Source organism: Butyrivibrio sp. WCD2001, from assembly GCF_000424485.1.
Taxonomy (GTDB): domain Bacteria; phylum Bacillota; class Clostridia; order Lachnospirales; family Lachnospiraceae; genus Butyrivibrio.
Genome location: NZ_AUJZ01000004.1, coordinates 115,343 through 173,013, shown reverse-complemented (window position 1 = coordinate 173,013; position 57,671 = coordinate 115,343). Strand labels below are relative to the sequence as shown.

Here is a 57,671-nt window from a genome sequence, read left to right as displayed (position 1 = left end):
GACAGCCATGGGTGGCCCTCATGCTCCCGGCTCTGTTGGACATCCCCTTCCGAAGGACTGGAATAAAATCCACAAATTCCTTTCAGGCGGCCCCAGACCAAGCTATGCGGAATCCCAGAGAATTATGGATGAGTTTATTGAGCTTACAAAGCTTGAGCACTGCGAGATAAATTATGAAAACGCACGCATTAGTGCAAAGCATCCTGACATAGACATCCCCGGCTCCGGCTACGATATGTTCCTTGAGGACGGAAGCCGCTACTATGGAACCTGGGAGCTTAGTAACTACCTTGATTTCAGACTTGAGGATCACACCAAGCTCGTGTGGGCTACCAGTAAAAACAAGCCTTACCCTGCATTCAATTGGTACGAGGATCCTAATGTAGAGCGCTATGATCCAATGGAGGATCTCGCTCTCGAGCTTCACTGCGGTGAGTTTGCAAACTACACAGTTCGAGAGGTTACAAAGGATTGCCACGTAACCATAGAAGGAATTGGCGAGGGCAGCGCTGATGTATTCTGCAATGGAGAAAAAGTCGGTGCCATCACCCTTGCTGCAGGTGACATTTTAAAACCTGCCTTAGCAGACACACTTACCATCCCCGCCGCTGAGGAAGCTGTAGTAAAGATAGTCGTAACTTCAGGCACCCTCACAATCAAGAAGCTGCACTTCGCATATTGATAAAGTTTAATAAAACAAAGCAGTTTAATAAATCCAAGCGAAAAAACGGAGGTAAACCATGTATCCTCGAAAACTAACAAGATCTATAATCTCCAATCCGGATTACCCGGTAGTAGATACCCCAAAAGGAAAAATACGAGGACTGTGGGAAGAGGATGTTTTCATATTCAGGGGAATTCAATATGCAAGGGCAGAGCGTTTTCATCTGCCCCAGGAAATCCCTGCCTGGGAAGGCACTAAAGAGGCTATTATCTACGGCCCTGTATGCCCTGAAATGCACACCCCTATAGCCCACGATCAGTACAATGTTCCTCATTATCATTATGTTCAGGATGAGGAATGTCATTATTTAAATATCTGGACCAGGCACATAGAAAAAGGTGCAAATAAACCTGTTATGGTCTGGATCCACGGAGGCGGCTTCGCAACAGGCTCATCAATTGAACTTTACGCCTATGATGGTCACGAACTCTGTGATTTCGGCGATGTGGTGGTTGTATCGATAAATCATCGTCTTAACTGCATAGGATATCTTGATCTGTCAGGCTATGGTGATGAATATCGCTATACCGGCAACCTGGGACAGGCGGACCTGGTGGCTGCTCTGAAATGGATCAATGAAAATATAGAAGCCTTTGGTGGAGATCCCGGTAATGTAACAATTATGGGACAGTCAGGTGGAGGCTGCAAGGTAAGTGCGCTTTTACAGACTCCAAGTGCTGTAGGTCTTTTTCACAAGGCAGTAATCCAAAGCGGACTTTTTGAAGGCTTTAAAGATGCAACTAAAGAGCAGGCAGCAGAGCTTTCAAAGATGGTTGTTGATGAGCTGGGGCTTACGGACATCCATGAAATAGAAACAATTCCTTATTATAAGCTCGCAAGAGCTGCTAAGAAGGCAGAGCAGGCACTTCAGGAAAAGTATGGCTTTGGCATGTATCTGTGTCCTGTGGCTGACAATGATTTTTATCTTGGAACAGGCATGAACAATCCCTTTATGGAAGAAGCTAAGAATATTCCTGTACTTGTGGGCTCTGTTCTCGGTGAGTTCGATCAGAATTATAATCAGGTCTATGCTGAGGGCAGCAAGAATTTCTGGGATGATGAAAAGGTATGGGAGCTTTTGAATAAGGCCTTTGGCAATAAGGCAAAGGAAATTGTGGCAGCACAGCAGAAGGCTTATCCCGGCTTTTTACCTGTGGACAGTCTTTATATAAATCGTGGTTGCCGTGTGGCTTCAAGAGATTTCTGTAAAAAGAGATTCACGGAAGGCTGTGCACCTGCATATAACTGGCTCTTTACATTGGAATCACCCTTCAACAACGGAACAGTTGCCTGGCATAACGTTGAAGAAGCATATATGTTCCATAACGCTAACTACCTTGAGGCATCCTATATCCCGGGAGTTTCCGAGGAACTGCAGGATATAATGACCGGAGCCTGGGTCAGCTTTGCCTATAATGGTGACCCAAATCATGTGGGAATGCCCTTATGGCATCCGGTAGATGCTTCAAACGGATCCTGTATGCTTTTTGACAGAAAAGTGCAAGAAGGCTTACACCATGATGATGAGCTTATGGAGATACTTCCGGCTAAAGCAATTGTAGGGAACAATGACCGTGAGCCGCTTTCAACCTTTGGCGGTGGACCGAGACAGAGTTTGTAATGTTAAGCAGATAATGATAATTGTAGAGGGGCCTAAGGAGTCTGCCGTAAGCGGTACGCCTTAGGCCGAAAGGAAAATACTATGTACATGAAAAAGCTAACTGAGCAGGTTATCTGCAATTACGATGATCCGGTGGCTCAGACTAAATATGGTAAGCTTCGGGGATTAAAGTCAGGCGATACCTATATTTTCAGGGGAATTAAATATGCTAATGCAAGACGTTTTCATTTTCCGACAGAGCCTGATTCATGGAATGGAATAAAAGAGGCATTCCAATATGGTCATGTATGCTGCGAGCTAAATACGCCGGTGCCTCATGACCAGTTTACGGTTCCGCATTTTTTCTATCCGCAGAATGAAAATTGCCAGTATCTGAATATCTGGACAAAGCATCTTGATTCAAAGGCAAAAAGATCTGTAATGGTATGGATTCACGGGGGCGGATGGTTTTCCGGGTCCTCGGTTGAGCTTCTTGCCTATGACGGCGAAAACCTGGCAAAGGCCGATGATGTGGTGGTTGTATCCTTGAACCACAGATTAAATGTGCTTGGATACCTTGATCTGTCAGAGTATGGCGAAGAGTATAAGGATTCCCAAAATGCAGGCCTTGCAGATCTGGTTATGGCCCTTAAGTGGGTTAATGAAAATATTGCCGAATTTGGCGGGGACCCTGAGAATGTAACAATTTTCGGACAGTCCGGTGGCGGTGAGAAGGTGGTGTATCTGATGCAGACACCTGCCGCGGATAACTATTATCAGAGAGCTATAATCCAGTCCGGCGGCCCAAATGGTATAGGAAAGGATAATGTCATAGAGCACAGGAAAACTTCAAAACGCTGTGCAGAACTGATTCTCCATTATCTTGGAATAGCGCCTGAAAATGTTAAGGAGCTTGAAAGTGTGGACTGGTACGACCTTGCTCAGGCCACAATGAATGCAATATGGACCATTCAAAATAAGGAAGGCGGAATGGTTAACTGGAGACCTCATCCGGATGGTGAGTATTTTATGGGACATCCCCTGGACTTTGGATGGAGGAAAGAATCACTTAAAAAGCCTATGCTTGTGGGTTCTGTTCTCGGAGAATTTTCCGGTAATTTCGGAACCTCAATAGGAGACGGAATAAAAAATAAATGGAGCAGTGAGACCATCTGTCAATATAAAAAAGAAATGTTCGGAGATAAAACATCGGAAATATCAGAGTATTTTCAAAAGGCTTACCCTGACAGAAATCCCGCAGATGTTCTTTTCCTTGATACAAGATTAAGGCGAGGCTGTCTTTCATTTTGTAAAAGCAGAGCGGCAGCAGGAGGAAAGACCTGGAACTGGATGTTTAACCTGGAATCTCCATTCAACTATGGTACGGTTGCATGGCATAACGCAGAGGAGCCTTATGTTTTCAGAAATTCTGCATATATAGAGGCTGAATATATCCCCGGAGTATCTGAGCAGCTTGAGAATCAGATGGCAGGAGCCTGGGTTTCATTTGCGAAAACCGGAGATCCAAATTGTGATATAATATCTAATTGGCCCGCTGTCGAAGGAGACTCAGTTCCGACAATGTGCTTTGACAGGGTGACTGATCTTAGGATAGATCATGATAAAGAACTTATGAATATATATCCTGATCCTGTGTTTAAGGGCTTTCCGGGAAGCAAAAAGATGTACGCTATGTTCGGCGTGGAGCCATAAATTTGAAAAGAGGAAAAATAGGTGAAACTATTTGTACGTGATAAACTATTCTATAGAATGCTGGTGTCCTTTGCACTTCCGATTGCGCTTCAGCAGCTGATCACAGTCGGTGTAAACATGGCCGACAACATGATGCTGGGGCAACTGGGAGAAGCGCCTATGAGTGGTGCGACGCTTGCGAATAATTTTATAACCATTTTCCAGATAATGTGTATGGGACTTGGAATGGGAGCAAGCGTTCTTGTCAGCAGATTCTTTGGAATGAATGACCGGCTCAGCATGAAAAAATCGGTCAATATCATGTTCAGAATGCTTTTTATAACCGCAACCTTTTTCTCGATAATCACTTTTCTTATGCCGGCGGGCATTATGGGACTCTTTACCTCTGAGGAGGAGGTCATCCGTCAGGGAACCGGCTATCTTTTGATATCAATACCCTGCTATTACTTAAACGGCTATGCGGTTACATCAAGTCTTATGCTAAGAAGCGTGGGAAAAGCTCATGTTCCGCTTGTTGCAAGCTGTTGCTCGTTTTTCTTAAATATTTTTTGTAACTGGGTATTCATCTTCGGAAAACTGGGTGCGCCTGCAATGGGGGTAAACGGTGCTGCCCTGGGAACACTTATAGCAAGAGTTGTGGAGTTCACCATAATCTTCGGTTTCCTTCTTTTCCGAGATACAAATATCGGACTTCGTGTTTCTGATTTGACCCTGCCGGTATCAGACCTGCTTCCGGAATACATCCGTATTTCAATACCCGTGCTCGTTTCGGACACGCTTCTTGGTCTTGGAAACAGCGCAGTAGCAGTAGTTATGGGACATATAGGAGCCAGCTTTGTGGCAGCCAATTCCATAACCACAGTTGTAATGTCGCTTGCTACCGTGGTAATTCAGGGAATCAGCCAGGCAAGCTGCACCATCACAGGTATAACCCTTGGAAAGGGAGAGGTTCAAAAAGCACAGCAGCAGGGCATAACCTTTGCAGCACTGGGCTTTATCATAGGTGGTTTTGGATGTCTTCTGATCCTTGTTATTTCAGATTTGGTTGTGGGAGCCTATAAGATAGAACCTGAAACAGCAGCCCTTGCAAAAGACCTTATGACTGCAGTTGCACTTGTTATCTGGTTCCAGGCAGCTAACAGTATCCTTACAAAGGGAACCTTAAGAGGTGGCGGTGATACAAAATTCCTCATGGTAGCGGACATCATCTTTTTATGGATCTGCAGCATTCCTCTCGGAGCACTGACTGGACTTGTTCTTAAATGGCCGGGCTTTTGGGTTTACATAATGCTCAGAATTGACCAGTTTATAAAATGCATCGTTTGCATTGTTCGACTAAGAAGCGGTAAGTGGATAAAGAAAATCGATAATAAAATCGATAATAAAGCTAAGCTTAAGGAAGCATAAAATTGAAATAGTTTAAAAAATATTTTTCGATGCAGAGCACAAAGGATTAAAGAATGAAGCGGAGAAGGAAATTGGACATAAAGGCAGTATTATTCGACCTTGACGGAACACTCATCGATACGGAAAAGTACTATCAGATAGTGTGGCCTAAAACAATAGAGCATTTCGGATTTCACATGACAAGAGAACAGGCACTGCAGCTTAGAAGTCTCGGAAGACCCTTTGCTCCCGAGCAGTTCAAAAAGTGGTACGGCGATGATTTTGACTATCATGAAGCGCGCGCTTACAGGAAAATTCTCTTTGAGGAGCTGGCTGCGAAGGAAGGGATAAATCTTAAGCCCGGAGCCAGGGAAATTCTTCAGTTTCTTAAGGAGAGAAATATCCTTATCGCTACAGCAACCGCGACGGATGAGGAGAGAACCACCAGATATTTGAGCGAAGTCGGGCTTCTTTCTTATTTTGATAAGATATGCTGTGCCACCATGGTTAAAGAGGGAAAACCTAAGCCCGACATTTACTTGTATGCCTGTGAACAGGTTGGAGTACCCAAGGAAAACTGTATCGCCGTGGAGGATGCTCCAAACGGAGTAAGGTCAGCAGCTGCGGCAGGTATTAAAACCGTATACATTCCCGATCAGAATGATGACGAGGAAGAGGTAAAGGGACTTTATTATAAGAAAATGGAGTCACTTTATGAACTAAAAGACCTTATAAGTAAATAAAAAGGTTATAGAAAATTAAGAAATCACAGCCCCTTTCTTCCTTTACACAAAAACTATGATGGCATAAAATAGTAGTATATCCGTGATATCTAGCGAAATAAAAAACTGATTATACAGAAGCGAGGGGTTCTTATGGATCAGGTACTTACAAACGAACAGATGGATACTTTAGGAGAAATTGCCAACATCAGTATGGGTAATTCCGCGACCACACTCAGCATGATGGTCAATAAAAAGGTGGATATAACCACACCGAATGTTTCCGTGATCAAGCGCAGCGAGACTCTCGATGATTATGAGAATACCTGCATTTTTGTTCAGATTCACTACGTTAAGGGACTGACCGGCAATAACGTTCTCATTCTCAAGGAGAATGATGTTAAGGTTATGACGGATCTTATGATGGGTGGAGACGGTACCAACACTAACTGTGAGATATCGGATCTTCATCTTTCCGCAGCTTCGGAGGCCATGAACCAGATGATGGGTGCTGCGGCTACGTCTCTTTCTATGATGCTCAGTGTTCCTACTGATATCAGTACTCCTGTTGTCAACAGAATAGATGTCGACAGTGTCAAGATTTTTGAAAAGAGTTTTGAAATCGAGTACGATAATTTCGTCAAGGTAGCTTTCAAGATGACTATCGAAAATCTTATTGATTCAGTTATGGTTCAGTTATATCCTGTTCAGTTTGCCCGCGAGATGTGCGATAAATTTATAGCAAAGGAATAGTGTACTTGAAATAAGCACACCGGTAAAACAGCTCACATGAATAAAGCAGAAGTATTAGAAATAAGGAAACAATTTACACCCGACAGATGTACTATCGATCACATCTGCGGGTGTTATGTTGATGGCGAAAAATCAAAGCGCCTTGTGTTTAAAAAAGCATTCGGAAGCATCCCCGATGAGGAGATGTTCAAGTATCTCGATATTTTCAAACACACACTTACAGGAGTATTCGGAAAAAGTCTTATAAATCTCGAATTCCCGCTTGACCAGGAAGAGCAGGGAGGAACTCAGGAGTTTTTACTGCGTCTTCGTGATTCCCATCTTGAGGATGACAGTCTTATTGATGAATTCTATGACAAGATTATTGCCAATCTTTTTATGGAAGAGAATTATTATATAATCCTCGTTCATGCTGTCTATGATATCCCCGGAATGACCAGAGACGGAATAGAGATGGAGGATGCATCGGAGAATATCTATGATTACATTCTCTGCAGCATCTGTCCGGTTAAGCTTTCCAAGGCAGGACTTGGCTATAATGAAAAGACCAACGAGATAGAGGACAGATACCGCGACTGGGTTGTGGATGCACCTTCCAAGGGCTTCCTTTTTCCTGCGTTTATTGAGAGAAATGCGGACATCCACAACATGCTCTATTTTTCAAAAAAGCCCGAGGACCTTCAGCCCGAGTTTATTCAGGCACTTTTCGGAGGAAGGGCACCTATGTCTGCACCGGAGCAGAAGAACCTTTTCCAGGCGCTGGTTGAGGAGACAATCGGTGAAGAGGCTGACTATGATGTGATGAGAAACATCCATGAAAATTTGAACACGATGCTCGAGGATCACGAGGAGGATGAGGTTCATTTCGAACTTTCAAAGGAAGATGTAAAGCACCTTCTCTCAGATAGCGGTGTTCCCGAGGAGCGAATGGACTACTTTGATCACAACTATAAAGAAATAGTCGGAGAGCAGGAACAGCCGCTTCTTGTTACGAATATTGCCAACACCAGAAAGTTCGATATAGAAGCTCCCAATGTTGTTATCAAGGTTAAACCCGACAGAGCGGACCTTGTGGAATCCAGAATTATCGACGGCAGGCAGTGCCTTGTAATCGAGGTGGACGACCACATCGAAGTAAACGGGGTTAATGTACGCACCTTTATTAAGGAGTAAAGCCTTTCCCTTGGGGGAGAATAAAACAAAAGCCTTCCCCTTGGGGGCGCTCGACGTCCGGGGGACGTCGGCTCAGCGCGGACCGAAGCGGAGCGAAGACAAGTGGCACGAAGTGCCGGATGAGGGGAAAATAAAAAACTTACAAATTGTATACAATTTATGTTAAGAATGTCATATAATATATAGAACGCTTCGGCGTTCTAATTTTTTCAGAGGATGGTGAATAAATGGTAAAGAAAATTCTTGGGGAATTACATGAATTCAAACTGCCAAGTATACTTACACCCCTGTGTATGATAGGAGAGGTTATCTGCGAGATGATCATCCCCGTCCTCATGGGTAGGATAGTAGACCTTGGAATTAACGGCGCTGATATGAACTACATTATCAGAGTAGGTTTGATGATGATAGTTGTGGCAATTTTAGGATTGCTCGCAGGTATCGGCGGCGCCTTCTATGGATCAAGGGCATCCACGGGACTTGCAAGGAATTTGAGAAAGAGAATGTTTGATAACATCCAGACCTTCTCCTTTGCAAATATAGACAAGTTCTCATCATCAGGTCTGGTAACAAGACTTACCACTGATGTTACGAATATTCAGAATGCTTATATGATGATACTTAGAATGGCGATGAGAGCACCGGCATCGATGATAATTGCTCTTGTTATGTCATTTATTATCTGCCCCAGGCTTGCAACGATATATCTTATCGCAGTACTCCTCCTTGGAGCTTTCATTATTTTCATCATGAGCAAAGCAACAAAGTATTTCAGAGAAGTATTTGAAAAATATGACAGACTCAATGAGAGCGTACAGGAGAATGTATCCGCAATCCGCGTAGTCAAGGCTTATGTTCGTGAGGAGTATGAAAACAGCAAGTTTAAGACAGCTGCTCTTAATATCTATGAAATGTTTGTAAGAGCAGAGAAAGTTGTTACATTAAACGGCCCTGTTATGACTGCAACGGTTTATGCATGCATCCTTCTTATAAGCTGGATGGGTGCTCATATGATCGTTTCAAATGAGCTCACTACCGGCGCGATGATGAGTCTTCTTACCTACTGCATGAATATACTGATGAGTCTCATGATGCTCTCTATGATATTTGTTATGGTGACCATGTCATCTGCCAGCGCAAAGCGTATTGCAGAAGTTATCGATGAGGAGACAAGTATCTCCAATCCCGATCAGCCTGTTATGGAGGTAAAGGACGGAAGCATCAGATTTGATCATGTTGATTTCGCATATAACGCGGATTCCGAGGAGCCTGTACTTAAGGATATAAACATTGATATCAAGTCAGGAGAAACTATCGGAATAATCGGTGGAACCGGTTCTGCGAAGTCTTCACTTGTTAATCTTATAAGCCGTCTCTACGATGTTGAAAAAGGAAGCGTAAGTGTAGGCGGAATCGATGTAAGAAAATACGATATGGAAGTTCTTAGAAATCAGGTTTCTGTTGTTTTACAGAAAAACGTGTTATTCAGCGGAACCATTTATGAGAACCTCCGCTGGGGAGACAAGGAAGCAACTGATGAAGAAGTAAGGAGAGCCTGCGCATTGGCCTGTGCCGATGAGTTTATAGAAAAAATGCCCGAGGGTTATGATACCTTTATCGAGCAGGGCGGAACCAATGTTTCAGGTGGACAGAGACAGCGACTTTGTATTGCAAGAGCGCTTCTTAAAAAGCCCAAGATACTTATTCTGGATGACTCCACCAGTGCTGTTGATACCGCAACAGATGCGAAGATAAGAAAGGCCTTTGCCGAGGAAATCCCGAATACCACAAAGCTTATTATTGCTCAGAGAATATCCAGTGTTCAGGACTGTGACCGCATTATAGTTATGGATGATGGTAAGGTTGACGGCTTCGGAACACACGAAGAACTCCTTGCAAATAACACGATTTACCGCGAGGTTTATGAATCTCAGGTTGGTTCCAGCGGCGACGCTGATTTCGATGAAGGAGGGGATAACTGATGGCAGAAGAAAAAGTTAAAGAGGTACGAGGCCCCGGAAATCGTCATATGAGAGGCGGCCCGAAACCAAAGATAAAAAATCCCGGCAAGCTTTTTATGAGGCTTATGTCGTATGTATTTAAAGACTATGGAATTCACATGGTACTTGTTGTTATCTGTATCATTCTTTCCGTTATAGCGAGCGTTCAGGGAACGATGTTTACCAAGACTCTGATCGATACATATATCACACCGCTTATCGGTCAGGCGAACCCGGATTACGGTCCCCTTGCAAAGGCAATCGGAAATGTGATCATTTTCTATGCAATTGGTGTTGTTGCAGCTTTTGTTCAGGCGAGACTGATGATTTATGTGGGACAGGGAACCCTTCGAAATCTTCGAATCGAACTGTTTAACCACATGGAATCTCTTCCGATAAAGTATTTTGATACTCATGCTCACGGTGACATCATGTCGATATACACCAATGACATTGACACACTCAGACAGATGATCTCCATGAGTATTCCGCAGCTTTTAAACAGTGCGATCACTATTGTCAGCGTGTTTATTTCAATGATTGTATTAAGTGTTCCGCTTACAATTGTGACACTTATAATGGTTGCACTTATGATTTTTCTGTCTGCAATAGCAACCGGAGCATCAGGTAAGAATTTCGTTGCACAGCAGCAAAATCTTGGCGCGCTAAACGGCTACATCGAGGAGATGATGACAGGACAGAAGGTTATCAAGGTGTTCTGTCATGAAGAGGATACTATAAAGAGATTTGATGAGCTCAATGAGGAGCTTTACCAGAGTGCCTACAAGGCAAATGCTTACTCAGGTATCCTTGGACCGATAAATGCACAGCTCGGAAACTTAAGCTACGTTGTATGCGCGATCGTAGGTGGTGCAATAGCTCTTAATCAGTATCTTGGCTTTACAGTAGGAGGACTTGCAAGCTTCCTTACATTTAACAAGAGCTTTTCAATGCCCATTAACCAGGTGTCCATGCAGTTTAACAGTATTATCATGGCACTTGCAGGAGCTGAGCGTATTTTCAATCTTCTTGATGAACAGTCAGAGACAGATGATGGCTATGTAATGCTTGTTAATGCCAAGGAAGAAAACGGACAGATTGTTGAATCTAAGGAATTTACAGGACGCTGGGCATGGAAGCACTATCACAAGGCTGAGGGTACAACAACCTTCCAGCCCATGGAAGGCGATGTTACCTTCAATGATGTTGACTTCGGCTACACTGATGATAAGATGGTTCTTCACAACATCCTTCTTCATGCAAAACCGGGACAGAAGGTTGCACTCGTTGGTTCTACCGGTGCAGGAAAGACCACAATTACAAATCTGATAAACCGTTTCTATGACATCCAGGACGGTAAGATCAGATATGATAACATCAATATAAACAAGATTAAGAAGCCGGATCTTAGAAAGTCACTTGGAATGGTTCTCCAGGATACTCACCTGTTTACGGGAACTGTTGCAGAGAACATCCGCTACGGTAAGCTCGATGCGACTGATGAAGAGGTTAAGGCAGCAGCCAAGCTTGCTAATGCGCACAGCTTCATCAAGAGACTTCCAGAGGGTTACAACACAATGCTTACAGGTGACGGAGCAAATCTTTCACAAGGTCAGCGTCAGCTCCTTGCAATTGCAAGAGCAGCCATTGCCAATCCGCCTGTACTTATCCTTGACGAGGCTACAAGCTCCATCGATACCCGTACAGAGAAAATTGTTCAGGATGGTATGGACAAGCTGATGCATGGTCGCACAACCTTCGTAATCGCCCACAGACTGTCCACTGTTAAGAACTCAGACTGTATCGTAGTTCTTGAGCAGGGTCGCATCGTGGAGATGGGTACTCACGACGAACTGCTTGAACTTAAGCAGAGATACTACCAGCTGTATACAGGTAATAAACCTGAAATGGTTACCGCATAATATAATTTAGATATGAAGATGGCCGAGCAGTTTTTGCTCGGCCGTTTTTTATATGCTAGCAATTATTAGCAATAAAATAAGGATAAAGGTAAAGTTTTGTTGTATGCCAGAAGGGAGAAAGAAGGCCAATGAGGGTCAAACGAAGGCCAATGAGGGTCAAACGAAGGCCAATGAGGGTCAAACGAAGGCCAATGAAAAGGGAAACAACAAAAAGAGAAGAGATATATTAATTTGTTGCATGAGAGAGGAAGAATTTACAACAAAACAAGACGTGATATAAAGATTTGTTGTATGCAAAGAAAGGATAGACAACAAAAGAAGATGTAACGCAATGATTTATTGTTTGCTAAAGAGTAGGCATACAATAAAGTGAGAAGGAAAGTAGAGATTTGTTGCATAGAGAAAAATGAGGAACAATAAAATGAGAAGAAATACAGAGATTTGTTGCATATAAAGAAATTGCTAACAACAAATCAAAAAGCAAAAATGATATTTGTTGCATGGCATAAGATTATCTATCAATAGCATAATTATTTATGATATGAAAAAGGCTACATATGAAAAAGGGCTACCAAAGTGGCTAAAAAGCTGATATATTGAAGAACAGTATGAAAAAAATATAAGGGCTTATGGCTTGGAAATAATAGATTGGGAGGATGAGAAAATTGAGAAGATTTACAAAACTATTTGTTATCTTGGGGATAAGTACTCTTATTGCAGGTTGCACTCCTACAGCACAGGATGGAAGTGTGACAATTTCTGAGAGTGGTGAGACAGCAAGCACTGCGGATGATCAAAATGATAGTGCAAATAATGAGCAGGATGGAGATAGCGATAGCGTAGCCAATACTGATAATGCAGACATATCTGAAAATACTGAAAGCAGCGACGATTCGATAAATGATGGAGCTGAAGAAAACAATAATTCTGACAATAGCTCAGATGATAAAAATAGCGAGAACTCACAGAATAATGATGGAGCCGAAGAAAAGGACAATACTGACAATACCGCAGATGAGAAAAATGCTGAATCCGATCTCTACGACGCTTTTCTTGTAGGCGACAGCACTCTTAGTTTCGATTACTACATGAATAATGTATTCCAGGATTCCGAGTATCGTTCTTATGTTGACGACATTATTTCCTATGTTCCCACAGACAGGGAATACACGCTGAGTGAACTTAGAAATACACTCCAGGGTATTCTCAATAATGATGCGTATTACTTTGCTGGCGGCGACATTGAAACAATGGAGTATGCCTTCATCGATTGCGGAGCAGATGATGTAAGAGAGATGGCCCTGAAAATGGTAGGACCCTTTGTGGAACCCGGAAGCGAACTGACTTTGGTAATAAAAGAGCTTGAAGGAAAACTTCAGGTTATCTATGCATTTGCATCCTGGTCCAGAAGTCAGACAGATATCTATGAATACGGCATTATATCCGGAGGAGGAAGTAACGGAGCATCCAACCATGGATGGGATGAAGCTTATATTAATGCTGACGGAAAATATCAGTTTGGCTACTACGAAGAGCAGGAAATGGACTTCGAGATGTTTGCAAACTACAAAGACCATGCCAATTTTGACTTATCAGATATTGAGGGAAGCATGACTATCTATAATCTTCAGCTTGAGGAATGGAGCAAAGACAAAAAGATAGAACAGTATTATTCCTTCGAGGTCTATGATAATGAGACCTATGAAACCATGAACATTCCGAATCTCTATACCGACAGCAAATACAAAGATGTTGTGGATTCCTTTAAGGATTGTAAGTTTGTATCAATGGATGAACTCTATAAAATTGAGGCGGATAAAATGGAATCCATCGGTGTTACAGATAAAATCAAGAACGGAAAAATGCCGACCTATAGCAACATAAATCTTTATATGCTTGATAGTAATACTTCAGGGGAGACTGATAATAAGAAAGCGGAAACAGATAACAAGTCTTCAGAGACTATTGTAGATGATGGCACTCTTCAGTCAGAGCTTGCAAAGGTTGAAGCAAAGTATCAGGAATACGAAAACCTCGATTGGGCAGCGATGCCTCAGCAGCCGGCGAATGTGACTACATATGAGATGTATACCCTTTGGGATGAAGAGCTTAACTCTCTTTGGAGCAGACTCATCGAAAAGGTAACTCCCGAGGAAAAAGAAGAACTTCTTAATGATCAGCGCGCATGGATTAAGCGTAAGGAAGCAGCTGTGAAGGAAGCCGGAAACGAAGCACTCGGTGGAACCCTCCAGCCCCAGCTTGAAAACGGCACAGCCTGCGTCTATACAAGAAAGAGAACCTACTATCTTGCAACTGTTCTTGCAAAGGCACTCGGCGAGGACTTTGAGATTCCGAGTGAAGTTGAAAAGAGCTATTCAGACGTAGATACGGAACAATAAAATGAAGAAACGAATAATTATACTTTTTAGTGTTGTTATAATCATCTTTATTGGCGTGTTTGCTAAATGGAGTATCGAAGAAAAAAATAAAGCCACATACAAGTCCCGCCATGAAACATTTGCATCACAGTATTTTTATGAAATTGACAGAGACACAGGTGAACTGGTTATTTCTAAGCCTGCTGTTATCGAAGTGATAAAGAACTGGGATAAATATGGATGCAGATATATCTACTCATTTGCTGATCCGGAAGTCGGATCTAATGAAGAAATGATGAGATGCTTACATTCGGAAGATAATCCTGATGAATGGGGATTATCTGTTGTTGATGCTTTTTACATAATGCTTGCTGAAGATGAATTTAAACGGTCAGCTGAACTTATAGAGTTAGACTATGATTCCAAAATCAGCATGATAGAGCTAAAGAGATCCTACACGATAAAAGATATTAACGATGCGATGGAAGTGTTTGTGCTCGGAGCGGAAAACGCTAGTGTGAACAACCAATATAAAAGTATTATGGATGTACCATACGATTTACAAAATGCGTGTATTTTTGCGATGGACAAATCGACATTTACGGCAAAGGAAATGATAATCTGCTGGAGCATGGCTATTACAGCTAATTCATAATAAAATTATATCATTTATCATTTGGGGAGCATGTTGTATAATCGTTATTCGAGGGGAACAAAAAGTTGTTTTATTTGGGAAATGTTTCAGGTTCACATGTAGAGCGTCTTCCATCAGGAAGACTGACAGCAAAGAAGAATAGCGTTACACTTACATGGAAGAAACAGACCAAGAGCGGAATAAAGGGCTACGAAATCCAGTACTCTACAGATAAACAGTTTAAGAAGGATGTGAAATCTGTAACTGTAAGTAAAGCAAAGACTACTTCCAAAACAATTAAAAAGCTGAAAACTGGAAAGAAGTATTATTTCAGAATCAGAACATACATCTGTCAGTCATTATATTCTACTTCAAAATCTTTAAAGAAAGCCTCTGTTCCGATTTCAGAAAAGAATCCTATAGATCCGTGTGCATCTTTACCGTGTTTCATAAAATGAACCACAAGTACAGGATCTTTTTCTTCATTCAAATAAAACTGAGCTTTTTCATCATGAATAATGGCTGTCAGCTGTACCCACTCATTTAATCCATTATGAATCGGCGCTTCATAATTAGTGATTCCAAATTCTCTAAAATAAGCAAAAGTATATCCCGGATAAGAAAAGTACTGACATCCATGTGCCTTACGTACAGGATCATTTGTTGTCCCATTAGTTGGCCTTATATAAAAAGATTCGAACTCGCTATTATCCTGATTTACCCTAAAAACGATTCCTATGAATCCTCTGGCGAAATCCGGAGCGTCGGGAAGAAGCCTGCTCAACATTTTTACCCTGATGATACCATTATGGAAATCTATATTTCTCAGTTTGACAAAGGTATTCTCATCGAACTGCATGATTTTTTCCTTTTTTATGACCCTGAAAACCTTCTCTCCATCTAGCTTTTCCTGAGTAACTGTTGTGTGTACCGGAATAAATTCTTCCAAATCTTCATATCTTGTCATCATTGATGTGTTGTCCTTTCATCTATTTCGAGTAAATGTCTATAATCCATCAAATCACGATTAACTAATACTAAAATTTTAACCATTTCAACAATAAAAATAAAGCCCACTAATGTGAGCTTTATTCAGTATACAAATTTAATCTGTGAATAGTAACGATGGATTTTTTACTGTCTCATATATCGTACACAAAAAATGTTACAAATAATGGTGTAGAAGAAAAGGTTGTTGCTTACAGGCGGTAAATAAACTGCCTATATACCAAGGGAGGGCATAAAATGAGCATATATCCTAATGAGCAGACATATCCATCAATCACTTACGGACTTTTTTCTTTAAACATCCTTGTTAACAGGAAAAAGATAAAGGAATTGGATAACCATACAGTTATCATCGTTACGGATGAGATTATCGATGATTCCCTCATCAGAAAGTTTGCGGAGATTCTCCTCTTAAAAGGCTGTAAGAACATAGCATTTTGCGGAACAGATGCAGAAGAGTGGCATCAGATATTTGAAAAGGTCGACATTGATGTAAACGGATTTAATGGCGCAGACGGATACGAGGATTTCGCTGTCATGTGGTGCTTTAACGATATTGAGAATCTTCCTGATGAACTGTATTCCTGCTGGAACGAAGTCCTTATCCTCTGCAGCAGCATGTCTGTTTTAAAAGAATGCCGTGCGATTATTGCTGAGAGCATAGACTCTGTATTCTGACGAAACTCCCCGGCGCCCATTAATACCCTTCGGCAGATTATACAGTCGCTCCGGCGCGTTATTCTTCCTTTGTTAGTTCGTCGATAGCAGTCTTGAATGAGGCTGCCTTATCTGTTGTGAAGAAGACCTTGTCGGCACCGGCTTCTCGGGCCTCCATGAAGGAATCCTCGTCGGTGGCAACCGCAATGACGGGGATGTGCTTGAAACCGGCGCGATCCTTGATGTAATGGATGACCTGATCGCCGGAGATTTTTTCAATATCAAGATCCACGATGACAAGACGGATGTTATCGTGGTACTGGCTTAGGTAAGTGAGAGCTGTGTCGCCGCTGTGAGTCTCGATGATCGAAAACTTTTCGGAAGCTGCATTCAGGAATTTCTCCGACCTCATGCTTTCTGCGGAGCTAGCAAGCAAAATAAGAGGTTTTCCGTAGGCTTCGCTCTTCGGAATAACCCAGGTACTAACACAGTTTTTGCCCATGAGCTTGGACTGGTAGAGGGCGTCGTCAGCCATGCGGAATACTTCACCAATGGAATGATCTCCGGTGTCGATGATCGCGCCTATACTTAAGGTAAAAGGACTACCGGTACCGAGATCCAAGTCAGTCAGCATCATTTGCATAGTTCTGCAGCGCATCTCAACAATATCAAGCCTTGCCAGACCCGGCATGAATACCATGAATTCATCTCCTCCGAATCTTCCGATATAATCCGTAGATCTGAAGTTCTTTCTTAGAAGCTCGCCAATATTTGCCAAAAGCCTATCACCGGTATCGTGGCCGAAATTATCATTGACCTGTTTGAAATTATCCACGTCGATAATACACATACCGCACGGATCGCCGGGCTTTCTTCGCTCAAAATAATTGTTGATTGCAGTTAATAGAGCACCTTTATTCAGAAGATAAGTAAGCTTATCGATTGTACTGATTTTGGTCAGCTCGTCAAAGGCAAGACCCTCCTGGGATCTTACCTCCAGAATGATGTGCGCACTTAGCATAGATAACACATAAGATGCCAGAGCAAGATATACATCATGGTGGAAGATATCTGTGGTTTTGGTGAAAAATGAAGCAATGCAGAAGATGATAACAAGCGTCAACTCAAAAAGGCCATATTTATACATCCTTGTAATATACACCGTAGGGAATACCACAAGGTATAATGGAAACCACATGGCCTGATGATCAGCGGAAGATGTCATATCCCTCAATATAAACAGAATAAATAAAACAAAGTAGAAGGTTATGCAAAGAACTTCTGTTGTGACGGCAGACAATTTTTCCACTTTTCTCGTATAAAGATTGATCAGGAAATAAATGGTAAGCAGCGGAACCAGCAGTACATGAGCAATGCTCAGTCTGAAGTCGGCAACGATGATCTTACCAAGGAAAATCATTGCAATATAACACATAGCAATATACATGCAAGACTTTCTAAGCATGTAACGATTGCTATTTTCTATGGTCTCAGTACATTTGCCAAAGTATTCGAGAATCTTTCTGTTCTCTCTTTTTGCACTGAATTCAATTTTGCTAGAGCCATAATTTTTATCCATGTAAATGCCCCTGAAAAATATCACTTCATTACAGGAAGAGTCTCATCATAAACAACTTCATCATTATGTGTAACAACACGCCACTCAAGAATCTCATAGGTGGGAGTATCCGGACTTTCCGAATACATCGGTTTTATGTTTACATCAAGAGTCTGGAATTCACTAAGAGTAATACTTTTATTAAGTGAATTCACGTTGATATTCGGATCACTCCAGTCGATTTTTCTAAAGGAAGGTTCATTCTCGGCAATAAATCCGCTGGCTTCGTGGCAGGCCTGATAGTAGGAAAGAGATCTGTCCAGCATTTTTTTGCTCAGAATATAATCTGCCCTTGAATTGACAAGAGTCAGCGATGCAAAGGATATGAGGCTCAGCACAAGGAAAATCAGCAAAATAGATGCTGCGCCTATATGGGTGCTGTAGATCGGCTTACGCTTCACTATTGTCTACCTCCGTGTTTCCAATGTAAAAATCGGTGTATCTGTCGGAAATGATATCAGGATCATCATCATCCGGAATCTGGTCGATTGTGGTCTGCTCATCCATCCTGAGGATGGTTATCTCGCCTTGGAGTGCATCGCCGTCCATTAGTGAGGTGTCGGCCTGCGTGTCTGCGTAAACTTCCTTTGCGGGAAGTTTTTTTATGGACAGAAGGAGCTCATATCCTGCGAAATTCAGAGCACCGTTTTCAGAAGGAAAATCTATAAGATTCCAGTTTTCATCAAAAAACATAATAAGCGCCCCGATCTCAGGGGTGTCATCGTAGGATTCAAGGACAACGCAGCAGCCAGCAAAATAGTCGGCGATGGTGTGCAGATTCCCGCGGCTTCCGTAAAAAACCTCAGAGATATTCTGCGTCCATAAAACTGAATTGTTCATCTCCACAGATTGCTCAGACAAAGTGTGAGCCTTGGCAAAGAGCTGGATGCAGATTGCCCCGGATATAGAGAAAAACAAAATTGATATGATGAGCTCCATCAGAAAGAGACTCGTTTTGCTGTGTTGTGTATGATTCATCCGTTAGCCCCTGTGCCGGATCTTTTCGATGTTATAAAAGTAAGATCCTTTCCGTCAGTCAAAGTGATGGTTATCTGCAGAAGACCTTCTCCTTTACTTGTTATTTCAAGGTTATTAATATCCATTATCCGCTGCCCCGATTCAGGTAGAAGTGTCCCTGCGTCTGCTCTTGAAAACAGCTCCATAAGACTGCCTTCGTACTCATAGAGGTAGGTCACATAATCCACTGTACCTATTGTTGTATCTATTCTGAGAGCACCGGATTTATTGAAAATATCTGTGCTTATATTTCCTTCGGCATCATATTGCCTGAGCTTTTCAGTGATATATGCATAAGCCGTTCGCCTGTCGTAGTTTTCCGCAAGAGTGGTGACACTTCTCTTATAAATACTTGAGCCAAGCGCAATAAGCATCAGCGCTCCCATTGCAAATAAAAACAGAAGAGCGATGACGAAGAGCATATCCACGGTATGTCTGCTTTCAAACTGTTTTTTCATGAACGAAGGCCTGCTCCTTTAACGCGCAAAATTGTGACATCCGGATAGATATTGGATGCGACGGGTCTGTAATCTATAAAAAATATGCTCTTGTCATAGACAAGGCCGTAATGTTCCTCAAGATATTCCAAACTCGGAGGATAGATTCCCTCGATGGAATAGCACTGAACGATGTCTCTTTCCACTGCTGTATAAAGGCTTTCTTCCTGTTTCTTTTCTGTGCTCCTGCTTATCTGTGAAACTCCGATGTAAAAAATCACGATGATGAAAATGATGACAAGCGAAGGAACGATAAAGCCCATGATACTAAGTATGAAGTTTTGCCTTTTTTTGAGAGTGAGTTCTTCCATACATAATTACCCGATCGATGACATGATTCCCATCAGTGGCAGTATTACTGACAGAAGGATAAGTCCTACTATCAGTGAAAGGATGATTACGAGTGTGGGCTCCAGGATAGAAATGAAATTGTACATTTTTCTCTGGGTCTCATCCGTATACTTTCTGGCTATTTGCTGCATTACGGTATCCATTGAACCGGACTGGAAGCCGATGGCAACCATCCTTGAGTAAAACTTGTTGAAGATACCGGCTTCCTTAACAGCCTCCGGGAAGCTGTCACCCGCTGCGATAAGTGAGCGGCATGTCTCGATTTTTACAACCATGTCCTTGTATTCAACCAGCTTACTTACAAGGCGGAGTCCTTCATAGGTGTCCATTCCGCTTGACAGAGTAAGTACCATTCCATTTGCAAATCTGGCGGTTGCAATCTCTCCGTAAATCTTTCTTATCGGAGGAATGTGCATGCCGATAGTTCTGAAAATATCATGCCCCTTTTTAGTTTTAACGAAGAAGATACAGCCGGCCGCAAAAATAACCATGATAGCTATAAACACGATGGAGTAGCGGTTTAGCGCGCTTCCTACAGCCAAGAGCGACCTCGAAAAGCTGTTCATGCTGGTTCCGAGCTGAGCGAATACCTGACCGAAAATGGGAAGCACCTGTGTGATCAGAACAATGATTACAACGATCATCATTCCTATCATTATGAGAGGGTAGGAGATGGCGCTGCTTATATTTGTGCGTATGGTATCTTCCTGCTCGTAGTAATCGGCAAGGGAATCCATTACCAGATCCAGATTACCGGACTCCTCACCTATTGTTACCATGTGTATCACATAGCTTGGAAAAGCTCCGGTCATCTGCAGGGCAACGTGAAATCTTTCGCCGGAACTCAGAATTTGTGAGATGGTCTTAAGTGTGGAATCATCCCCTTCAAATTTGAAATCCTGCAGCATGATTTCTATTCCTTCAAGCGGGGCAATACCTGCTTTTATCAGCATTGCCATCTGCCTGCAGAAAACGGATATCTCATAGTCCGATAGTTTTTTTTCAGCCTTTGAATTCATAGTGTTTTCCTCAGTTAATAAATATATTTAGTCTGGTAGTTTTCACCATCACCGATAAAGGATGCCAGCTTTGTGGTTTCTGTCGTGGAAGCAAAAGTCGGATCCATAAGCGACCATTTTTTGCCGTCGAATTGAATCATTCCGTTTACCCAGCCCACATCTTTTATATAAGTACTTATCCATGCATGGTATGCGGTTCCCGCGTAGCCGACCTCCATTCTGGTGGGTATCCTCTGGGACCTAAGCATTGATGTCATCAGCACGGCATAGTCAAGACAGATGCCTTTTCCGGTGGTCAGAACTTCATCTATGTCCGGAAGGTAACCGCTCTGTACGGTTTCAGCCTCCTCGTAGTCATAGGACATGCTGCTGATCAGGGCGTTATATATTGCGGAAACTACATCCAGGTCATCGTTTGCCGTGTAGGATAAATACTCGCTGTAGGCTATCGCCTGATTGCCCTCATTAAAGTTCACATATTGATTCGGATACAAAAACGGCAGGAATTCGTCATTAAGGGTGACCTCTATGTTTTGAGTAAATGCCGTTACATACTGTGTTCCGACCAGGTTTTCATAAACTGCGATGAGATATTTTCCATCCCCTGCCTGAAGAGGAAAAACCTCATCCTTTCCGCCGTCTGTTGTGAGGTTATAGGTGTATACAACTTCATCGGGACCGGTTATTCTGAGCTTTACCTTTGGCGATTCGCCGGTATAGCGTATTATCACATAGCCCTCAGATGCGTTTGTTGCATCAACCTTTGCGACATCGTTTTTGTATACGACTTTGCCGTCTGCCTTGGGTTTTAGACACACAGGGGTATTGTCCCTTGTTCCCTTAACAAGTGTCGAGACATCATAGGTCTCACGGTTAGCCATGGCTTTTGCGGCAAGCAGTCTGTCCGCGTCAATGACAATGCCGTGCGGCAGAACAAGCAGCAAAATCGGAGACAGGGTGATAATGACAAGCATAGCGAGGCTCACATAAATATTCACGGAAAGAAAATCCGGAGCGCTTTTTATAAAGCCTCTTGATGCTTTGCTCTTTTCCTGATTTTCTCCCGCAAAAGCACCGGCCTTCCCGGATAACTCCAATACCTCAAGGAGAGTGGAAGAAATCTCGTTATCGCTCATATGAAATTTATTCTTCCTGTCTTTTACATATTCCATAGTCATCACGCGCGTCTTAGTTTTCTTAGCTCTAAAATGTGTTCTCTTGAGTTTGTGAGGCTTTTTTCCACATGGCGCTTTGTTATATGAAGAGCGTTTGCAATATCCTTATCTGATAGTCCTACAAAATCATGCAGGAAGAAAATCTCTCTCTCAAAAAATGACAAAGATTCGATCTCTTCCGGATGGAGCAGTGAGTACAGATCGGTGCGGCCTTCTGCCATGACCCGGTCATAACATACGTCGAAAGCGATGCGGCGAAGCCACGCATCAAAAAGGGAAGGATCCTTAAGCTTAAGTATGTTCTTTACAACAATGGAGTATATTTCGCGCACAGCCTCAAGACTCCTGTCGTCTTCACCAAGGATGTGCCGGCAATAGTTGTAGGTATCATCCACGGTGAGACAGTAGATCTCTGTGAAAGCCTCTGTGTCGTCGTTCCACATATCAAGAACGAGCTGTTGTATTCTTGAAGAACGCTTCCCTAACATCATCTGTTGTACCTTAAGTAAGAACATTCGGGTTTTCGGTAAAATTCCTGTAAGCACAGGTTATTAAAGTATAAAAATGGTCTGCATTTACACTGTCCCCAAGGACGCTTGAATATGAAAGCGTTATGGGATTCTCCGGAGAAAGAGCATTCCTGTTGTGAATTCTTCTTCCGAGATCACCCAGGAAAAGATCGACGGCGGTTCTGTCACAGTTTTCGATTACGACCAAAAATTCATTACCGCTGTTTCTTCCAATAAGACCATACTGAGTTCCAACCGATTCAAGAATTGAACAAAAATCGGAAATGATTTTGTCACCGCTTCCACGTCCGCTTTTTTCATTTATCTCTTTTAAGTTATCCAGCACCATAAGGACACACCCTAGGTGCAGGAGCTTTTCGGGAGAGTCGTATTTCTGAGATATGCGGTCAATGCTGTATCTGTTGGGGAGACCCGTGAGTTTATCGAGAAAAGACAGATCACGCAGATCCCGAAGCATATTCCGGTTTTTCTTCATAAGAATAAAATCCAGGAAAACGCAAAGAAATCCTGTCAGAAGACAGAGCCATATAACTATAAAAGATACGAGATAAGCCTTGTCCTCAAAGATGGAACTGCGAAGATTCTGATTAGTTATAAGGATGAAAAAGTATATTGCTGCAAGCAAAATGAAAACTGCCATAAATACAGCTTTGGTGATGCATATTTTCTTTACAAGGTCAGGTTTTTTGGACATCCCCAATCTCCCTCCGTGGGCATAAAATGGCATATTTTCTTACTTAAATATTATAAGGTATAGGTTATTCAAAAAAAATGTTCTAACCATAAACTAAGGATAAAGTTAACCTAAAATATTCGGAAAATCACACATTAGCAAAATGGAATTTAGTATAATGAACGCGAGGTGGGATTATGATTATTTTGTTTGTCTTTATTTTGATGTTTATCATTATTTTGACTCTGGCAATTTATCTTTACATTGATGAGTGCATGCAGCTGCGAAAGCGGCTTTTGCGTCTCGGAGTAAAGAAGGATGAGATCATGTCATTTCCAAAAGGTCTTTGGATTTTCAGACTTAAAGAGCTTTTATATGAAAAGGAAACCGAGCTGGCAGAAGAGTGTTTTCTGACAGTTGATAAGGATATTTAAAACGGAGGTAATTAAGATGGCACAGGAAAAAAAGGAACAAGGCGCACAAAAGAAAGGCTTTTCATTAAAAAGCGTAAAGCCGAAGCTTATCAGTGTTATGCTGCTTATCTGCATAATTCCGATACTGGTATCGGTTGTTGTAAGCTATCGCAGTTCAATGACTAACTCTTTAGAGGATGCTGAGTCAATTAATGTAAAGAAGGCTCAGGTAATAGAGAATGCTTACATGGAACACATTGAGCAGATGGTCAGTGCTCTTCAGACAGCAGCTTCGAGCCCTTATATGGTCAGCTATATGCAAAGCTCTGAAGATCAGCGCGATAACGAGGCTATGCAGGCCTGGCTCCAGGATATGGAGAGTAAGCTTGATGGAGACAACTCTATTGTAGTTACAGCTCCAGACGGAAATCAGGTGGTAAGGTCATCGGGAGAATTAACGAATATCGCTGACAGAGATTACTTTCAGAATGCGCTTAAGGGCAATACCTTTGTTTCTGGAGTATATGCCTCCAAGACTACAGGAAAGGCTACAATTTTCATTATTACCCCTATTTTTGATCAGGGGCAGCAGGTTATTGGAACCATAATGAGAAGTTATAGCCTTGATAATATGAATTCTTTTCTTGCGGAAAATGTTGATTCATCAAAGGGGGAAGAGGCTTTCATACTATCTTCGGCGGGCGAGCTTATCGGACATTGCGCGATGGAGATTGATGCAAATAATCTTATTGATTTTAGTGAATTTGGTCTTTATAAGCAATCTCAGTCTGCTGATAACGGAAGTACCATTGGAACGAATAATGGAATAAAGTATGTTATGTCCTTCCAAAAGGAACCCAAGACCGGTTGGCTTATTGTAACTGCAGCACAATATAATGTGATAATGGCACCCACATATAAATCCTGCAATATTATCATCGGACTTGGATTAGCCATGATAATCATTGCGATATTTGTATCCCTTAAGATGGCCAATTCCTTTACGCTTCCGCTAAAAGAGGTTAATGATTCCGTTAGTAAGCTTGCAGAAGGCGAGTTTCATAGGATTACTAAGTTCACAAAAAGAGAGGATGAATTTGGTGAGATCATCAATAACACCAATGCGGTTATTGATAAACTGAATTCAATTGTTACAAGCATTAAGGATTCGACGATATCCGTGAACAGTTCGTCTGAGGAACTGGCGGATACTGCTAATCAGATTTCGCAGACAGCAGACGATGTATCCAATGCGGTTCAGGAAATTGCATCAGGTGCAACGCAGCAGGCTGACGAGATTCAGAGCGTAACAGAGAATGTCGGCAGTATCGGCGAAGCAACCGGCAATGTTCAGACCAGCACGGATGATCTTGCAAATCTTGCAGGCAGAATGCAGGAAGTCAGCACAGAATCTGCGCAGAGTCTTGCAGACCTGCAGCATAGTTCCGAGAGCATGAGCGAGAGTATCGTACAGATCACGGAGAAGATTGGTGCAACCAGTAAGGCAGTTGAGAATATCAACGAGAAGGTTATGGGAATTGCATCCATTGCATCCCAGACAAACCTATTGTCACTTAATGCTTCCATCGAGGCAGCAAGAGCAGGCGAAGCAGGAAAGGGCTTTGCGGTTGTTGCTGAGGAAATCGGAAAGCTTGCCGACGATTCCAGAACTATGGCAGATGATATCAGAAGAGAGATGGATGTTCTTCTGTCAGAGTCTCAGTCAGCGGTTGCTATGGCATCAGAGGTTCAGAGACAAAACGACGAGCAGCAGGCAGTACTCGGAAGTACAGTTCAGAGCGTAAATGCTATGATAGAAGACATTTCATCAACGGTTGTAAGTGTTAAGAGTATTGAAACTGACGCAGGAACCTGCGTAGATGCAAAGAATGTGGTTGCCGATGCTATGGCATCGCTGTCCGCTATTTCGCAGGAGAACGCCGCATCCTCCGAGGAGACCGGTGCTTCCATGCAGGAGCTTTCAGCAACCGTTACAACGCTGGCATCCTCAGCAGACTCCCTCAAGGAAGTTGCCGAGAAGCTCAACGCCGAGATGGCTTTCTTTAAGTAAGCACCCAGCGAGGTTATTTCGAGCTGCTGGTGCGCACTTAGTTCTGGCGAGCAAAGCGAGAGCAGAACTTCCTTATGATCAAAGCTTAATAAACGTGCCCTTACGTTTGGCGAACAGTGTGTAATACCTGAAGCCGCAGGCTTTGGCGATTTCTACAGCGGTTTCGAAGCCAAGACCGACATTCTCGGGCTTGTGCGCATCGGAACCAAAGGTTATGATCTCGCCGCCCAGCTCTTTGTAGCGGGCGAGCACTTCGCGTGAGGGATTGGGATCTCCCAAAGTGGGCTCTGTATAAAGGGACTTGGTGTTTACATCAAGTCCTTTTCCTTTTGCAATAAGAGTCTTCAGGATCTCATCGATGACATCTGAATAATCCTTGTAGGTGTAGTTCTTATTCAGATTAGGAGCGTAGCGCACAAGGTAGTCCAGATGGCCGAGGACATCAAAATCGTCGAATAAGTTTATGTTCTCGAGAGTTGATTCGAAAAACTCGGTAAAGGCTTCCTTTTCAGTGCGTCCCTCATAGAAAGAAGCAAAGTAGGGATCTTTTCCGTGGCATACGTGATTGGAACCTATGATAAAGTCGAAGGGATATTTCTTTGCATACTCGAGATTTGCGTCCACAACCTGCGGCTGCATTCCAAGCTCGATTCCAAAATAAATATCAATGGTATCGGCATAATTATCTTTAATAGAAGAGTACTCTTTATAATAGGCATCCGTATCGACTACGAACTGATCCGTTATTCCGTCCGGAACATCGGGATAGTCCATGTCCATGTGCTCTGTGATACAAATTGCGGGTAGCTGCTTTTTGATAGCCTGCTCTATGACAGCTTCCATGGGAGAGTCGCAATCTCCCGAGTGGTGTGTGTGCATATGAAAATCTGCCGGTAATTGTTTTGACATGTTTTTTCTCCGTTATGAATTCATTATTTTTCTTCTTCTTTTACCACGCAAATGGTCCAGTCCGAAGCTTCGTTTCTTAAATGATAGAGATTATACCAGGTGCCCTGTCCATTATTGGCTCTGTAAAGACCTTCCCCTGTTTCCTGAGTCATGAAGAGCTCGTGGCTCAAATCTTCGACTGAGTCACCGTTTGCTGCAAATTGGGAATGAGCTGCAAGCATTCCCGAGCTGTCCACAAGAAATGCGTGATCATTCTGGTCTGCCAGGATTTTATGAAAATTGAAAAGATCATAGTTTCTCTGAACGATACCCAGGATATTACCGCTTTCGGATTTGACCGGAACGGCAAAGGTTACTAATAGAGCACCTGTTGATTTTGAAACAATGACATCAGATATGGCATTTTCTCCGCTTATGGCTTTTGCGAAATAATCTCTTTCAGAGACATCCTTAAGGTCGCCTTCTGTACTAAGGAGCTGCATGCCGTCAGTGCCGGTAAGAATGATTTTTGAATCCTCGGAAAGAGAAGATTCAACACTCTGCAGATAAGATAATTCACTGTCTGCAAGTTCTGCATTGGCAGTATCTTCCATATAAGAAATTGTGGAAGGCGATAATGCAACAGCCTCAAGGGATCCCAGATTCTCGTCTATAACCCTTTGCCACTCGCCTTCAATATTATGTGCTTCCCATTTCATGGAATCGTGAGTACTGCTGAGTACCTTGTCCGAGGTTTTCATGTGATTAACCGAAAGAAATGCGATAAGCGGAATCAGGAATGCCAGAAGTAAACCAACTATTATTACTACAATAATAATTGTTTTCATACTAATTCCTGAAAAATTGTTGTTTTCTGTGTCTCCCATAATGATCTCCTTGTAAATCATAAATCTTTTTGTTCAAAAACATCCTATATTCTAGAGTATAGAAAGAATTTTATCAATTAAGAGTTCAGATAAAACGATTATGCGTACATTTTTGATTCTATATAAGGAAATTTTTGATAATTCTGTGTTTTTGCCCAAAGATTACTTGAAAAATTGAGAGAAGTTAGATAAAATAAATTTGCTGTCAAATTTTTGACAATCACGTTGTAAAGAATTAGTAGCAGCAAATAAATTTTAATATCATTTTAGGAGGACTTAAAATGGCAGTAAAGGTAGCAATCAATGGTTTTGGCCGTATCGGTCGTCTTGCATTCAGACAGATGTTTGAGCACGAGGGAACAGAGATCGTAGCAATCAACGATCTTACAGCACCCAAGATGCTTGCACACCTTCTTAAGTATGACTCTTCACAGGGTAAGTACAAGTATGCTGATAAGGTATCTTTCGATGACGATTCCATCACAGTAAACGGAAAGAAGATCACAATTTACAAGGAAGCTGACGCTAATAACCTTCCTTGGGGTAAGATCGGTGTAGACGTTGTTCTTGAGTGTACAGGTTTCTACACATCTAAGGACAAGGCTCAGGCACACATCAACGCTGGTGCAAAGAAGGTTGTTATTTCTGCTCCTGCAGGAAATGATCTTCCTACAATCGTATATAACGTTAACCACGAGACACTTACAGCAGATGACAACATCATCTCTGCAGCTTCTTGTACAACAAACTGCCTTGCACCTATGGCTAAGGCTCTTAACGACTATGCACCTATCCAGTCCGGTATCATGGCAACAATCCATGCTTACACAGGTGATCAGATGATCCTTGACGGACCTCAGAGAAAGGGTGACCTTAGAAGAGCTCGTGCAGGCGCTGTTAACATCGTTCCTAACAGCACAGGTGCTGCAAAGGCTATCGGCCTTGTTATTCCTGAACTCAACGGCAAGCTCATCGGCGCTGCTCAGAGAGTACCGGTTCCGACAGGTTCCACAACACTTCTTTTCGCTGTAGTTAAGAGCAGCACAGAAGTTACTAAGGAGAGCATCAACGAGGCTATGAAGAAGGCTTCTGATCCTGAGACATTCGGTTACAACGAGGATGAGATCGTATCTTCTGATATCGTTGGAATGACATATGGTTCACTCTTCGATGCAACTCAGACAATGGTTACAAAGATTGGTGACGACCTCTATGAAGTTCAGGTTGTTTCATGGTATGACAACGAGAACTCTTACACATCTCAGATGGTTCGTACAATCAAGTACTTTGAAAAATTTGTTAAGTAATCACTGATTAAGAAAAGGTCCGGTCCGTAAGGACCGGGCCTTAAATTTTATAACAAGGAGGCTATTATAATGGCACTTAATAAGAAATCTGTTGATGATTTCAGCGCAAAGGGCAGAAGAGTACTTGTTCGTTGTGACTTCAACGTACCGCTCAAGAATGGTGAAATCACAGACGAGACACGTATCAATGCTGCACTTCCTACAATCAAGAAGCTTATCGCAGATGGCGGCAAGGTAATCCTTTGCTCACATCTTGGTAAGGTTAAGAATGGCCCCAACGAGGGTGAGTCTCTTGCTCCTGTAGCTAAGAGCCTTTCTGCTAAGCTTGGCAAGGACGTTAAGTTCATCGCTGACTACAACGTAACAGGTGCGGATGCAACTGCTGCTGTTGAGGCTATGGGTGAGGGTGATGTAGTTCTTCTTCAGAATACACGTTTCCGTGGCAAGGAAGAGACAAAGCCTTCAGATGCAGGCGAAGCTTTCGCAAAAGAGCTTGCAGATCTTTGTGATGATTATGTATGTGACGCTTTCGGTTCTGCTCACAGAGCACACGCTTCCGTAGCTGTTGTTACAAAGTATGTTCGTGAGAAGGGTGGCAACTGCGCAGTTGGTTACCTTATGCAGAAAGAGATCGATTTCCTCGGCAACGCCGTTGAGAATCCGGTTCGTCCTTTCGTAGCAATCCTTGGCGGCGCTAAGGTTGCTGATAAGCTTAACGTTATAAATAACCTCCTTGAGAAGTGCGATACACTTATCATCGGTGGTGGTATGGCTTACACATTCCTTAAGGCTAAGGGCTATGAAGTAGGTCTTTCACTCGTAGATAACGAGAAGATTGATTATTGTAAGGAAATGATGGAGAAGGCTGAGAAGAACGGCAAGAAGCTTCTTCTTCCTGTTGATACAGTTGTATCAGGCGGATTCCCGGATCCTATCGACAATCCTAATATCGAGACAGCAATCGTTGAGTCCAACGCAATTCCTTCTGACAAGGAAGGTCTTGATATCGGTGTGAAGACAAGAGATCTTTTCGCAGATGCTGTAAAGAGTGCAAAGACTGTTGTTTGGAACGGACCTATGGGTGTATTCGAGAACCCTGTACTTGCTGAAGGTACAAAGGCTGTTGCTAAGGCTCTTGCAGAGACAGATGCTACAACAATCATCGGTGGTGGTGATAGTGCAGCAGCTGTTAACCAGCTTGGTTTTGCTGACAAGATGAGCCACATCTCAACAGGTGGCGGTGCTTCACTTGAGTTCCTTGAGGGTAAGGAGCTTCCCGGTGTTGTTGCTGCAGATAACAAGTAATACTTATCGAGGTATTTCTCGAGCTTAGTATTACTGTTAGTTCGATCGAGCACGAAGTGCGAGAGTCGAACTTCCTTATGAAAAACAATAAAGGAGACTTATTAAAATGGCACGTAGAAGAATCATTGCTGGCAACTGGAAGATGAACATGACACCTTCTGAAGCTGTAAAGCTTGTTGCTGAGCTTAAAGATTTAGTTAAAAATGATGATGTAGACGTAGTTTACTGCGTTCCTGCAATTGATATCGTTCCTGTCGTAGAGGCTGTAAAGGGCACAAACGTTAATGTTGGTGCTGAGAACTTCTACATCGAGGATAAGGGTGCTTTCACAGGTGAGATTTCCGCACCCATGCTCGTAGATGCAGGCGTTAAGTATGTTATCATGGGACATTCCGAGAGAAGAGACATCTTCGGCGAGAATGATATTCTTATCAATGCTAAGGTAAAGAAGGCATTTGCTGCAGGTCTTACACCTATCCTTTGCTGCGGTGAGTCACTTGCACTTCGTAAGGCCGGTACTTACAAGGAGTGGATCGAGAGACAGATCACATGGGATCTTAGCGGTGTAACAGCTGATCAGGTTAAGAAGCTTGTTATCGCTTACGAGCCTATCTGGGCTATCGGAACTGGCGAGACAGCAACTGCTGACCAGGCTGAAGAAGTTTGTGCATTTATCCGTGAGCTTGTTGCTAAGCTTTACGATCAGGCTACAGCTGATGAAGTTCGTATCCAGTACGGCGGATCAATGAATGCAGGCAACGCTGCTGAGCTTCTTTCAAAGCCCAACATCGATGGCGGTCTTATCGGTGGTGCTTCACTTAAGCCCGACTTTGGTAAGATTGTTAACGCATAATATATATAAAAATAAGAGATGAGTTCAGTTGGCTTCATCAACTGAACTCATTTTTATATGGAGTATTTGTAATGTCTAGAAAAAGAATAGTAGCCGGAAATTGGAAGATGAATATGACACCGGCAGAGACGACTGCTTTTATTGCAAAGCTTCGTCCGCTGGTTGACAATACAGAGGTTGACGTCGTTTTATGTGTGCCTGCTATTGATATTATCCCTGCAATGACAGCCACAAGGGGAACAAATATAGAAATAGGTGCACAGAATATGCACTTTGAGGAGAATGGCGCTTATACAGGCGAAATAGCACCGGGAATGCTTACGGATGCAGGCGTTAAATACGTTATTCTCGGTCACTCGGAGAGGCGTGAATATAACCACGAGACAGATGAAGAACTTAATAAAAAGGTGAAGAAGGCCTTTGAACACGGCCTTACACCTATCCTGTGCTGCGGAGAAACACTGGAGCAGAGGAATAAAGGCATCACACTCGATTTCATCAGAATGCAGATAAAGTCTGATCTTGCAGGAGTTCCTGCTTCGGATGTGGAAGAGATGGTAATTGCATACGAACCTATCTGGGCTATCGGAACAGGTGAAACTGCCACATTGGCACAGGCAGAGGAGGTATGCAAGGCTATACGCGAGTGCATTGCTGAAATCTATAGTGAAGGCACAGCGGAGAGAGTTCGCATCCAGTACGGCGGCTCTGTAAATGCGGCTAATGCCAAAGAGCTGTTTTCGCAGCCTGACATTGACGGAGGTCTTGTGGGAGGTGCATCTCTTAAACCTGATTTTGGTAAAATCGTTAATTGTTAAGACAAACCTGGCACTATGAAAAAATATTCATGGTGGCAGGTTTTTATATATAAACTTGGTATAAAAAAACGATTAAATGTTCACAAATTCACTTTTTAAGGCATGCTTAGGTTATATAATTTTTGATGAGAAACTATTTCTTTTCAAATGATATATTTCATCATGGAGGCGTGTTATGGCAAAGAATGAAAATGCTCACGGAAGTACTGAAAGAGTTAGCTTTAAGGACAGTATCAAGACCAAACTGATTTGTATAATGATACTGGCTGCTGCGATACCTCTTTTGATAGCTGTAATTGTAAGCTATAAGACATCTACGGATAAAGCTCTTGCTGATGCTCAGGATTCCCTGGAATGGGAGGCATGGTATCTGGAGCAGTCGTTTGTTACTGTGCTTGATACGAATATGAAAATGATAAGGAGTATAGCCGGAAGTCCTACCGTGGTCAATTTTGTTGCCAAGGAGGGAGATATTCCGCTGGATGCAATTATAAATACTCTTTCGGAGTGTGACACTATCCTGAATGATGGAGATACTACTGCAATTACAGATGCGACAGGAATGCAGATTGCTCGAACATCCGGAGATTGTATCGATGTTTCTGACAGAGAGTACTTCCAGAAGGCGATGGAAGGAACCGTATATGTTTCCAACGTTCAGATCAGTAAGAAGAACGGAAGACGTATGCTGACTTTTGCTGCGCCTATTATGTATGATGGTAAGGCTATAGGTATTGTTCACAGGAACTATGACCTTAATAATTTCCATGAACTTCTGGCAAATGAAGCAGAGGATGCCTTCCTTGTAGATAGAGAAGGCCTTGTAGCGGCACATTCACAGTATAAAATCGGTGAAGGCGAGCATGAAGAGGAGAGCAGAGCTCAATCAGAGTTTATGGTTTCGGGCAAGGACGAAGGCTTCTACTTTGTGGATACAGGCAAGGGCTATGATGCTTATGTCGCATATGTAAAAGAACCCCAATCACAGTTTAGAGTCTGTGCAGCAAGCAATGAGAAGAAGGTGCTTGCATCTGCAAGAAAATCAGCTACTATTACTATAATTGTAGGCCTGGTGCTGCTGGTAATCGTGATTATTGTATCTTTCGTAATGGCTAATAGCTTTACAAAACCGATTTTAGCAGTCGGGAAATCTCTTTCCGCGCTTGCTGACGGACGTTTTGAAAAGGTTGGAAAAGAAGCTAACAGAAAAGATGAGTTTGGACAGATATCCAGAAATACTAATTCTGTTATACATACCCTTGATGAAATAGTTTCACATATTAAGGCATCCGCTGCAAATGTCGGATCCTCTTCGGAAGAACTTTCCGACATGGCTAACCAGATTTCGCAGACGGCAGAGGATGTATCAAATGCGGTGCAGGAGATTGCATCCGGTGCTACGCAGCAGGCTGATGAGATTCAGAGTGCTTCAGAAAATGTAGGTCTTATCGGTGATGCTGTCGGAGATGTGCAGACATCAACAGGAAACCTCTCCGGACTTGCCGGAAAGATGAAGGAAGCATCCGAGGTTTCAAGCAGATCACTTACATCCCTTCAGGATTCTTCTGCTGAGATGACAGCCAAGATTGATGACATTGCAAGAACGATTCAGGCTACGCAGGAAGCTGTTGACAATATCAGTGAAAAGGTTGAAGGTATTACTTCCATCGCTACCCAGACAAACCTTCTTTCACTCAATGCTTCAATTGAGGCAGCAAGAGCTGGTGAAGCAGGAAAAGGCTTTGCGGTTGTTGCTGAAGAAATCGGTAAGCTTGCAGATGATTCCAAGCAGATGGCTGATGACATCATGAAGGAGATGGGTACACTTCTTGAACAGAGTAAAGCAGCTGTTGCCGCTGCAGAGGATGTTAAGCAGGGTAACAATGAACAGCAGATTGCCATCGGAGAAACCCTTGATGCTGTTAACGGAATGCTTGAGGATATCGGAAGCACTGTTGGAGGGGTACAGCTTATTTCTCAAGGCGCGGATACCTGCGAATCCTCCAAGAATGCTGTGGTTGACACCATGAGTGCACTTTCCGCAATTTCAGAAGAAAATGCTGCATCTTCGGAGGAGACCGGAGCTTCCATGCAGGAGCTTTCAGCTACGGTAACAACACTTGCAGGTTCAGCCGACAGCCTGAAGGCTATTGCGGAACAGCTCAATGAAGAGATGAAATTCTTCAAGTCTTAATTGATAAATTTTTATGGAATAGGGAAATCCCGCCATCAATCACAGACATTTGATGGCGGGACTTTTTTGTGCAAAAAGGATGTAAAATTCAATTAATTCCGTGGTTATTTATATTGTTGATGCTACTGAATTATGATATATTTTAAAAGGTTTTTTTATCTTATGTGTTCATGCACAGCGGTCTACCCGCAAAAGGAGGAGAGTAACATGTTGGAGAAAGTTTTTCATCTCAAGGAACACAATACTACGGTGAAAACCGAGATTATTGCCGGTTTAACCACGTTCCTTTCAATGGCGTACATTCTCGCCGTTAACCCCAGTATTCTTGGAACTGTAATGAATCCAAGTGGTGTATTTGTAGCTACAGCTATTGCATCAGCGATTGCTACATTCTGTATGGCATTCATGGCCAATTATCCTATAGCTCTTTCAGCAGGACTTGGACTTAATGCTTACTTTGCTTACACTGTTTGCCTTGGTGAGCTTGCAGCAGAGGGTGAGAATGCATTCAAGATCTGCTTAACAGCTGTATTTGTAGAAGGTATCATTTTCCTTCTTATGTCACTTGTTAAGATTCGTGAGCAGATCATCAACAGTATACCGCAGAACCTTAAGTTCGGTATTTCTGCAGGTATCGGTCTTTTCATCGCATTTATCGGTCTTAGAGGAGCAAACGTTATCGTTCCCAGTGAATCTACTACAGTAGCACTCGGTAGCTTTGCTGATGCAGACGTTGTTCTCTGCCTGATTGGTATTATCATAATTATCGTACTCGAGCACTTCCATGTTACAGGTTCTGTTCTTATCGGAATCATTGCTACATGGGTTCTCGGAATGGTTGCACAGGCTACAGGCTGGTATACAGCAACTAATGTATTCCCTGATTTTTCAGCAGGACTTCAGCTCGGCGGAATTGCAGATACAGCATTCAAGTTTAACTTCGGATGGGCTGCAGCTCATTTTGTTGAGTTTATTGCTATAGTATTCAGTTTCCTTTATGTTGATATCTTTGACACAGTAGGAACAGTAGTAGGTGTTGCAGATAAGGCTAACCTCCTTGATGAGGACGGAAACCTTCCCAAGGTTGGAAGCGTATTCATGTCAGATGCTATCGGTACAACAGTTGGTGCATGCCTTGGTACTTCAACAGTAACAAGCTTTGTTGAGTCAGGTGCCGGTGTTGCTGCAGGCGGACGTACAGGTCTTACAGCTCTTACAACAGGTATCATGTTTGTTGTATCACTTGTACTTAGCCCTATTTTCCTTGCTATCCCTTCATTTGCAACTGCTCCCGCACTTGTATATGTTGGAATGCTTATGGTTTCCAGTGCTAAGAATATTACCTTTGACGGTGATATCGCAGATACTCTTGGTGCTTACCTTGCACTTGTTATGATGCCGCTTTCATATTCAATAGCAACCGGTATCATGTTCGCAGTTCTTGCATGGGTTATCGTTAAGCTTCTCATTGGCAAGGCTAAGGACGTATCACCTGTTATGTGGATTGTATTTGTAATGTTTGCAGTTAGAATAGTTGCACTTATTACCAACTTCCAGTAATAGTTTATAAAACAGATAATAAAGAGAGCGCGCACATCCAGTGTCAGTCGATGTACGCGCTCTCTTTCTATGAAAAAGTTCGTGTTATTTAATTCTTATCTGCCGGCTTAGCCTGTCAGCTCAGCTGCATCAACCATAGCCATTCGCTGTTCGGCTTTCATATTATCATTGGCTTCCTCATCAAAAGCCCTTTCGATATTAGCTCCGCTTCGCTCGGCCTTTTCCTCGTTATCTATGGCTCTTACGATGCCCTCTTGAAATACCTTTTCCTCCCGTATTTCAGCATTTTTGTTATTGCCGGATTCCTCACGGGTTGTAATCTCGTGGTCATAATCATAACGCGAGATATCGCCCTTAATATACATCTGGCGAAGCTGTGCGTCAGTGTAGGAATCAAAGGAACGGACATTGGGATTCTTGGTATTGGCAGTAGGCTGGTTTGCGTGAACCTTGCTTAACTCAGGAGCCTTATTCTGCTCGTTAAAAGGATTTTCCTTCTTTTCTGCATTAAAGGGATTCTCTTTCTTTATTTCGTTGAAAGGATTCTCTTTCTTTTCTGCAGCTTCAGCTTTTTTGTGTGCCTCTTCAATTTGGGCTTTTGCCTTCTCGGCATCTTCAATAGCGCGCTCAGCAGGAGAAGGGCCTGCGTCCTGTTTGGTTTTGAGCTCCTTGACATCGCCAATCTCTTCGGTCTCTTTCAGTTTATCCTGGGAGATTTTACTTGCTTGTGCTGTATCACCATCCTTGGATACAGCTATAACATCCTTAAGAACCTCTTGGATCCGTTCTTTTCTCGAACTGTCATCTTTATTTTGCTCTTTCAGGGTTTCCGCAGCTTTGCTCGTGGTATCCGCGGTCTGAGTGGGGCGGATAGCTTCTGTGCCGGTTCTGACCATTGAAATACTTAAATCTTCCATAGTAACCCTCCAGTCTCCCCAAGCGTGCAGATAACTGCACATAAATACCTATATTGATTATACCACTTTTGCAATATTCTGACAACTTATATTATTGTCTGAAAATAACTTTCTTTTTATCTGAGAAAAAATGATAGTTTCTTTCAATTTGTTCTAAGACTTTACAGAGTTCCCGATTGACATGAGAATTTCAAAACACTAAAATAATAACACATGATACGATTAACAATATGCTTAAACGGAGGGGAATCCTATGCCAAGAAAAGCCACGATTACGCAGGAAGAAATAGTAAATGCTGCATTTAAAATCACTAAGAAAGAGGGCTTTGATCAGATCACGTCAAGACGTCTTGCCGCAGCTGCAGGATGTTCAACACAGCCTATTTTCAGAATATATGAGAATATGGATGAACTTAAAAAGGATGTCATCGCCAAGGCGGTAGATACCTTCGAGAAGCATTGCAGGGAAACCGGTAATAACCATGATACGCCCTTCATTGATCTTGGACTTAGCTATATCACCTTTGCGCAGAAGTACCCGAATCTTTTTAAGCTTCTGTTTATTACTGCGAATGCGCTTGAGGGACGTAGCATGTATGATATTGTCAACGGTTCTGATGACAATGTTGTAAGAGAGGTTTCAAAGGCTAAGGATCAGGGTGTTCCGGATGCGGAGCAGCTTTTCATGAAGATGTGGGTGTTTATCCACGGCGCAGGCTGCATGGCTGTAACCGGTGATTTTGACCTTGAAGAGGCTGAGTCTGTTTCTATGCTCGAGTCCGCATATGAGGCATTCAGACTTTCCTGATTTTGGAGTAATTGGAGTTTTATGAAGCAGGTTGCTGTAATTGGCTGCGGTGCAGCCGGAATGATGGCGGCTATTTCCGCGGCGAATAGCGGAGCAGCCGTCACTATTTTTGAAAAAAATGAAAAGCCGGGAAAGAAGATTTACATAACCGGTAAGGGCAGGTGTAATGTAACAAATGCCTGCGATATATCTGAATATTTTGATAAAATACCACACGGTTCCAAATTTCTGTACAGCGCACTATACGGTTTTGACAATGAAGCGGTAATGCGCCTTTTTCAGGATAACGGCTGTAAGCTTAAGACGGAGCGCGGCGACAGGGTATTTCCTGTGTCGGATCATTCCTCAGACATAATAAGCACACTCGTTAGAATCCTTAAGAAAAACAAAGTGGATATCAGATATCAGGACGAGGTCAGGTGGATTCAGGTCGGAGAAGATGGCCATGTAAAGAGCGTAGTTTCCGAGGATTCCGGTATAAGTGAATTTGATGCTGTAATAGTGTGTACCGGTGGCTTGTCCTATCCGTCTACCGGATCTACCGGAGATGGTCTTAAATTTGCTAAAGAGTTGGGATTAAAGGTAACGAAGACCACACCGTCACTTGTTCCTTATAACATCAAGGAAGAGTGGTGCGCTGAGCTTCAGGGACTTTCTCTTAAAAATGTTGCAATAAAACTGGAGCAGATTCCTGCGTCCGGTCCCGGAAAGAAAAAGAAGTATGTTTATGACGGATTCGGAGAGATGCTGTTTACGCACTTTGGCGTAAGCGGACCGCTGATCCTTACATCCAGCTGTTATTACGAGGAGGCTGACAAAAAGGGAGAGAAGTATTCTTATGTGATTCATCTCGATCTTAAGCCGGCACTTACTGAAGAACAACTGGATAAAAGAATACAAAGAGAGTTTGAAAATGGTAAGAACAGACAATTTAAAAACTGCCTGAATTCACTTTTTCCTTCAAAGATGATACCTGTTATGATAAGATTGTCGGGCATAGATCCCGAGAAACAGGTCAACTCGATAACAAGAGGAGAGAGACTTTCTTTTGTGTCACTGATCAAAAATCTCAGGATGGAGGTTGAGGGACTTCGCGGTTTCCCCGAAGCTATAATCACGCGTGGCGGCGTTGCCGTGAATGAGATAAATCCCTCGACGATGGAGTCCAAAAAGATAAAGGGGCTCTATTTTGCCGGCGAAGTTATAGACGTAGATGCTCAGACCGGCGGCTTTAATTTGCAGATAGCCTGGTCAACGGGACACCTGGCGGGCGAATCCGCAGCAATAAATTAAAGCCTTCCCCTTGGGGGAAGGTGCCCGAAGGGCGGATGAGGGGAATAGAAAGGAGAACAAATATGGGAAGCAGTATTGCCATAGACGGACCTGCAGGAGCAGGCAAAAGTACAATTGCAAAGATCGTATCCAAGAAGCTTGGATTCATATACATTGACACGGGTGCTATGTACCGTGCAATGGCTGTTCACATGATAAGAAACGGCGTATCCGGAGATGATAGCGCAGAGATTGAAAAGAACATCGACAGCGCAGATATTTCCATAGGACATGAGAACGGAGAGCAGGTAGTTTATCTTAACGGAGAAAACGTTAACTCGCTCCTCAGGACAGAAGAGGTAAGCGCTATGGCCTCAAAGACCAGCGCTAATGCGAAGGTTAGGGAAAAGCTTGTGGAGCTTCAGAGAAAGCAGGCTAAGACCACAGATGTTGTCATGGACGGAAGAGATATCGGAACTGTTGTCCTTCCCGATTCAGAGCTTAAGATTTATCTTACCGCGGGAACCAGAGTACGCGCCGAGAGACGATACAAGGAGCTTATCGAAAAGGGCGAAAACTGCAACATCGATGAGATCGAGGTAGATATCAAGGAAAGAGACCACAGAGATATGACAAGAGAAAATTCACCGCTTAAAAAGGCAGATGATGCGGTGGAGGTCGACTCTTCCAATATGACAATCGAGGAAGTGGCAGACAGGATTATATCTCTGTATAAGGAACAGTAAAGGACGAAGCACTATGGAAGTTATTCTTGCCGAACATGCCGGCTTCTGCTTTGGTGTAACCAGAGCCGTTGACGTGGTATATGACCAGATAGAAAAGAATAAGGGTAAAAAAATCTACACTTACGGCCCTATCATTCATAATGAAACTGTGGTTTCGGATCTTGAAAAACAGGGCGTTCAGGTAATTGAAGGTGCAGAGGATTTAAAGAAGCTTACGGAGGGAATCGTAATCATCAGATCCCACGGTATCCGCAAGGAAATCTATGAACTTATTGAAAAGCAGGGCCTTGACTATGTCGATGCGACCTGTCCTTTTGTAAAAAGAATTCACAACATAGTCGAGAAAGAGAGCGCAGAGGGCAAAACAATAGTGGTTGTAGGCAGCGCAAAACATCCTGAAGTTGACGGTATTGTGAGTTATGCTACGGGACCTGTTTTCGTGGTGGAATCCCCTGAAGAGGCGGAGGCTTTAAACCTGAAAGAGGGAACGGAAATCTGTATAGTATCACAAACAACATTTAATATAAATAAATTTCAAGAAACCGTTGATAAATTTTCAGATACGCGCTACAATGTTAATGTTGTGAACACTATTTGTAGTGCGACTGAAGAAAGACAGACAGAAGCGGAAGCTATTGCTGCTAAAGTCGATGCTATGATAGTGATAGGCGGAGCGCACAGTTCTAATTCAAGGAAACTGTATGAGATATGCAGTAAGAAGTGTGCCAATACATATTTTATTCAGACACTGGATGACTTGCATTTAGAACTTCCTAAAGCGGTTAAACTAGTGGGTATTACCGCCGGGGCGTCCACCCCAAAGAACATTATCGAGGAGGTTCAGAATCATGTCAGAACAATCTTTTGAACAAATGCTCAATGAGTCGTTCAAAACAATTCATACGGGGGAGGTCGTTGAAGGCACTGTTATATCTGTGAAGCCTGATGAGATTATTCTTAACATTGGCTATAAATCAGATGGTGTACTTACCAAGAGCGAGTATAGTAACGATAACAGTATCGATCTTACTCAGGTTGTTAAGGAAGGTGACACAATGGATGTCAAAGTCCTTAAGACCAATGATGCAGACGGTCAGGTTATCCTTTCATACAAGAGACTTGCCCTCGACAGAGGAAACAAGCGTATCGAAGAGGCTTATAACAACCAGGAGGTACTTACAGCTAAGGTTGTTCAGGTTCTCGATGGCGGTCTTACAGTAGTAGTTGATGAAGTTCGTATCTTCATCCCTGCAAGTCTTGTATCAGATACATACGAGAAGGATCTTTCCAAGTACGAAGGACAGGAGATCCAGTTCGTAGTTACAGAGTACAATCCTAAGCGTAGAAGATATATCGGTAACCGCAAGATGCTCATCACAGCTGAGAAGGCTGAGCAGGCTAAGAAGCTGTTTGAGACAATCGGTGTTGGCGATATCGTTGAAGGTGTTGTTAAGAACGTTACAGATTTCGGCGCATTCATCGATCTCGGCGGCGCAGACGGACTTCTTCATATCTCTGAGATGTCTTGGGGACGTGTTGAGAATCCTAAGAAGACCTTCAAGGTTGGCGATACAGTTAAGGTTCAGATCAAGGGTATCGACGGCAGCAAGATCGCTCTTTCCAGAAAGTTTGATGATGAGAATCCCTGGAAGGATGCTGATTCCAAGTATGCAGTTGGTAACGAGGTAACCGGTAAGGTTGCAAGAATGACTGACTTTGGTGCATTCATCGAGCTTGAGCCCGGCATCGACGCACTTCTTCATGTATCTCAGATCGCAAGAGAGCACATTGAGAAGCCTTCAGATGTACTTAGCATCGGTCAGGAAGTTACAGCTAGAATAGTTGATTTCAACGAAGCAGATCGCAAGATCAGCCTTAGCATCAAGGCTCTTACAGCTCCTGAGAAGGATGAAGCTGAGGAGAGCGGTGATGTTGTATCAGTAGATATTGAGAAGGCTATCGCTGAGCAGGATGCTGAATAATCAGAATTGATTTTGAGGCATTATAGAAGTCCTATATGAAATTGAGCAAAATGGTGTATGTCTATGACACACACCATTTTTTGTGTTCATAGTAGATAATTGATTTGCTATTCCTTGAACGTAAATATTAACTAGTAATAAACCAGCCGGAAAATTTACATAAACCAATGACCGTTTAGACACGGGAAACGACCGCTTAGACAAAACCTATTGAACATATATAACCCTAAGATATCATTTAGTTATTCTGATACTACTTGTAAATCGATTATGAGGAAAGACAGGAAAGGAAGCGGCCTATGAAAAGAAGATTTTTTAGAATGATATCGACGGTCATGACAATTGCAATGACCGTGTCTATGGCTTTTGTAACTATGGATGGTATATATGTGCATGCGGCTGCAACAGTATGCGGTTATGCTCATTCATATAAGGATCATGTTATATCCCAGACTGGGACTACTCATACCGTCTGTACAGAGTGTACTGAGTGCGGAAAAATTTTCGATGGAACAGCTGTAAATGCATATGGAGAACAACCGGATACGACACGGACAGAACACCATTCTGATTATCCTAATGCAACCATCACCATAACAAACAGTTCTTACCATACCTACAGTGGTACATGTGATGTATGTGGGGCATACAGCATTGGTGAGGATCATAAATTTGATGACAAGGGCATATGTACGGTTTGTAAATATGACAAGAATAATCCGAACGGTAATGAGTCATCTTCAGGATCAGGTGGAGCAGAAGGTGCCGGGGGTAATTCCGGAGCTGGCGGCGGTAATTCCGGAGCTGCCGGCGGTAATTCAGGTTCAGGAGGACAAAATGATGATGGAGGAGCCGGTGGCGGCGATGGCGCTACATCACAGAATGGGCGCAAGATTGCAAGTATACCGCAGGTGAATAATCCTGTATATAATGGCAAAACACAGACAGGTGTTGCTTCCGGAACCGGATATACAATTACCGGTAATAAAGGAACAAATGCCGGTAGTTATAAAGCTACAGCGAAACTTAAGAATGGTTATACATGGCCGGATGGAAGCAAAAAGAATAAATCCTTTAAATGGAAGATTAAAAAGGCTCCGAATCCGATTGCTATAAAGACCCACAAGAATTATAAAGTTAAATATTCAAAGATTAAAAAATCAAGTCTCGTAGTTCCGTATGGCAAGTTGTTCAGGGCATCCAAGGCTATAGGTAAAAAGAGATATTTCATAGTAAAGGGAAGTAATGTAGCAAGTGTAGATAAGAGCACGGGAAAAGTTACTATCAAGAAGGGTGTAAAGAAAGGAACTTATGATATCACGGTTAAGGTTACCGCGCAGGGAGATAAGAACAATGAAAAGGGAGTTGTCACAGGGACTTTTAGAATAACAGTGAAATAAGGGGGCTCTTTAATGTACGTATTTTAGTTTTGAACCATAGTGAAATATAGTATAATTGTGAGAGAAATACATGTTTTTCCTGGCAATATGTTTTCATTATGAAGACTAAAATATAACGTATAAATCGGAAAGTGTTTACTCCCATATGGATGATAGAATAAACATTCGCTTCGAATATGCCCCTGAGCATGATAAGCCGCAGGTGATAATCAGAGCCAGTGAAAAGAATGAACTGGTAGAAAACATTATAAAGAGTATCGAGCAGTATGCACTCGGGAATATCATGTCCAAAATAGTAGTTCAGGACAGGGATAAGGAGATACTAATTGAGATTAACGATATTATTCGTATATATACCGAGAGCAGAAAGCTGAAGGTGCGTACCATGGCGGGTGTTTATGAAGTAAGGGGAGCACTGCGCGACTTGGAAGACAGGCTTGATAAAAGATTTTTTGCACGAATAAGCCGCGCAGAAATAGTTAATATTAAAAGGATTTCAGGGTTTGATCTGAGTATTACAGGTACTATTCATGTATCCTTTGAAGATGGAAGCGAAACCTGGGTCGCGAGACGCTTTGTCAAGGACTTGCAGAAGAGGCTTAGCTTTATGCGAAGAGGTGGTGAGTATCATGAATAGATTGATAAAAAAAGGAATTGTTTTAGCAACAATAGGATTTTGGATAGGACTGGCTATTGGTGTTTCCATAAGCTTTTTGGCTAATGGTAATGCGGATGGCCCTATGGTGTTTACCGGCGAAATCTTTTTGAAACTTTTGGCAGGAGGAATATACGGCGCTATACCCATGGGGGGAAGCGTTATATATGAAATAGAGGAGTGGAGCATTTTTAGAGCAACTGCGACCCATTTTGTTATAACTTTTTCGGGATTCATTATACTTGCTGCTGTGCAGGGGTGGCTAAGACTTGATAATCCTGTATTTTGGATAATTTCAGTGGCTTTTCAGGTATGTTATTTTCTCATATGGCTGTTTAATTATCTGGCATATAGGAAGTATATCAGAGAGATGAATGATGATATTAGGGCGATACGCTCAAATAAGCAGATAAACTGAATTAGTTATATTTACATAATTATGTTTATATATATTTAATTTTACATTCATCTATGATGTGGGCTACAATGAAAATAGTGATAATCGCTTAATTTTCTTACGTATCAACTTATAAGGGGGTTATAAGATATGGCAGTTGATTATGAGTGGTTTAAAGGCGAAGTTTATAAGCTCACAAAGATTGATCTTAATGCATACAAAGAAAAGCAGATGAAGCGCAGAATTGATACGCTCATCGGTAAGACAGAATGTAAGGGTTATGATCAGTATATGGATCTTATCAAAAAGGACCAGACTGCAAGAGAAACCTTTATTACTTATCTTACAATCAATGTTTCCGAGTTTTTCAGAAACATCGATCAATGGAATTTGATGGATAAGCAGATGGTGCCGGAGCTGATGAACAGGTTTGGTAAGAACCTGAAGATTTGGAGCGCTGCCTGCTCTACAGGTGATGAGCCATATACGATTGTCATGCTCATGTCCAATCATGTGCCGCTCAATCAGATCAATGTCATGGCGTGGGATATTGACACTGTAGCGCTTGCGAAGGCAAGAGCAGGCGTCTATGATGCCAAGGAAGTATCGGGCGTTCCGGCTGACCTTAAGAAGAAATATCTTACCCAGGAAGGTGATAAGTGGCGCGTTTGCGATGATGTCAAAAAGCGTGTAAACTTTAAGCAGGCAGATCTTTTGAGAGAGCCTTATCCGAAGGATTATCATCTTATTGTATGTCGAAATGTGCTTATCTATTTCACAGAGGAAGCTAAGGATGAAATTTTCAGAAAGTACTATGCTTCTCTCGCTCCCGGCGGAGTGCTGTTCATAGGTAGTACAGAGCAGATTATAAATTATAAGGAGATTGGCTTTATCAGAAAGAGCTCATTCTATTACGAAAAGCCGATGTAAAAAGAGGAAACATATATGAAAAAAGTTTGGGGAAAAATAATACTGGGGACAATATGTATATTAGGATGCAGTCTGTTTGCGCCGAGTATTGGCGCAAAGGCTGCATCTTTGCATGGAAGTAGCAATGAGGAAAAGATTTTCTTTTTCCTAAGAGAAGAAATGAATTTCAACAATGCTGCCGGTGCCGGTGTTCTTGCAAATATTGAGAAGGAATCCTCGTTTAGGACAAATGCATTATCTGATGGTGGTACAAGCTATGGTATTTGCCAATGGCACGCAGAGAGAATGTCAAGACTTAGAGCCTGGTGTGATGACCACGGGTATGATTGGGAGGATCTGGAAGGGCAGCTCTATTACCTTGAATATGAGCTGGACACGTATTATCCATACACATGCTCGGTTCTTCGTGGGGTGAAAAATTCAAAATCAGGGGCTTATAGAGCGGGACATGATTGGTGCTACTATTTTGAAGTACCTGCGGACAAGGAGGAACGGGCCAGGGAAAGAGGCGAGCTTGCGCGTGATTATTACTGGCCAAAGTATAAAAATGTAAAGACCAAGCTTCAGAAGGGTAAAACCTATGAAACTGATATAGGCATTTTTAAGGCAACGGGAGATTTTGAGGTCACATTCTTAGAGATGACTGATGAAGAAGTGACTTCTCTTGAAATACCGGGAAAAGTTAAGATAGGTAATATTACCGCCAAAATAACGGCGATCTCTCCAAGGGCTTTTGAGGATAATGAAAACCTTGAAAGCGTAACAATAGGAGGGAATGTAACCAAAATAGGAAAGTGTGCCTTTGCAGGCTGCTCGCATCTTAATGAAATTACAATCAAGTCAAAGAAAATAAAAACCTTCGGAAAGGCCTGCTTTAGAGACATAAGTGAAACTGCTGTATTTTATGTCAAGAAGGCTGTTAAAAAGAAATATGCCAAAAAGCTGAAAAAAGTGGCACCTGAAGGCATTGAGATTCAAAAATATTAAGTATACTTTTCTTGTGAGGTAGGACTTATATGGAGCATAACAAGATATATCTGGTCTATTCACTTTTCATATTCCTTGTAGGCATGGGATTTTTTACCGCAGGAGAGTTTAACAGACCGCCTAAGCCGGAACTCAAGGATCCCAATTTGCTGGGGCATGAGGATGAAGAAAATGCAGAACAGGAAGGTCCCGGGACTGCTGAAATATCCGGAGAAGATATTCAGATGCCTGTTCCTGAGCCTGAAGAACCAACCATAGAAGATATCGCGCTTGAGACGGACGAGGAGGACGCAGCTGAGGAAGAGGCTGAATCCGAAGAACAATCAGAGGGTGAAGAGGAAGAAGCCGGACCTCCGCTTTATGACGGTCACGAGGAGGAACGAATAGAACTAATAAAGGAAAACTACATCGCACAGGAAAAATATGACAGTTCCAGATGGACAACCTACGTAGGGTTCATGTTCTGGGCATTATCAATTGTTTGTGCAATCCTATATTTCAGAAGCTAAAAACAAAAGAAAAAGGCTATATCCGTAAGTTGCGGATATAGCCTTTTATTATGCTCTGGTTGGTTTCCAGGTTATCTCGTAAAAACTTTCCATTATTTTTCTGAGCTCATTCATCATGGAAAGACATGCACTATTCTCATCGGTATATCTCATAAGACCGATCTTTTTCTTATGATCCAGAAAATACACTTCCCAAAATTCTTTATTCTTGGTCAGACACACTCTGCCGTCACGCTCTTTACCAATCTTGTACAGTTTGGATGGAACGAGGTGTTCTTTGAAAAAACTCTTTAACTCTTTTGCTGTCATACCTTCCTCCAATATGCAATCCACAATGAGATAATAAAAATAACTATCTCATGTAGTATTTAAAACTACATATACATTACCACAAAGGAAGCAGACTATCAAGTATTATTAAAATCAAGTGAAATTTTTTCTAAAAATTGTCAATTATCCGACTATTTATTGTATATAATCATGAAAATGATATAATTCGGCAAAAATTTACAGGAATTTTATAATTTTTTTGAAATTTTTGTACGATAATATATTTATAAAAATATGGTCGCCTACATGGAGATTATTATTTTGTTGAGGGGGAAATTGAATATGAGTATAACAAGGATCAGGCTACTTAAGCTTCATTTTATTTTGTGTATCACAGTTATGATTTTTGTATCGGGCGGTATCACCGCGAGGGCAAAGACGGTAAATACCGGTGAGGTGGTTGCCTACATGAATGCGCTCAGAGGTGAATTAGGGCTTCCTGCTTTTGCTGTATCGGATTCGCTTAACCAGTCCGCAGCTATCAGAGCAAGCGAACTGCCGGCGAGATTCGATCACACGAGACCTGACGGAAGCGCATGGTATACAGTTGGTTCCGGCATCTATGGCGAAAATCTTGCACGCGCGGACAATGATGAGAAAAAAGGAACGCTGAATATAATGGCGGCCTGGTATCGCAGCCCGTCTCACAGGGCAAATCTTTTGAGCAAGTCCACGCAGATAGGAATTGCCTGCTACGAGGATGCAAACGGAGTGGCCTATATCGCCTGCGAATTTAATTGAATACTATGGGAAACAGCTATTCTTCCTTTACGAAAGGATGGCTGTTTTTTATATAAATATAATAATTCCCATCGCTGTTTTATGTCATAATTAAATTGTATATGTAGTTTACGTAACCAGGGGTGTTTTTATGAGTAGACGGGCACTTTCCGCAATTATCAGCTTAATACTTGTGCTCGGTACGGCAGGGTGTAATGAAGCGGTTCCTCCGAATGAGCCTGCCGAGCCTACTGCTTCAGAGCAGGAGGGAGGTTTTGTTGTGTCCGAAGAAATGCAGAACGGGACTGCCGGCATTTCACTTACAGAGAGTGAAGAAGAGGGCGGTTTTGATACTTCAGGTATTGATACCTCGGAGCATGTTGTCATAACTTATCTTACGACAGGAGATAAGCCGGTTGGAGAAGCGGCTGAAAGACTCAGGGAGACCATAGCTGAGCTTAATGAGACACTTAATGAAAAGGTCAATGCAGAGCTTAATATTGATTTTGTGGAATGGGATAACTACCTCGAAAACTATAATGAGAAGCTGGCATTGCTTGATGGAAGCGTAGATCTGGTGGGAGCCTCGACAGACTGGCTTGACGGATGGATCAATGTTAAAAAAGGTGTCTTTTTACCTCTGTCGGAAAATATGCTGAAAAAATATGCGCCCCTTACCTATGAGTCAGTTACACCTGAACATTGGGATATGTGCAAGTACAATGACGACATTTACTTTATGCCCGAGGATAATTATACCCAGTGGACAAACCATGGATTTATCTATCGCATGGATTTTGCCAAGGAACTGGGGCTGGAAGATGGCATTACAAACTGGGAAGAGTTAACCAGGTATCTGGAGAATGTCAGGAGTATTCATCCTGAACTTAAGGAAGTATGGGATGCTGATGGTACCCAGTATCTTAATATGGCAGAGGGATGGATAGTTTCTCATAGCGATTATGTACCTATTCAGGGGCTGTGCTCATCCAATCTGTGGGGCGGGACATTGGAAGATCCTTATACATTATATGTTCCTGCAATGCAGGATACGGATATGCTTATTGAATATGCAAGGCTCATGAAAGAGTGGGATGCCAGGGGAGTGTGGCCTTCGGATGTTATGACGAACAGCAGCGCTGATAATCGCGAGGAATACAGAAAAGGACAGGTTGCACTGGAACAGCATCACACACAGACCTATGTAAATCTTTGCTCAAAGACGGGTGAAAATATTCTATATCAGGACAATCCGGATGCAAGCTCAGGATTCTTTTACTTTGGGCAGGAAAACGGGAACCTTGTTGCACAGATTATCACTCACGGTGCCATGGCGGTTTCGGCGGCATCTGAAAATCCCGAGCGAGCACTTATGGTATATGATCTTTTGCGAAACGATCCTGTCTGCTATAGACTGATATGCTATGGAATAGAGGGAGTTTCTTATTCGATAAACGAGCAGGGGCTTCGCGATCAGCCTGAAGGCTATAATCCGGAAGCTGACAATATATATGACATAACCAACTTCTGGTGGGGCAGAAACGACAATAATGAGATTCGCGACGCAAAGACCAACTGGGATACGGTAGATGAGCTTTACACAGCCTATGAGAAAAAGAAGATTGACTATCCCTATGGGCAGTTTGTTCCGGATGAAACCGAGATAGAAGGCAAGATAGAAAAGTGTAATGAAATTTACAATAGTTATATGAAACAGATTTCTTACGGAAAGTATGATGGTACAGCTGAAGATATCGTGACAAAAATGCAGGATGAGCTTGCACTTGAGGGGATTGATGATGTTACGGCTGTTTTACAGGAACAGATAGACGCATTATATAAGTGATCATTTTATGCAAACATGATTGATATGAAAACCGGAGTGTAAATTCTCCGGTTTTTTTGTCAAAAATGGCCGAAAAGCACGATTTTTCATTGAAAACATTGTGCAAAACACTTAGAATATAAGTTATAAAGTTTTTATAAATATAGAGAGGGGAATATACAATATGGCTCAGACTAATATGCTGGCTATGATCCTTGCAGGTGGCAGGGGAAGCCGACTCCACGAGCTCACAAACAAGGTTGCAAAACCTGCTGTAGCATACGGAGGAAAATACCGCATTATTGATTTTCCGCTTAGTAACTGTGCGAACAGTGGAATTGATATTGTCGGAGTCCTTACTCAGTACGAATCGGTACTTCTCAACAGTTATGTTGCAGCCGGCGGACGTTGGGGACTGGATACAAAGGACAGCGGAGTATTCGTTCTGACTCCGAGAGAAAAGGCAGATTCCGGACTCGATGTTTATCGCGGAACCGCTGATGCAATTTCACAGAATATTGATTTCATCGATGCATACGATCCGGAGTACCTTCTTGTTCTTTCCGGAGATCACATCTACAAAATGAATTATGATAAGATGCTCAGATTCCACAAAGAGCATAAGGCAGATGCGACCATCGCTGTTCGCGGCGTTCCGAAGAAGGAAGCAAGCCGTTTTGGTATCATGAACACTGATGGCAACGGACGCATTATAGAGTTCGAGGAAAAGCCCGCTAAGCCTAAGAGCAATCTGGCTTCCATGGGTATCTATATCTTCAACTGGAAGACCATGCGCAAGATGCTTATCGAGGATATGAAGAATCCTGATTCCAGCCATGACTTTGGTAAGGACTTTATCCCTGTAATGCTCAATGAAGGCAAGGGACTTTATGCTTATGAGTTCTCCGGTTACTGGAAGGATGTCGGAACAATCGATTCTCTTTGGGAAGCTAATATGGATCTTCTTGACAGTGAGAACGAGCTTAATCTTGATGATACATCCTGGAAGATTTATTCAGAGGATGTCGGAATGACACCTGCATATATCGCAGAAACGGCCAAGATTGACAGAGCTTATATCAATCAGGGTTCTGCTATCGGAGGAGAGGTTAAGAACTCAGTTATTTTTGCCGGAGCAAAGATCGGACCCGGAGCAAAGGTTATAGACTCTGTTCTTATGCCTAATGCTTCAGTCCTGGAAGGTGCTACGGTTACCAGATGCCTTGTGGCAGAGGGGGTACGCATTGGCAAGAATGCTGTTGTCGGAAGCAAAAAGAGCGAGGAAATCCTCCTTGTTGCAAAAAGTGTAAAGGGGGATGATAAATAATGGAAAATAAGGCATTTGGCGTGATCAATTCCGCCGCTAATTATATTCGCGTTGAGGGACTTCATGATTACAGACCTATAGGAGCTTTTTCATTCCTTGGAAGATTTCGTGTAATCGATTTTCCTATTTCCAACATGAGTAACAGTGGATTCGACAGAATTCAGGTATGCCTCAACAGCAGACCCAGATCAATAGTTGAGCACATCGGCTCCGGACGTCACTACAACATCAACTCCAAACGTGGTGCAATCCAGATGTTCTTTACGCAGAACAATGGCGCAAGCTCAATTTACAACACTGATATCAATGCCTATATTGAGAATATGGAGCAGATCGAGCGTATGCCTCAGGACTACGTTGTTGTTGCTCCAAGCTATATGATCTACAAGCAGGATTATCAGGCACTCCTTGATGAGCACGTAGCATCAGGGACAGATATTACACTTCTCTATCACAAAGTAGATCAGGCTAAGGAATATTACAGAGCTTGCAATACAGTGACTCTTAATAAGCAGAAGGGTATCGAGTCAATCGAGCGCAACATGGGTACGGCTAAGGAAAGAAATATCAGCATGGATACCTATGTTATGAAGAAGGGGATTTTCATTGATCTCATTAAGAAGTCAAGAAAAGAATCCTCTGCATATTCTCTGGCTGATATGATCGCCCTTTCATGCAAGGATCTCGATATAAGAGGATTCCAGCACAGAGGTTTCTTCGCAGCGATAACTAGTCTCGATGATTATTACAGAGCTAACATGGAGCTTCTTGATTATGGTACTGCAATGGAATTCTTCAGACCTGAGTGGCCTATTTATACAAGAACTACAGATGCATGTCCTACTCAGTATTTCCACGGCGCGAAGGTTACAAATTCTATGATATGTAATGCATCGCTCATCGAAGGAACTGTTGAGAACTCCATAATCGGACGTAATGTTCACATCGGTAAGAATGCGGTAGTAAGAAATTCAATTGTTCTTGCTTACAATAACATCGCTGATGGCGTGCATATCGAGAATGCTGTAATAGATAAGTGGGCTGATATAAGAAACGTGAAGAGAGTAGTTTCTGATTCGGTTACACCTGCCTATGTAAAGAGAAACGATATACTGTAACGTTTAAAAAATAAAACTAAATTTTAGCCACACATGGAACTTCCTTTATGATATTATTGAACACGTAGTGTTTAAATAATCATTATCGGGAGGTTTCCATGGGTGGTTTTTTTGGCGTAGCATCGCGTGAAAGCGCAGTTTTTGATCTGTTCTACGGAACTGATTATCATTCTCACCTCGGCACTCGCCGGGCAGGTCTCGCTGTATATGACAGGAAGAAGGGCTTCGATCGTTCCATACATAATATCGAGAGATCGTATTTCAGACCTAAATTTGAAGAGGATATGTTAAAAATGGAGGGACATCTCGGAATCGGCTGTATTTCCGATTTTGAGCCGCAGCCTCTCATTGTTCGTTCTCACCATGGCACTTATGCCATAACTACGGTCGGTAAGATCAACAACATTGAAGAGATTACCAATAAGCTATTTGCGGACAACAGATCGCATTTCCTTGAGATGAGCGGTGGCGATATAAACCCCACAGAGCTTGTTGCTTCCATCATTAATCAGAAGGTTACGATTGTTGAGGGCATTAGATATGCGCAGGAGATAATTAAGGGATCGCTCACAATGCTCCTTATGACTCCGGAGGGCATTTATGCAGCCAGAGATAGATTCGGTAGAACACCGGTTGAAATCGGCCATAAGGATGAGGGATATTGTGTATGCTTTGAGAGCTTTTCATATCTGAATCTGGGTTATGATCCCTACAGGGAACTCGGCCCCGGAGAGATTGCTTTCATCACACCCGAAAGTGTAGAGATAGTAGCTCCGGCCTTTGATGAAATGCGTATCTGTACCTTTCTGTGGATCTATTACGGATTTCCTGCTTCGACCTATGAGGGACTAAGTGTTGAGAATATCAGATACGGCTGCGGAAAAAAGCTTGCTCAGCGTGATATGCAAAGGGGACTGCATCCCGACCTTGTTGCAGGGGTACCTGACTCCGGAGTTGCTCATGCCATCGGATATTCGAATGCTTCTGGAATCCCGTATTCAAGACCGTTTGTAAAATACACACCCACCTGGCCGAGATCATTTATGCCCACAATTCAGTCAAGACGTGACCTCATCGCCAAGATGAAACTAATTCCCGTTAATCAGTTGATAAATAATAAGAGTCTTCTTCTTATAGATGACTCGATAGTAAGGGGTACTCAGCTTCGTGAGACAACTGAGTTCCTTTACAAGAGCGGTGCAAAAGAAGTTCATATAAGACCTGCATGTCCTCCGCTTATTTACGGCTGCAAGTACCTGAATTTCTCCCGTTCGAATTCGGAGATGGAGCTTATCACAAGACGCGTCATTGAGAAGCTTGAAGGATATCCGAAGCCGGGTGAAGAGACTGTACGTAAGTATACCGATCCCGATTCTCCCCAGTACGAGGCTATGCTTGAGGAGATAAGGAAAGAGCTTAATTTCACATCCCTTCATTACCACAGACTGGATGACATGGTGGAGGCTATACCGATCGAACCCTGCAAGCTGTGTACCTATTGTTGGAGCGGTAAAGAGTAATCCCACCTTCTGAAAACCCTTGAATCACCTTATTTTGCAAGTTTCAATATCTGTTTTTCACAAGAATAATCAGACTTTTTTGACAGATATCACTAAAAACGGCTTAAATACGGAAAAATCCGACTTTTTTTGTCAAAAAAGGCTTGTTTTTAGGCTTTTTGGGTGCTAGTATAGTCAATGTAGTTAAATTTTCTTATATTTGGAGGAAAACAATTATGAACAAGACAGAATTAGTAGAAGCAATTGCAAAGGAGACAGGTCTTTCTAAGAAGGATTCTGAGAAGGCTGTAAAGGCTTTCGTTGACGTTGTTTCAAAGCAGCTTAAGAAGAAGGATAAGGTTCAGCTTGTTGGCTTTGGTACTTTCGAGACCACAAAGAGAGCAGCTAGAACAGGTAAGAACCCTCAGACTGGCGAGAGCATCAAGATTCCCGCTTCTGTAGCTCCTAAGTTCAAGGCTGGTAAGGCTCTTAAGGATCTTGTTAATAAGAAATAATTTAAACTTCAGAAACAGCCGGTAGTCGTAAGACTACCGGTTTTTTCAATTAATCAAAAATTGTTTATGTTTGTTGTTTTGCTGAAGATTTGTAGTTAAAATAGTAAGTAGATTGAATTTAAGCATAACGTTGGAGGGTATGGAAATGTTTAAAGACAGTAAGGTGTGGGTAGCAAAAGCAGACAATGGGGATGATTTATGCCTTTTGCCGAAGATGGCAAACAGACACGGACTGATTGCAGGCGCAACCGGTTCAGGTAAAACGGTTACACTTAAGGTTCTTGCGGAATCCTTCTCCGATATGGGTGTTCCGGTATTTCTGGCCGATGTTAAGGGCGATCTTGCAGGAATGATCCGCGAAGGCTCAGGAATGGAAGAGAGAATAGAGAGATTTTCTCTTGCAGGAACAGGCTACGAATACAAAAAGTATCCTGTTACTTTCTGGGATCTTTTCGGAGAGAAGGGAATTCAGCTTCGCACCACTGTTTCTGAGATGGGACCTATTCTTTTGTCCAGAATTCTTGGACTTAACGATCTTCAGAGCGATATCCTCACAATTGCATTCAAAATAGCGGATGATAACGGGTGGTTTCTGTTTGATACCAAAGACCTGAAGGCTCTTTTAAATGAACTCTCAGAGAACAATAAGGAATATGCCGCCAAGTACGGTAAGATGAGTCCCGTATCCATAAGCGCGATCTTAAGAAGCGTTGTTGCATTGGAGACACAGGGAGCCGAGACTTTCTTCGGAGAGCCTGCGCTTAATCTCACAGACTGGTTTACAACAGATACAAACGGAAAGGGAATGATCAATATTCTTGATTCCGAGAGCCTTATAAATAATGGCGTTTTATATTCAACCTTCCTTCTCTGGATGCTCTCAGAGCTTTTTGAGACGCTTCCCGAGGTGGGAGATATGGAGAAGCCCAAGATGGTATTCTTCTTTGATGAAGCGCACCTTCTTTTCAAGGACACCTCCAAGGCCCTTCTTGATAAGATAGAGCAGGTCGTAAAACTTATTCGCTCCAAGGGAGTCGGTGTTTATTTCATCACTCAGAATCCGAGAGATATTCCGGACGGAGTTCTTGCACAGCTTGGAAATAAAATACAGCATGCGCTTCATGCTTATACTCCCGCAGATCAGAAGGCTGTTAAGGCCGCTGCGGATTCCTTCAGGGAGAATCCCGAGTTTAAGACTTATGATGCTATCATGGAACTTGGAACGGGAGAGGCTGTTGTGTCCTTCCTTGATGAGAACGGTACGCCGGGAGTTGTCAGACGTGCATTTATTCTTCCTCCTATGAGTAAAATCGGAGGAATTGACGACTCTGAGAGAGACAGCGCAATAAAGGGAAGCCTTCTCTACAGTAAATATGCAAATGCAGTAGATTCCGATTCTGCGTATGAAATGCTTCAGAGAAAGGGAGTAATGCTCGCAGAGGAAGCTGCTAAGGCTAAAGCCGAGGCAGAGGCTGCTAAAGCAAAGGAGAAAGAAGAGGCAGCCAAGGCAAAAGAAGAGGAGCGTGAAAAGCAGAAGGCAGAAGCTGCAAAGAAGCGCGCTGCAAAATCCGTTGCTTCAACCGTGAGCGGCACAGTGGGACGTGAAGTAGGTAAAGCTGCCGGCAAGGGCTTCGGAAAGTTCGGAAAGACACTTGGAGGCAACATCGGAGCAAGCCTCGGCCGAGGAATTATCGGTACTTTGTTTAAACTATAATCTGGAGACATACACATGTGGCTGCTAATTCCAACAGCATTTTTTCTGACGGCATCTGTTCTTGCCGTTAAATTCAAAGAGAGCATATGCGATACCATAGCCATGACAGGTGCAATGCAGATACTTGCATTGTACCTTCTGGCTGTAATTGGGGAAATGAGGGCTATTTATGTAATAGCTCTTTTGATAATAGCCTTTTTTGTGCTGATTATTTATGCAGAGCACTGTATAAAGGAGGCATCGCTTGCATCCAAGGTTGTGAACATTAACAGCAAGAAAAGGGTATTTCGAAGATGTTTAAAGGTATTCTTTAAACCCTCTGTAATTACCTTTATCCTTGTTTTGACAGCTGTTACCTATCTTACAAAGGACCAGATTTTCACCTGGTGGGATGATATCAATTTCTGGTCATCTGATGCTAAACAGTTATTTTATGTGAACAGGTTTCCCGGAAAATACGGCAATGTTTCACCGGAATTCGGAGATTATCCGCCGGTAACATCACTGTTTAAATGGGTCTTCCTGCAGATAAGTCCGGGCAGATATATTGAAGGACTCCAGTTTGCCGGCTATTTTGCGTTAAACGCAGTTTTCCTTATGCCTCTTGTAAAAGCAGTGAGGGACAAGCTTTCAGCGCCGGCAACTCTGCTTGCATTTATGGTCCCGGGAATTGTAAACGGGATTATCTTTTACGGAACCCCGGCTGATATCACTATGGGCATCATATATGGGGCTCTGCTGTATGCCATCTGGGACAAAAGAGACCACGCAAGTCTTTTCTATTACGGAAGGATTGCGTTATATGCAGCGGTGCTGTTCCTTACGAAATCTGTCGGTATCGAGTGGGCACTCTTTGCACTTTTGTTCTATTTTATGCTTGGATACAAAGAGAGAGGAATAATCTTCGCGTCACTTTTTTCGGCATCCTTTTACGGAAGCTGGCTTCTGTTCTGCCTGATAAACAGGAGAGTGGCCAAGGCTACGGGACTTGGAATAAAAATGGCAACAGGTTCCTATTCTGTCCCCGCTAATGCACTTGATAAAGCCAGATACTTTTTCCTCGGGCTTTGGACCATGCCGATGCATGCTGATCACAATATAACCTTTGACCTTCCGATAGGCGCGGTGATAATCCTTATCTTTGCTGCTTTTATTGTTATGGTAAAAAAGGGAATAATAGCAAGGGAGCAGGCGAAGCCGATAGGAATTTTCCTTTTGATATCAGCGATTATTTCACATGCAATTATTTTCATTGCACATATTTCGCTTTTTCAGGCTGAGGATCAGTATCTTGATGCCTTTGCTATGACAAATTCGATAGCAAGATATGGGGCACCTTTTACTATAGGCGGCATATATCTGCTTGCGGGAATGGCTTTTACGAAGGCGAGAAGATATGAGAAGCTTTCGGAAAAATCCGATGATCCGGATAACAATAAAAAAGCGCTTCTGATTTACATCGCGTTCGCAGCTTTTGTGCTTCTGACAACAGATTATAAGGGTATGTATAAGTATCTTGCGGGATATAGAACAGAACTTGCCGAGAATAAGACGTACAACGGCGATATGATAGACGATGGCGGAGAGATGTTTATCGAAGCAGTTTACGGACACAGAGACCTCTGGGGACACAGAGTGCTTAATCTTAGGAGCGGTGAATCCAATCACTGGGTACATGATACCTATATAAGCAAGGAAGCATCGCCTGTTCCGGCAGTATATGATACACTTACAGAGGCTGATACAGTAGCCACTATATGTGAAAAAATATCAAGCAGTCATGCTGAGTATCTCTTTGCGGAAGCACCCTCTGTTGGGGAAGAGACTATGGCAGAAACTTTTAACACCATCACGGAAGGTGAGGAATATTTTAAATTCTGGAAGATATACAGGATAGAAAAATCAGGAAACGATATTAAACTATACCCTGTTTATTTATATTAAATATGGAAAATAAGACAATACCGATTATAATCCCGGCCTATGAGCCGGATGAAAAGTTAATAAAGCTTCTTTCCGACCTGAAAGCATCGGAGCTTAAACCTGTTGTAATAGTGGATGACGGCTCGGATAAGGATACCTATGGACAACTCTTTGAGACGGCCAAGTCTGAATATGGGGCAGTTGTCCTTCGACATGCAGTCAATATGGGTAAGGGAAGAGCACTGAAGGAT

General features: G+C 42.6%; 56 protein-coding genes (2 of these 56 running past the window's edge). 42 read left to right on the top strand and 14 right to left on the bottom strand.

Annotated elements, in window-relative coordinates:
* The 13 genes from G630_RS0103890 to G630_RS25795 form a co-directional block, all read left to right on the top strand.
* On the top strand, positions 1 to 682 hold the final stretch of the coding sequence (locus G630_RS0103890; protein ID WP_026497816.1) for a glycoside hydrolase family 5 protein. It extends 1,025 nt beyond the left edge of the window; only the last 682 of its 1,707 coding nucleotides appear in the window; the start codon falls outside the window, past its left edge; the stop codon is at positions 680 to 682.
* Positions 683 to 740: 58 nt separating this feature from the next.
* A complete protein-coding gene (locus G630_RS20585) occupies positions 741 to 2,345 on the top strand; it encodes a carboxylesterase/lipase family protein (RefSeq protein ID WP_049946074.1) in 1,605 nt (534 codons plus the stop codon).
* Positions 2,346 to 2,432: 87 nt separating this feature from the next.
* Positions 2,433 to 4,037 carry a carboxylesterase/lipase family protein gene (locus G630_RS0103880; protein WP_044958706.1) on the top strand — a complete coding sequence of 535 codons (1,605 nt, stop codon included), beginning with the start codon at positions 2,433 to 2,435 and terminating at the stop codon, positions 4,035 to 4,037.
* A 21-nt stretch (positions 4,038 to 4,058) separates the two neighbouring features.
* On the top strand, positions 4,059 to 5,444 hold the full coding sequence (locus tag G630_RS0103875) for an MATE family efflux transporter (protein WP_026497814.1): 1,386 nt from the start codon (positions 4,059 to 4,061) through the stop codon (positions 5,442 to 5,444).
* A gap of 53 nt (positions 5,445 to 5,497) precedes the next feature.
* Positions 5,498 to 6,166: an HAD family hydrolase gene (locus G630_RS0103870; RefSeq protein WP_026497813.1), complete on the top strand. Its 669-nt coding sequence runs from the start codon at positions 5,498 to 5,500 to the stop codon at positions 6,164 to 6,166.
* A 132-nt stretch (positions 6,167 to 6,298) separates the two neighbouring features.
* Positions 6,299 to 6,898: a flagellar motor switch phosphatase FliY gene (gene fliY, locus G630_RS0103865; protein WP_022761640.1), complete on the top strand. Its 600-nt coding sequence runs from the start codon at positions 6,299 to 6,301 to the stop codon at positions 6,896 to 6,898.
* Between the two features lie 36 nt (positions 6,899 to 6,934).
* Complete coding sequence (locus G630_RS0103860) at positions 6,935 to 8,071, top strand: DUF4317 domain-containing protein (protein WP_022761639.1); 1,137 nt, start codon at positions 6,935 to 6,937, stop codon at positions 8,069 to 8,071.
* Between the two features lie 227 nt (positions 8,072 to 8,298).
* On the top strand, positions 8,299 to 10,053 hold the full coding sequence (locus G630_RS0103855) for an ABC transporter ATP-binding protein (RefSeq protein ID WP_026497812.1): 1,755 nt from the start codon (positions 8,299 to 8,301) through the stop codon (positions 10,051 to 10,053).
* Positions 10,053 to 11,993 carry an ABC transporter ATP-binding protein gene (locus G630_RS0103850; RefSeq protein ID WP_026497811.1) on the top strand — a complete coding sequence of 647 codons (1,941 nt, stop codon included), beginning with the start codon at positions 10,053 to 10,055 and terminating at the stop codon, positions 11,991 to 11,993. Before G630_RS0103855 ends, G630_RS0103850 begins: the two co-directional genes overlap by 1 nt.
* A gap of 52 nt (positions 11,994 to 12,045) precedes the next feature.
* Positions 12,046 to 12,273: a hypothetical protein gene (locus G630_RS24980; protein ID WP_026497810.1), complete on the top strand. Its 228-nt coding sequence runs from the start codon at positions 12,046 to 12,048 to the stop codon at positions 12,271 to 12,273.
* Between the two features lie 385 nt (positions 12,274 to 12,658).
* Positions 12,659 to 14,392 carry a lysozyme inhibitor LprI family protein gene (locus G630_RS0103840; protein WP_026497809.1) on the top strand — a complete coding sequence of 578 codons (1,734 nt, stop codon included), beginning with the start codon at positions 12,659 to 12,661 and terminating at the stop codon, positions 14,390 to 14,392.
* A 1-nt stretch (position 14,393) separates the two neighbouring features.
* Complete coding sequence (locus tag G630_RS0103835) at positions 14,394 to 15,026, top strand: hypothetical protein (RefSeq protein WP_026497808.1); 633 nt, start codon at positions 14,394 to 14,396, stop codon at positions 15,024 to 15,026.
* 65 nt (positions 15,027 to 15,091) lie between these two features.
* On the top strand, positions 15,092 to 15,463 hold the full coding sequence (locus tag G630_RS25795) for a fibronectin type III domain-containing protein (protein WP_081667787.1): 372 nt from the start codon (positions 15,092 to 15,094) through the stop codon (positions 15,461 to 15,463).
* On the opposite strand, the gene G630_RS0103830 is transcribed toward G630_RS25795, so the two are convergent.
* Positions 15,358 to 15,975: a hypothetical protein gene (locus G630_RS0103830; protein ID WP_026497807.1), complete on the bottom strand. Its 618-nt coding sequence runs from the start codon at positions 15,973 to 15,975 to the stop codon at positions 15,358 to 15,360. The genes G630_RS25795 and G630_RS0103830 overlap by 106 nt on opposite strands.
* 275 nt (positions 15,976 to 16,250) lie before the next feature.
* On the opposite strand from G630_RS0103830, the gene G630_RS0103825 reads away from it, so the two are divergent.
* Positions 16,251 to 16,691, top strand: coding sequence for a hypothetical protein (locus G630_RS0103825; RefSeq protein ID WP_026497806.1), 441 nt, complete (start codon positions 16,251 to 16,253; stop codon positions 16,689 to 16,691).
* A 58-nt stretch (positions 16,692 to 16,749) separates the two neighbouring features.
* On the opposite strand, the gene G630_RS23315 is transcribed toward G630_RS0103825, so the two are convergent.
* The 9 genes from G630_RS23315 to G630_RS0103780 are packed head-to-tail and all read right to left on the bottom strand — an operon-like array spanning position 16,750 to position 23,571.
* On the bottom strand, positions 16,750 to 18,249 hold the full coding sequence (locus G630_RS23315; protein WP_022761630.1) for a diguanylate cyclase: 1,500 nt from the start codon (positions 18,247 to 18,249) through the stop codon (positions 16,750 to 16,752).
* Between the two features lie 20 nt (positions 18,250 to 18,269).
* A complete protein-coding gene (locus G630_RS23310; RefSeq protein ID WP_022761629.1) occupies positions 18,270 to 18,689 on the bottom strand; it encodes a hypothetical protein in 420 nt (139 codons plus the stop codon).
* On the bottom strand, positions 18,679 to 19,266 hold the full coding sequence (locus G630_RS20565; protein ID WP_022761628.1) for a hypothetical protein: 588 nt from the start codon (positions 19,264 to 19,266) through the stop codon (positions 18,679 to 18,681). The genes G630_RS23310 and G630_RS20565 overlap by 11 nt, the downstream gene beginning before the upstream one ends.
* Complete coding sequence (locus tag G630_RS0103805; protein ID WP_026497805.1) at positions 19,263 to 19,763, bottom strand: DUF4860 domain-containing protein; 501 nt, start codon at positions 19,761 to 19,763, stop codon at positions 19,263 to 19,265. The genes G630_RS20565 and G630_RS0103805 overlap by 4 nt, the downstream gene beginning before the upstream one ends.
* The gene (locus G630_RS0103800; RefSeq protein ID WP_026497804.1) at positions 19,760 to 20,113 is read right to left on the bottom strand and encodes a hypothetical protein; all 354 of its coding nucleotides are present in this window, start codon (positions 20,111 to 20,113) and stop codon (positions 19,760 to 19,762) included. The genes G630_RS0103805 and G630_RS0103800 overlap by 4 nt, the downstream gene beginning before the upstream one ends.
* Before the next feature lie 6 nt (positions 20,114 to 20,119).
* Positions 20,120 to 21,172, bottom strand: coding sequence for a type II secretion system F family protein (locus tag G630_RS0103795; RefSeq protein ID WP_022761625.1), 1,053 nt, complete (start codon positions 21,170 to 21,172; stop codon positions 20,120 to 20,122).
* Positions 21,173 to 21,186: 14 nt separating this feature from the next.
* Positions 21,187 to 22,344 (bottom strand): transglutaminase domain-containing protein, encoded by a 1,158-nt coding sequence (locus tag G630_RS0103790; RefSeq protein WP_242829896.1) that lies wholly within the window; start codon positions 22,342 to 22,344, stop codon positions 21,187 to 21,189.
* Positions 22,345 to 22,349: 5 nt separating this feature from the next.
* On the bottom strand, positions 22,350 to 22,838 hold the full coding sequence (locus G630_RS0103785) for an RNA polymerase sigma factor (protein ID WP_155829234.1): 489 nt from the start codon (positions 22,836 to 22,838) through the stop codon (positions 22,350 to 22,352).
* 10 nt (positions 22,839 to 22,848) lie between these two features.
* On the bottom strand, positions 22,849 to 23,571 hold the full coding sequence (locus G630_RS0103780) for a GGDEF domain-containing protein (RefSeq protein WP_022761622.1): 723 nt from the start codon (positions 23,569 to 23,571) through the stop codon (positions 22,849 to 22,851).
* Positions 23,572 to 23,747: 176 nt separating this feature from the next.
* Between G630_RS0103780 and G630_RS0103775 the strand changes: the two genes are divergently transcribed.
* Both G630_RS0103775 and G630_RS0103770 read left to right on the top strand, forming a co-directional pair.
* Positions 23,748 to 23,984, top strand: coding sequence for a hypothetical protein (locus tag G630_RS0103775; RefSeq protein ID WP_022761621.1), 237 nt, complete (start codon positions 23,748 to 23,750; stop codon positions 23,982 to 23,984).
* A 16-nt stretch (positions 23,985 to 24,000) separates the two neighbouring features.
* Positions 24,001 to 26,034 carry a methyl-accepting chemotaxis protein gene (locus G630_RS0103770; protein WP_026497802.1) on the top strand — a complete coding sequence of 678 codons (2,034 nt, stop codon included), beginning with the start codon at positions 24,001 to 24,003 and terminating at the stop codon, positions 26,032 to 26,034.
* A 78-nt stretch (positions 26,035 to 26,112) separates the two neighbouring features.
* On the opposite strand, the gene G630_RS0103765 is transcribed toward G630_RS0103770, so the two are convergent.
* Entirely contained in the window at positions 26,113 to 26,943 is an 831-nt protein-coding gene (locus G630_RS0103765; protein WP_022761619.1) for a histidinol-phosphatase HisJ family protein, read from the bottom strand.
* Positions 26,944 to 26,966: 23 nt separating this feature from the next.
* A complete protein-coding gene (locus G630_RS0103760; RefSeq protein WP_026497801.1) occupies positions 26,967 to 27,809 on the bottom strand; it encodes a cache domain-containing protein in 843 nt (280 codons plus the stop codon).
* 281 nt (positions 27,810 to 28,090) lie between these two features.
* Here G630_RS0103760 and gap point away from each other — a divergent pair, with 281 nt between their 5' ends.
* The 6 genes from gap to G630_RS0103730 all read left to right on the top strand — a co-directional run bounded on the left by gap (position 28,091) and on the right by G630_RS0103730 (position 35,846).
* A complete protein-coding gene (gene gap / locus G630_RS0103755) occupies positions 28,091 to 29,116 on the top strand; it encodes a type I glyceraldehyde-3-phosphate dehydrogenase (RefSeq protein ID WP_022761617.1) in 1,026 nt (341 codons plus the stop codon).
* Positions 29,117 to 29,185: 69 nt separating this feature from the next.
* Positions 29,186 to 30,421 carry a phosphoglycerate kinase gene (locus G630_RS0103750; RefSeq protein ID WP_022761616.1) on the top strand — a complete coding sequence of 412 codons (1,236 nt, stop codon included), beginning with the start codon at positions 29,186 to 29,188 and terminating at the stop codon, positions 30,419 to 30,421.
* 106 nt (positions 30,422 to 30,527) lie between these two features.
* On the top strand, positions 30,528 to 31,274 hold the full coding sequence (tpiA, locus tag G630_RS0103745; protein ID WP_022761615.1) for a triose-phosphate isomerase: 747 nt from the start codon (positions 30,528 to 30,530) through the stop codon (positions 31,272 to 31,274).
* Between the two features lie 71 nt (positions 31,275 to 31,345).
* Positions 31,346 to 32,092, top strand: a complete 747-nt coding sequence (gene tpiA, locus G630_RS0103740; RefSeq protein WP_022761614.1) for a triose-phosphate isomerase — start codon at positions 31,346 to 31,348, stop codon at positions 32,090 to 32,092.
* A gap of 175 nt (positions 32,093 to 32,267) precedes the next feature.
* Entirely contained in the window at positions 32,268 to 34,286 is a 2,019-nt protein-coding gene (locus G630_RS0103735; protein ID WP_026497800.1) for a methyl-accepting chemotaxis protein, read from the top strand.
* 210 nt (positions 34,287 to 34,496) lie between these two features.
* Positions 34,497 to 35,846 (top strand): NCS2 family permease, encoded by a 1,350-nt coding sequence (locus tag G630_RS0103730; protein ID WP_026497799.1) that lies wholly within the window; start codon positions 34,497 to 34,499, stop codon positions 35,844 to 35,846.
* 107 nt (positions 35,847 to 35,953) lie between these two features.
* On the opposite strand, the gene G630_RS0103725 is transcribed toward G630_RS0103730, so the two are convergent.
* Positions 35,954 to 36,763, bottom strand: a complete 810-nt coding sequence (locus G630_RS0103725; RefSeq protein WP_022761611.1) for a hypothetical protein — start codon at positions 36,761 to 36,763, stop codon at positions 35,954 to 35,956.
* 253 nt (positions 36,764 to 37,016) lie between these two features.
* On the opposite strand from G630_RS0103725, the gene G630_RS0103720 reads away from it, so the two are divergent.
* The 11 genes from G630_RS0103720 (at position 37,017) to G630_RS0103670 (ending at position 46,449) form a co-directional block, all read left to right on the top strand.
* On the top strand, positions 37,017 to 37,571 hold the full coding sequence (locus G630_RS0103720) for a TetR/AcrR family transcriptional regulator (RefSeq protein WP_022761610.1): 555 nt from the start codon (positions 37,017 to 37,019) through the stop codon (positions 37,569 to 37,571).
* Positions 37,572 to 37,592: 21 nt separating this feature from the next.
* Entirely contained in the window at positions 37,593 to 38,864 is a 1,272-nt protein-coding gene (locus G630_RS0103715; RefSeq protein ID WP_026497798.1) for an NAD(P)/FAD-dependent oxidoreductase, read from the top strand.
* Positions 38,865 to 38,926: 62 nt separating this feature from the next.
* Entirely contained in the window at positions 38,927 to 39,589 is a 663-nt protein-coding gene (cmk, locus tag G630_RS0103710; RefSeq protein ID WP_026497797.1) for a (d)CMP kinase, read from the top strand.
* A 13-nt stretch (positions 39,590 to 39,602) separates the two neighbouring features.
* Positions 39,603 to 40,457 carry a 4-hydroxy-3-methylbut-2-enyl diphosphate reductase gene (gene ispH / locus G630_RS0103705; RefSeq protein WP_026497796.1) on the top strand — a complete coding sequence of 285 codons (855 nt, stop codon included), beginning with the start codon at positions 39,603 to 39,605 and terminating at the stop codon, positions 40,455 to 40,457.
* The gene (gene rpsA, locus G630_RS0103700; protein ID WP_022761606.1) at positions 40,438 to 41,571 is read left to right on the top strand and encodes a 30S ribosomal protein S1; all 1,134 of its coding nucleotides are present in this window, start codon (positions 40,438 to 40,440) and stop codon (positions 41,569 to 41,571) included. The genes ispH and rpsA overlap by 20 nt, the downstream gene beginning before the upstream one ends.
* A gap of 299 nt (positions 41,572 to 41,870) precedes the next feature.
* A complete protein-coding gene (locus tag G630_RS0103695) occupies positions 41,871 to 42,971 on the top strand; it encodes a hypothetical protein (protein ID WP_026497795.1) in 1,101 nt (366 codons plus the stop codon).
* A gap of 145 nt (positions 42,972 to 43,116) precedes the next feature.
* A complete protein-coding gene (locus G630_RS20560; RefSeq protein ID WP_044958654.1) occupies positions 43,117 to 43,608 on the top strand; it encodes a LytTR family DNA-binding domain-containing protein in 492 nt (163 codons plus the stop codon).
* Complete coding sequence (locus tag G630_RS0103685; protein WP_026497794.1) at positions 43,601 to 44,044, top strand: DUF3021 domain-containing protein; 444 nt, start codon at positions 43,601 to 43,603, stop codon at positions 44,042 to 44,044. Before G630_RS20560 ends, G630_RS0103685 begins: the two co-directional genes overlap by 8 nt.
* Before the next feature lie 129 nt (positions 44,045 to 44,173).
* Positions 44,174 to 44,953: a CheR family methyltransferase gene (locus G630_RS0103680; protein ID WP_022761410.1), complete on the top strand. Its 780-nt coding sequence runs from the start codon at positions 44,174 to 44,176 to the stop codon at positions 44,951 to 44,953.
* A 15-nt stretch (positions 44,954 to 44,968) separates the two neighbouring features.
* Entirely contained in the window at positions 44,969 to 45,940 is a 972-nt protein-coding gene (locus tag G630_RS0103675) for a phage tail tip lysozyme (protein WP_022761411.1), read from the top strand.
* Positions 45,941 to 45,969: 29 nt separating this feature from the next.
* Positions 45,970 to 46,449: a hypothetical protein gene (locus G630_RS0103670; protein ID WP_026497793.1), complete on the top strand. Its 480-nt coding sequence runs from the start codon at positions 45,970 to 45,972 to the stop codon at positions 46,447 to 46,449.
* Between the two features lie 48 nt (positions 46,450 to 46,497).
* Here the strand turns inward: G630_RS0103670 and G630_RS0103665 are convergent, their stop codons facing one another.
* Complete coding sequence (locus G630_RS0103665; protein WP_022761413.1) at positions 46,498 to 46,758, bottom strand: hypothetical protein; 261 nt, start codon at positions 46,756 to 46,758, stop codon at positions 46,498 to 46,500.
* 303 nt (positions 46,759 to 47,061) lie between these two features.
* Here G630_RS0103665 and G630_RS20555 point away from each other — a divergent pair, with 303 nt between their 5' ends.
* The 9 genes from G630_RS20555 to G630_RS0103620 form a co-directional block, all read left to right on the top strand.
* A complete protein-coding gene (locus G630_RS20555) occupies positions 47,062 to 47,520 on the top strand; it encodes a CAP domain-containing protein (RefSeq protein WP_049946072.1) in 459 nt (152 codons plus the stop codon).
* A gap of 130 nt (positions 47,521 to 47,650) precedes the next feature.
* A complete protein-coding gene (locus G630_RS0103655) occupies positions 47,651 to 49,345 on the top strand; it encodes a DUF3502 domain-containing protein (RefSeq protein WP_026497792.1) in 1,695 nt (564 codons plus the stop codon).
* Positions 49,346 to 49,508: 163 nt separating this feature from the next.
* Entirely contained in the window at positions 49,509 to 50,651 is a 1,143-nt protein-coding gene (locus G630_RS0103650; RefSeq protein ID WP_022761416.1) for a glucose-1-phosphate adenylyltransferase, read from the top strand.
* Complete coding sequence (gene glgD / locus G630_RS0103645) at positions 50,651 to 51,769, top strand: glucose-1-phosphate adenylyltransferase subunit GlgD (protein ID WP_022761417.1); 1,119 nt, start codon at positions 50,651 to 50,653, stop codon at positions 51,767 to 51,769. The genes G630_RS0103650 and glgD overlap by 1 nt, the downstream gene beginning before the upstream one ends.
* A gap of 98 nt (positions 51,770 to 51,867) precedes the next feature.
* The gene (locus G630_RS0103640) at positions 51,868 to 53,289 is read left to right on the top strand and encodes an amidophosphoribosyltransferase (protein ID WP_022761418.1); all 1,422 of its coding nucleotides are present in this window, start codon (positions 51,868 to 51,870) and stop codon (positions 53,287 to 53,289) included.
* Between the two features lie 215 nt (positions 53,290 to 53,504).
* Entirely contained in the window at positions 53,505 to 53,783 is a 279-nt protein-coding gene (locus G630_RS0103635; protein WP_022761419.1) for an HU family DNA-binding protein, read from the top strand.
* A 145-nt stretch (positions 53,784 to 53,928) separates the two neighbouring features.
* Positions 53,929 to 55,497 carry a helicase HerA-like domain-containing protein gene (locus G630_RS0103630; protein ID WP_026497791.1) on the top strand — a complete coding sequence of 523 codons (1,569 nt, stop codon included), beginning with the start codon at positions 53,929 to 53,931 and terminating at the stop codon, positions 55,495 to 55,497.
* Positions 55,498 to 55,512: 15 nt separating this feature from the next.
* Positions 55,513 to 57,441, top strand: a complete 1,929-nt coding sequence (locus G630_RS0103625; protein ID WP_026497790.1) for a hypothetical protein — start codon at positions 55,513 to 55,515, stop codon at positions 57,439 to 57,441.
* 2 nt (positions 57,442 to 57,443) lie between these two features.
* Positions 57,444 to 57,671 carry the 5' portion of a glycosyltransferase family 2 protein gene (locus G630_RS0103620; RefSeq protein ID WP_026497789.1) on the top strand. It continues 834 nt past the right edge of the window, so the window shows 228 of its 1,062 coding nt (coding positions 1–228); it begins with the start codon at positions 57,444 to 57,446; its stop codon lies off the right edge, out of view.

What these genes read in the sequence shown, in the direction of transcription:
- G630_RS20585 (WP_049946074.1), top strand. Translation starts at nt 741, where the DNA reads ATGTATCCTCGAAAACTAACAAGATCTATAATCTCCAATCCGGATTAC.
- G630_RS0103880 (WP_044958706.1), top strand. Translation starts at nt 2,433, where the DNA reads ATGAAAAAGCTAACTGAGCAGGTTATCTGCAATTACGATGATCCGGTG.
- G630_RS0103870 (WP_026497813.1), top strand. Translation starts at nt 5,498, where the DNA reads ATGAAGCGGAGAAGGAAATTGGACATAAAGGCAGTATTATTCGACCTT.
- fliY (WP_022761640.1), top strand. Translation starts at nt 6,299, where the DNA reads ATGGATCAGGTACTTACAAACGAACAGATGGATACTTTAGGAGAAATT.
- G630_RS0103860 (WP_022761639.1), top strand. Translation starts at nt 6,935, where the DNA reads ATGAATAAAGCAGAAGTATTAGAAATAAGGAAACAATTTACACCCGAC.
- G630_RS0103855 (WP_026497812.1), top strand. Translation starts at nt 8,299, where the DNA reads ATGGTAAAGAAAATTCTTGGGGAATTACATGAATTCAAACTGCCAAGT.
- G630_RS0103850 (WP_026497811.1), top strand. Translation starts at nt 10,053, where the DNA reads ATGGCAGAAGAAAAAGTTAAAGAGGTACGAGGCCCCGGAAATCGTCAT.
- G630_RS24980 (WP_026497810.1), top strand. Translation starts at nt 12,046, where the DNA reads ATGCTAGCAATTATTAGCAATAAAATAAGGATAAAGGTAAAGTTTTGT.
- G630_RS0103835 (WP_026497808.1), top strand. Translation starts at nt 14,394, where the DNA reads ATGAAGAAACGAATAATTATACTTTTTAGTGTTGTTATAATCATCTTT.
- G630_RS0103830 (WP_026497807.1), bottom strand. Translation starts at nt 15,975, where the DNA reads ATGATGACAAGATATGAAGATTTGGAAGAATTTATTCCGGTACACACA.
- G630_RS0103825 (WP_026497806.1), top strand. Translation starts at nt 16,251, where the DNA reads ATGAGCATATATCCTAATGAGCAGACATATCCATCAATCACTTACGGA.
- G630_RS23315 (WP_022761630.1), bottom strand. Translation starts at nt 18,249, where the DNA reads ATGGATAAAAATTATGGCTCTAGCAAAATTGAATTCAGTGCAAAAAGA.
- G630_RS20565 (WP_022761628.1), bottom strand. Translation starts at nt 19,266, where the DNA reads ATGAATCATACACAACACAGCAAAACGAGTCTCTTTCTGATGGAGCTC.
- G630_RS0103805 (WP_026497805.1), bottom strand. Translation starts at nt 19,763, where the DNA reads ATGAAAAAACAGTTTGAAAGCAGACATACCGTGGATATGCTCTTCGTC.
- G630_RS0103800 (WP_026497804.1), bottom strand. Translation starts at nt 20,113, where the DNA reads ATGGAAGAACTCACTCTCAAAAAAAGGCAAAACTTCATACTTAGTATC.
- G630_RS0103795 (WP_022761625.1), bottom strand. Translation starts at nt 21,172, where the DNA reads ATGAATTCAAAGGCTGAAAAAAAACTATCGGACTATGAGATATCCGTT.
- G630_RS0103790 (WP_242829896.1), bottom strand. Translation starts at nt 22,344, where the DNA reads ATGGAATATGTAAAAGACAGGAAGAATAAATTTCATATGAGCGATAAC.
- G630_RS0103785 (WP_155829234.1), bottom strand. Translation starts at nt 22,838, where the DNA reads ATGATGTTAGGGAAGCGTTCTTCAAGAATACAACAGCTCGTTCTTGAT.
- G630_RS0103780 (WP_022761622.1), bottom strand. Translation starts at nt 23,571, where the DNA reads ATGTCCAAAAAACCTGACCTTGTAAAGAAAATATGCATCACCAAAGCT.
- G630_RS0103775 (WP_022761621.1), top strand. Translation starts at nt 23,748, where the DNA reads ATGATTATTTTGTTTGTCTTTATTTTGATGTTTATCATTATTTTGACT.
- G630_RS0103770 (WP_026497802.1), top strand. Translation starts at nt 24,001, where the DNA reads ATGGCACAGGAAAAAAAGGAACAAGGCGCACAAAAGAAAGGCTTTTCA.
- G630_RS0103765 (WP_022761619.1), bottom strand. Translation starts at nt 26,943, where the DNA reads ATGTCAAAACAATTACCGGCAGATTTTCATATGCACACACACCACTCG.
- G630_RS0103760 (WP_026497801.1), bottom strand. Translation starts at nt 27,809, where the DNA reads ATGGGAGACACAGAAAACAACAATTTTTCAGGAATTAGTATGAAAACA.
- gap (WP_022761617.1), top strand. Translation starts at nt 28,091, where the DNA reads ATGGCAGTAAAGGTAGCAATCAATGGTTTTGGCCGTATCGGTCGTCTT.
- G630_RS0103750 (WP_022761616.1), top strand. Translation starts at nt 29,186, where the DNA reads ATGGCACTTAATAAGAAATCTGTTGATGATTTCAGCGCAAAGGGCAGA.
- tpiA (WP_022761615.1), top strand. Translation starts at nt 30,528, where the DNA reads ATGGCACGTAGAAGAATCATTGCTGGCAACTGGAAGATGAACATGACA.
- tpiA (WP_022761614.1), top strand. Translation starts at nt 31,346, where the DNA reads ATGTCTAGAAAAAGAATAGTAGCCGGAAATTGGAAGATGAATATGACA.
- G630_RS0103735 (WP_026497800.1), top strand. Translation starts at nt 32,268, where the DNA reads ATGGCAAAGAATGAAAATGCTCACGGAAGTACTGAAAGAGTTAGCTTT.
- G630_RS0103725 (WP_022761611.1), bottom strand. Translation starts at nt 36,763, where the DNA reads ATGGAAGATTTAAGTATTTCAATGGTCAGAACCGGCACAGAAGCTATC.
- G630_RS0103720 (WP_022761610.1), top strand. Translation starts at nt 37,017, where the DNA reads ATGCCAAGAAAAGCCACGATTACGCAGGAAGAAATAGTAAATGCTGCA.
- G630_RS0103715 (WP_026497798.1), top strand. Translation starts at nt 37,593, where the DNA reads ATGAAGCAGGTTGCTGTAATTGGCTGCGGTGCAGCCGGAATGATGGCG.
- cmk (WP_026497797.1), top strand. Translation starts at nt 38,927, where the DNA reads ATGGGAAGCAGTATTGCCATAGACGGACCTGCAGGAGCAGGCAAAAGT.
- ispH (WP_026497796.1), top strand. Translation starts at nt 39,603, where the DNA reads ATGGAAGTTATTCTTGCCGAACATGCCGGCTTCTGCTTTGGTGTAACC.
- rpsA (WP_022761606.1), top strand. Translation starts at nt 40,438, where the DNA reads ATGTCAGAACAATCTTTTGAACAAATGCTCAATGAGTCGTTCAAAACA.
- G630_RS0103695 (WP_026497795.1), top strand. Translation starts at nt 41,871, where the DNA reads ATGAAAAGAAGATTTTTTAGAATGATATCGACGGTCATGACAATTGCA.
- G630_RS20560 (WP_044958654.1), top strand. Translation starts at nt 43,117, where the DNA reads ATGGATGATAGAATAAACATTCGCTTCGAATATGCCCCTGAGCATGAT.
- G630_RS0103685 (WP_026497794.1), top strand. Translation starts at nt 43,601, where the DNA reads ATGAATAGATTGATAAAAAAAGGAATTGTTTTAGCAACAATAGGATTT.
- G630_RS0103680 (WP_022761410.1), top strand. Translation starts at nt 44,174, where the DNA reads ATGGCAGTTGATTATGAGTGGTTTAAAGGCGAAGTTTATAAGCTCACA.
- G630_RS0103675 (WP_022761411.1), top strand. Translation starts at nt 44,969, where the DNA reads ATGAAAAAAGTTTGGGGAAAAATAATACTGGGGACAATATGTATATTA.
- G630_RS0103670 (WP_026497793.1), top strand. Translation starts at nt 45,970, where the DNA reads ATGGAGCATAACAAGATATATCTGGTCTATTCACTTTTCATATTCCTT.
- G630_RS0103665 (WP_022761413.1), bottom strand. Translation starts at nt 46,758, where the DNA reads ATGACAGCAAAAGAGTTAAAGAGTTTTTTCAAAGAACACCTCGTTCCA.
- G630_RS20555 (WP_049946072.1), top strand. Translation starts at nt 47,062, where the DNA reads ATGAGTATAACAAGGATCAGGCTACTTAAGCTTCATTTTATTTTGTGT.
- G630_RS0103655 (WP_026497792.1), top strand. Translation starts at nt 47,651, where the DNA reads ATGAGTAGACGGGCACTTTCCGCAATTATCAGCTTAATACTTGTGCTC.
- G630_RS0103650 (WP_022761416.1), top strand. Translation starts at nt 49,509, where the DNA reads ATGGCTCAGACTAATATGCTGGCTATGATCCTTGCAGGTGGCAGGGGA.
- glgD (WP_022761417.1), top strand. Translation starts at nt 50,651, where the DNA reads ATGGAAAATAAGGCATTTGGCGTGATCAATTCCGCCGCTAATTATATT.
- G630_RS0103640 (WP_022761418.1), top strand. Translation starts at nt 51,868, where the DNA reads ATGGGTGGTTTTTTTGGCGTAGCATCGCGTGAAAGCGCAGTTTTTGAT.
- G630_RS0103635 (WP_022761419.1), top strand. Translation starts at nt 53,505, where the DNA reads ATGAACAAGACAGAATTAGTAGAAGCAATTGCAAAGGAGACAGGTCTT.
- G630_RS0103630 (WP_026497791.1), top strand. Translation starts at nt 53,929, where the DNA reads ATGTTTAAAGACAGTAAGGTGTGGGTAGCAAAAGCAGACAATGGGGAT.
- G630_RS0103625 (WP_026497790.1), top strand. Translation starts at nt 55,513, where the DNA reads ATGTGGCTGCTAATTCCAACAGCATTTTTTCTGACGGCATCTGTTCTT.